This window comes from Chondromyces apiculatus DSM 436, assembly GCF_000601485.1.
Taxonomy (GTDB): domain Bacteria; phylum Myxococcota_A; class Polyangia; order Polyangiales; family Polyangiaceae; genus Chondromyces; species Chondromyces apiculatus.
Window position 1 is genome coordinate 1 of sequence record NZ_ASRX01000084.1, and the last position, 57,671, is coordinate 57,671.

The 57,671-nt window shown below is 70.1% G+C and carries 46 protein-coding genes and 1 pseudogene (1 of these 47 running past the window's edge); 23 read left to right on the forward strand and 24 right to left on the reverse strand.

Annotation, left to right across the window (positions count from 1 at the left end; all coding sequences use genetic code 11):
- The 4 genes from CAP_RS49235 to rpsL form a co-directional block, all read right to left on the reverse strand.
- The coding region (locus CAP_RS49235; RefSeq protein WP_044249621.1) for a GTP-binding protein at positions 1–88 on the reverse strand (88 nt) is incomplete at its 3' end.
- 9 nt (positions 89–97) lie between these two features.
- Positions 98–2,212 carry an elongation factor G gene (fusA, locus tag CAP_RS36735; RefSeq protein WP_044249622.1) on the reverse strand — a complete coding sequence of 705 codons (2,115 nt, stop codon included), beginning with the start codon at positions 2,210–2,212 and terminating at the stop codon, positions 98–100.
- Positions 2,213–2,523: 311 nt separating this feature from the next.
- Positions 2,524–2,994, reverse strand: coding sequence for a 30S ribosomal protein S7 (gene rpsG / locus CAP_RS36740; protein ID WP_044249623.1), 471 nt, complete (start codon positions 2,992–2,994; stop codon positions 2,524–2,526).
- A 23-nt stretch (positions 2,995–3,017) separates the two neighbouring features.
- Positions 3,018–3,416, reverse strand: a complete 399-nt coding sequence (gene rpsL, locus CAP_RS36745) for a 30S ribosomal protein S12 (RefSeq protein ID WP_044249624.1) — start codon at positions 3,414–3,416, stop codon at positions 3,018–3,020.
- A 1,501-nt stretch (positions 3,417–4,917) separates the two neighbouring features.
- Between rpsL and CAP_RS51400 the strand changes: the two genes are divergently transcribed.
- Together CAP_RS51400 and CAP_RS46375 are read left to right on the forward strand one after the other, a co-directional pair.
- The gene (locus tag CAP_RS51400) at positions 4,918–5,499 is read left to right on the forward strand and encodes a hypothetical protein (protein WP_156041477.1); all 582 of its coding nucleotides are present in this window, start codon (positions 4,918–4,920) and stop codon (positions 5,497–5,499) included.
- 190 nt (positions 5,500–5,689) lie between these two features.
- Positions 5,690–7,936 carry an ATP-binding protein gene (locus tag CAP_RS46375; protein ID WP_156041478.1) on the forward strand — a complete coding sequence of 749 codons (2,247 nt, stop codon included), beginning with the start codon at positions 5,690–5,692 and terminating at the stop codon, positions 7,934–7,936.
- Positions 7,937–7,981: 45 nt separating this feature from the next.
- Here the strand turns inward: CAP_RS46375 and CAP_RS36760 are convergent, their stop codons facing one another.
- Positions 7,982–8,416 (reverse strand): hypothetical protein, encoded by a 435-nt coding sequence (locus CAP_RS36760; protein ID WP_156041479.1) that lies wholly within the window; start codon positions 8,414–8,416, stop codon positions 7,982–7,984.
- 176 nt (positions 8,417–8,592) lie between these two features.
- Between CAP_RS36760 and CAP_RS36765 the strand changes: the two genes are divergently transcribed.
- Positions 8,593–8,949 (forward strand): response regulator, encoded by a 357-nt coding sequence (locus tag CAP_RS36765; protein ID WP_052376639.1) that lies wholly within the window; start codon positions 8,593–8,595, stop codon positions 8,947–8,949.
- Between the two features lie 307 nt (positions 8,950–9,256).
- Positions 9,257–11,008 (forward strand): monovalent cation:proton antiporter-2 (CPA2) family protein, encoded by a 1,752-nt coding sequence (locus CAP_RS36770; protein ID WP_044249628.1) that lies wholly within the window; start codon positions 9,257–9,259, stop codon positions 11,006–11,008.
- On the opposite strand, the gene CAP_RS55375 is transcribed toward CAP_RS36770, so the two are convergent.
- Genes CAP_RS55375 through panC form a run of 4 tightly spaced genes read right to left on the reverse strand, consistent with a single transcriptional unit; the run spans position 11,005 to position 14,925 of the window.
- The gene (locus CAP_RS55375) at positions 11,005–11,679 is read right to left on the reverse strand and encodes a potassium channel family protein (RefSeq protein WP_044249629.1); all 675 of its coding nucleotides are present in this window, start codon (positions 11,677–11,679) and stop codon (positions 11,005–11,007) included. The two genes, CAP_RS36770 and CAP_RS55375, sit on opposite strands and share 4 nt — an antisense overlap.
- Positions 11,680–11,704: 25 nt before the next feature.
- The gene (locus CAP_RS36780) at positions 11,705–13,246 is read right to left on the reverse strand and encodes a cation:proton antiporter (protein ID WP_044249630.1); all 1,542 of its coding nucleotides are present in this window, start codon (positions 13,244–13,246) and stop codon (positions 11,705–11,707) included.
- Between the two features lie 19 nt (positions 13,247–13,265).
- Positions 13,266–13,982 (reverse strand): dTMP kinase, encoded by a 717-nt coding sequence (tmk, locus tag CAP_RS36785; protein WP_044249631.1) that lies wholly within the window; start codon positions 13,980–13,982, stop codon positions 13,266–13,268.
- Positions 13,983–13,998: 16 nt separating this feature from the next.
- Positions 13,999–14,925: a pantoate--beta-alanine ligase gene (gene panC, locus CAP_RS36790; RefSeq protein WP_044249632.1), complete on the reverse strand. Its 927-nt coding sequence runs from the start codon at positions 14,923–14,925 to the stop codon at positions 13,999–14,001.
- A gap of 42 nt (positions 14,926–14,967) precedes the next feature.
- Between panC and ppk1 the strand changes: the two are divergent.
- Together ppk1 and CAP_RS54470 are read left to right on the forward strand one after the other, a co-directional pair.
- A pseudogene (gene ppk1 / locus CAP_RS36795) lies at positions 14,968–16,377 on the forward strand (polyphosphate kinase 1); the annotation flags it as partial.
- A gap of 124 nt (positions 16,378–16,501) precedes the next feature.
- A complete protein-coding gene (locus CAP_RS54470) occupies positions 16,502–17,233 on the forward strand; it encodes a polyphosphate kinase (protein ID WP_231511919.1) in 732 nt (243 codons plus the stop codon).
- A gap of 54 nt (positions 17,234–17,287) precedes the next feature.
- Here the strand turns inward: CAP_RS54470 and CAP_RS36800 are convergent, their stop codons facing one another.
- Complete coding sequence (locus CAP_RS36800; RefSeq protein WP_044249633.1) at positions 17,288–18,805, reverse strand: hypothetical protein; 1,518 nt, start codon at positions 18,803–18,805, stop codon at positions 17,288–17,290.
- A 328-nt stretch (positions 18,806–19,133) separates the two neighbouring features.
- Between CAP_RS36800 and CAP_RS36805 the strand changes: the two genes are divergently transcribed.
- Positions 19,134–20,297 (forward strand): vWA domain-containing protein, encoded by a 1,164-nt coding sequence (locus CAP_RS36805; RefSeq protein ID WP_044249634.1) that lies wholly within the window; start codon positions 19,134–19,136, stop codon positions 20,295–20,297.
- A gap of 46 nt (positions 20,298–20,343) precedes the next feature.
- Here the strand turns inward: CAP_RS36805 and CAP_RS36810 are convergent, their stop codons facing one another.
- Complete coding sequence (locus CAP_RS36810; protein ID WP_231511915.1) at positions 20,344–21,546, reverse strand: tetratricopeptide repeat protein; 1,203 nt, start codon at positions 21,544–21,546, stop codon at positions 20,344–20,346.
- 253 nt (positions 21,547–21,799) lie between these two features.
- On the opposite strand from CAP_RS36810, the gene CAP_RS52925 reads away from it, so the two are divergent.
- On the forward strand, positions 21,800–22,018 hold the full coding sequence (locus CAP_RS52925) for a DUF465 domain-containing protein (protein WP_044249635.1): 219 nt from the start codon (positions 21,800–21,802) through the stop codon (positions 22,016–22,018).
- Between the two features lie 248 nt (positions 22,019–22,266).
- Here the strand turns inward: CAP_RS52925 and CAP_RS36820 are convergent, their stop codons facing one another.
- The gene (locus tag CAP_RS36820) at positions 22,267–22,794 is read right to left on the reverse strand and encodes an outer membrane protein assembly factor BamD (protein ID WP_044249636.1); all 528 of its coding nucleotides are present in this window, start codon (positions 22,792–22,794) and stop codon (positions 22,267–22,269) included.
- Positions 22,795–23,138: 344 nt separating this feature from the next.
- Between CAP_RS36820 and CAP_RS46380 the strand changes: the two genes are divergently transcribed.
- On the forward strand, positions 23,139–24,890 hold the full coding sequence (locus CAP_RS46380; protein WP_052376640.1) for a serine/threonine protein kinase: 1,752 nt from the start codon (positions 23,139–23,141) through the stop codon (positions 24,888–24,890).
- A gap of 56 nt (positions 24,891–24,946) precedes the next feature.
- On the opposite strand, the gene trmB is transcribed toward CAP_RS46380, so the two are convergent.
- The gene (gene trmB, locus CAP_RS36830) at positions 24,947–25,651 is read right to left on the reverse strand and encodes a tRNA (guanine(46)-N(7))-methyltransferase TrmB (RefSeq protein WP_044249637.1); all 705 of its coding nucleotides are present in this window, start codon (positions 25,649–25,651) and stop codon (positions 24,947–24,949) included.
- Positions 25,652–25,833: 182 nt separating this feature from the next.
- Here trmB and CAP_RS36835 point away from each other — a divergent pair, with 182 nt between their 5' ends.
- The 4 genes from CAP_RS36835 (at position 25,834) to CAP_RS36855 (ending at position 32,009) form a co-directional block, all read left to right on the forward strand.
- Positions 25,834–28,155: a DUF8728 domain-containing protein gene (locus CAP_RS36835; RefSeq protein WP_044249638.1), complete on the forward strand. Its 2,322-nt coding sequence runs from the start codon at positions 25,834–25,836 to the stop codon at positions 28,153–28,155.
- 785 nt (positions 28,156–28,940) lie between these two features.
- Positions 28,941–29,882 (forward strand): aldo/keto reductase, encoded by a 942-nt coding sequence (locus CAP_RS36845; protein ID WP_044249640.1) that lies wholly within the window; start codon positions 28,941–28,943, stop codon positions 29,880–29,882.
- A 52-nt stretch (positions 29,883–29,934) separates the two neighbouring features.
- Complete coding sequence (locus CAP_RS36850; protein ID WP_044249641.1) at positions 29,935–30,855, forward strand: 3'(2'),5'-bisphosphate nucleotidase CysQ family protein; 921 nt, start codon at positions 29,935–29,937, stop codon at positions 30,853–30,855.
- Between the two features lie 5 nt (positions 30,856–30,860).
- The gene (locus CAP_RS36855; protein ID WP_044249642.1) at positions 30,861–32,009 is read left to right on the forward strand and encodes an NAD(P)/FAD-dependent oxidoreductase; all 1,149 of its coding nucleotides are present in this window, start codon (positions 30,861–30,863) and stop codon (positions 32,007–32,009) included.
- Positions 32,010–32,658: 649 nt separating this feature from the next.
- Here CAP_RS36855 and CAP_RS36860 read toward each other — a convergent pair.
- Positions 32,659–33,633, reverse strand: a complete 975-nt coding sequence (locus CAP_RS36860; RefSeq protein WP_081865651.1) for a metallophosphoesterase — start codon at positions 33,631–33,633, stop codon at positions 32,659–32,661.
- A gap of 196 nt (positions 33,634–33,829) precedes the next feature.
- Between CAP_RS36860 and CAP_RS36865 the strand changes: the two genes are divergently transcribed.
- From CAP_RS36865 to CAP_RS36875, 3 genes are all read left to right on the forward strand, one after another.
- Entirely contained in the window at positions 33,830–34,687 is an 858-nt protein-coding gene (locus CAP_RS36865) for an SDR family NAD(P)-dependent oxidoreductase (RefSeq protein ID WP_044249644.1), read from the forward strand.
- Between the two features lie 91 nt (positions 34,688–34,778).
- A complete protein-coding gene (locus tag CAP_RS36870; protein ID WP_044249645.1) occupies positions 34,779–36,542 on the forward strand; it encodes a HEAT repeat domain-containing protein in 1,764 nt (587 codons plus the stop codon).
- Between the two features lie 141 nt (positions 36,543–36,683).
- The gene (locus CAP_RS36875; protein ID WP_044249646.1) at positions 36,684–38,624 is read left to right on the forward strand and encodes a sigma-54-dependent Fis family transcriptional regulator; all 1,941 of its coding nucleotides are present in this window, start codon (positions 36,684–36,686) and stop codon (positions 38,622–38,624) included.
- A 15-nt stretch (positions 38,625–38,639) separates the two neighbouring features.
- Here the strand turns inward: CAP_RS36875 and CAP_RS36880 are convergent, their stop codons facing one another.
- Positions 38,640–39,677 carry a YihY/virulence factor BrkB family protein gene (locus CAP_RS36880; protein ID WP_052376641.1) on the reverse strand — a complete coding sequence of 346 codons (1,038 nt, stop codon included), beginning with the start codon at positions 39,675–39,677 and terminating at the stop codon, positions 38,640–38,642.
- A 265-nt stretch (positions 39,678–39,942) separates the two neighbouring features.
- Here CAP_RS36880 and CAP_RS36885 point away from each other — a divergent pair, with 265 nt between their 5' ends.
- Positions 39,943–41,949 (forward strand): ATP-binding protein, encoded by a 2,007-nt coding sequence (locus tag CAP_RS36885; protein WP_063748806.1) that lies wholly within the window; start codon positions 39,943–39,945, stop codon positions 41,947–41,949.
- Positions 41,949–44,159: an ATP-binding protein gene (locus tag CAP_RS46385; RefSeq protein ID WP_052376642.1), complete on the forward strand. Its 2,211-nt coding sequence runs from the start codon at positions 41,949–41,951 to the stop codon at positions 44,157–44,159. Before CAP_RS36885 ends, CAP_RS46385 begins: the two co-directional genes overlap by 1 nt.
- 221 nt (positions 44,160–44,380) lie before the next feature.
- On the opposite strand, the gene CAP_RS46390 is transcribed toward CAP_RS46385, so the two are convergent.
- From CAP_RS46390 to CAP_RS36935, 9 genes are all read right to left on the reverse strand, one after another.
- On the reverse strand, positions 44,381–45,052 hold the full coding sequence (locus CAP_RS46390; RefSeq protein ID WP_052376643.1) for a DUF5675 family protein: 672 nt from the start codon (positions 45,050–45,052) through the stop codon (positions 44,381–44,383).
- Positions 45,049–45,753: a hypothetical protein gene (locus tag CAP_RS36900; RefSeq protein ID WP_044249647.1), complete on the reverse strand. Its 705-nt coding sequence runs from the start codon at positions 45,751–45,753 to the stop codon at positions 45,049–45,051. The genes CAP_RS46390 and CAP_RS36900 overlap by 4 nt, the downstream gene beginning before the upstream one ends.
- Before the next feature lie 12 nt (positions 45,754–45,765).
- On the reverse strand, positions 45,766–46,455 hold the full coding sequence (locus CAP_RS46395; protein ID WP_052376644.1) for a hypothetical protein: 690 nt from the start codon (positions 46,453–46,455) through the stop codon (positions 45,766–45,768).
- 6 nt (positions 46,456–46,461) lie between these two features.
- Positions 46,462–47,142, reverse strand: coding sequence for a hypothetical protein (locus CAP_RS36910; protein WP_044249648.1), 681 nt, complete (start codon positions 47,140–47,142; stop codon positions 46,462–46,464).
- A 236-nt stretch (positions 47,143–47,378) separates the two neighbouring features.
- A complete protein-coding gene (locus CAP_RS36915) occupies positions 47,379–49,091 on the reverse strand; it encodes a HEAT repeat domain-containing protein (RefSeq protein WP_044249650.1) in 1,713 nt (570 codons plus the stop codon).
- 120 nt (positions 49,092–49,211) lie between these two features.
- The gene (locus CAP_RS55380) at positions 49,212–50,198 is read right to left on the reverse strand and encodes a Spy/CpxP family protein refolding chaperone (RefSeq protein ID WP_156041481.1); all 987 of its coding nucleotides are present in this window, start codon (positions 50,196–50,198) and stop codon (positions 49,212–49,214) included.
- Between the two features lie 297 nt (positions 50,199–50,495).
- Positions 50,496–51,245 (reverse strand): hypothetical protein, encoded by a 750-nt coding sequence (locus CAP_RS36925; RefSeq protein ID WP_044249651.1) that lies wholly within the window; start codon positions 51,243–51,245, stop codon positions 50,496–50,498.
- Positions 51,246–51,262: 17 nt separating this feature from the next.
- The gene (locus tag CAP_RS36930) at positions 51,263–51,601 is read right to left on the reverse strand and encodes a DUF6209 family protein (protein ID WP_044249653.1); all 339 of its coding nucleotides are present in this window, start codon (positions 51,599–51,601) and stop codon (positions 51,263–51,265) included.
- Between the two features lie 720 nt (positions 51,602–52,321).
- A complete protein-coding gene (locus CAP_RS36935) occupies positions 52,322–53,371 on the reverse strand; it encodes an SDR family oxidoreductase (RefSeq protein ID WP_044249655.1) in 1,050 nt (349 codons plus the stop codon).
- Between the two features lie 269 nt (positions 53,372–53,640).
- On the opposite strand from CAP_RS36935, the gene CAP_RS36940 reads away from it, so the two are divergent.
- From CAP_RS36940 to CAP_RS36950, 5 genes are all read left to right on the forward strand, one after another.
- Positions 53,641–54,231 (forward strand): Uma2 family endonuclease, encoded by a 591-nt coding sequence (locus CAP_RS36940; RefSeq protein ID WP_044249680.1) that lies wholly within the window; start codon positions 53,641–53,643, stop codon positions 54,229–54,231.
- A gap of 466 nt (positions 54,232–54,697) precedes the next feature.
- On the forward strand, positions 54,698–55,126 hold the full coding sequence (locus CAP_RS49250) for a thrombospondin type 3 repeat-containing protein (RefSeq protein ID WP_081865654.1): 429 nt from the start codon (positions 54,698–54,700) through the stop codon (positions 55,124–55,126).
- Between the two features lie 68 nt (positions 55,127–55,194).
- Positions 55,195–55,458: an IS66 family insertion sequence element accessory protein TnpB gene (gene tnpB, locus CAP_RS36945; protein WP_052376646.1), complete on the forward strand. Its 264-nt coding sequence runs from the start codon at positions 55,195–55,197 to the stop codon at positions 55,456–55,458.
- Complete coding sequence (locus CAP_RS55385; RefSeq protein WP_269324961.1) at positions 55,455–55,580, forward strand: hypothetical protein; 126 nt, start codon at positions 55,455–55,457, stop codon at positions 55,578–55,580. The genes tnpB and CAP_RS55385 overlap by 4 nt, the downstream gene beginning before the upstream one ends.
- An 819-nt stretch (positions 55,581–56,399) precedes the next feature.
- Positions 56,400–57,671 carry the 5' portion of a type VI secretion system Vgr family protein gene (locus tag CAP_RS36950; protein ID WP_063748807.1) on the forward strand. 840 nt of this gene lie beyond the right edge of the window, so the window shows 1,272 of its 2,112 coding nt (coding positions 1–1,272); it begins with the start codon at positions 56,400–56,402; its stop codon lies off the right edge, out of view.

Consider the following 57,671-nt stretch of genomic DNA (forward strand, 5'->3'; position numbering starts at 1 on the left):
CCGTCAGGGTGGTCTTGCCGTGGTCGATGTGACCGATGGTGCCCACGTTGACGTGGGGCTTCGTACGACTGAACTTCTCCTTGGCCATGGCGCCTCTCTAACCTCGCTGCTTTGAGACGATCTCGTCTTGGATCGCCGTCGGAACCGGTGCGTAATGAGAAAACTGCATCGTGTGGGTCGCTCGACCCTGCGTCTTTGAACGAACGTCCGTCGCGTAGCCGAACATCGCCGCGAGGGGAACCTCGCTCTTGATCACGCGCGCCGAACCGCGCTGACCGATGTCCAGGACCTTGCCGCGGCGTGACTGGAGGTCGCCGATGACGTCACCGAGGTGGTTCTCGGGAACGACGACCTCGACGGCCATCATCGGTTCGAGGAGCTGTATCTTTGCGATCTTGCAGGCCTCCTGGAAGGCCAGCGACGCCGCGACCTCGAAGGCAGGACCCGAGGAGTCGACCTCGTGGAAGCTGCCGTCGAAGACCCGCACCTTCACGTCCACGACCGGGTAGCCGGCGAGGACGCCACGCCCCATGGCGTCGCGCACGCCCTTCTCGATCGAGGGGACGAACTCCTTGGGGATCACGCCGCCCACGAGGTCGTTGACGAACACGAACCCCGCGCCGCGCTCGGCGGGCTCCAGGTCGATCACCACGTGACCGTACTGGCCATGACCGCCGCTCTGCCGGACGAAGCGCCCCTCCACCTTCTTGGCACTCCCCACCACGCTCTCGCGGTAGGCGACCTGGGGGCGGCCCACGTTGGCATCCACCTTGAACTCACGCTTCAGGCGGTCGACGATGATCTCCAGGTGCAGCTCGCCCATCCCGGCGATGATGGTCTGCGCCGTCTCCTCGTTCGTGTACGTACGGAACGAGGGGTCCTCGTTCATCAGCTTCTGCAGGCTGAGCGAGAGCTTGTCGAGATCGGCCTTGGTCTTGGGCTCGATCGCGATCGAGATCACCGGATCGGGGAACTCCATGCGCTCCAGCACGATCTGGTGCTTGTCGTCGCAGAGGGTGTCACCCGTGTAGGTGTCACGAAGTCCGACGGCGGCGTAGATGTTTCCCGCGTAGCAGACGTCGATCTCCTCGCGCTTGTTGGCGTGCATCCGGAGGATGCGGCCGAAGCGCTCACGGCGCCCGCGCGTGGAGTTCATCACGCTCGCGCCGCTCTTCGTGGTGCCGGAGTAGACCCGGAAGAAGGTGAGCGTGCCGAACTGATCGTTCATCACCTTGAAGGCGAGTGCCGCGAACGGCTCCTCGTCGCTCGCCTTGCGCGTGACCGTCTTGTCCTTCTTGTCCGGAAGCGTCCCGTGCACCGGCGGGATGTCGAGCGGCGACGGCAGGTAGTTGGTCACGGCGTCGAGGAGCTGCTGGACGCCCTTGTTCCGGAACGCGGAGCCACAGAGCACCGGCACCAGCTTGAAGGAGAGCGTCCCCGCCCGGATGGCGCTGTGGATCTCCTCCTCGGAGATCGCGTCGAGGTCACCGGCGATGAACTTCTCCATCACCTGCTCGCTGGCATCCGCGCACGCCTCGAGCAGCTTTTCGCGGAGCGCGCGGCAGCGGGGGAGGATGTCGGCCGGGATCTGCTCCCAGGTGAAATCCTTGCCCTTCGTCTGCTCGTCGTAGATCGCTGCCTGCATGCTGATGAGGTCGACGACGCCGACGAACGAGTCTTCTGCGCCCACCGGATACTGAAGGGGGACCGGGTTTGCCCCGAGGCGCTCCTTGATGGAGTCGACACACATGTCGAAGTCCGCGCCGACCTTGTCCATCTTGTTGATGAACGCCATCCGCGGGACGCCGTACTTGTCGGCCTGGCGCCAGACCGTCTCGCTCTGGGGCTCGACGCCGTTACCGCCATCGAACACCGCGACCGCGCCGTCGAGCACCCGCAAGCTGCGCTCCACCTCGATGGTGAAGTCCACGTGTCCGGGGGTGTCGATGATGTTGATGCGGTGCGAGACCCCCTTGTGGGGGCCAGTGCCGGGCGTCCAGAAGCAGTTGGTCGCGGCGGAGGTGATGGTGATCCCCCGCTCCTGCTCCTGGACCATCCAGTCCATCGTGGCGGCACCCTCGTGGACCTCGCCCAGTTTGTAGTTCACGCCCGTGTAGTAGAGGATGCGCTCGGTGACCGTGGTCTTGCCCGCATCGATGTGGGCCATGATCCCGATGTTGCGCGTCTTCTCCAGGCTGTAATCGCGGGCCACTGTGTCCTCCGGGTTCTGGCGCGTGAGCGATGTTGCGAGGCCAGGATGCAAAACACCCTCTCCAGCCCGGCCCACCTCCGATTGGCGGGCACATGATCCTGGAGAGGGTGTCGGGGTACGGCGGCAGATTGTCGCCCTGCAGAGGTTCGATCCGCGTTGCGGATGCCGTTGAACCCGGGGCCTGCTCGTAACCCGATCCTTATGTGGCCTGTGCCATTCTCTCTACGCGACTCCTAGCCTGTGGGCTTCGGGGTGGGTTTCGGGGATGTGTGGCTCTGGAGAGGTGCCTGAGGGCTTTCGGACGGCCGCCGTTACCAGCGGTAGTGAGCGAACGCCTTGTTCGCTTCGGCCATCTTGTGCGTGTCGTCGCGCTTCTTCACCGCGTTGCCACGGTTCTGAGCGGCGTCGACCAGCTCGGCCGCGAGGCGCTCACGCATCGTCTTCTCACCACGGCCACGCGAGTAGTTCACCAGCCAGCGCATGGCAAGAGCCACGCGCCGCTCCGGGCGAACCTCGACGGGGACCTGGTAGGTCGCGCCGCCGACGCGCCGGCTCTTCACTTCCAGCTTGGGCTTCACGTTGTCGAGCGCCTTGCGGAAGATATCGATGGGCTCTTCCTTGAAGCGCTCGCGGACGATGTCGAAGGCACCGTAAAGGATGCCCTCCGCCGTCGACTTCTTCCCCGAGTACATCAGGGAATTGGTGAACTTGGCGACGAGCTTGTCCTTGTGCTTGGGGTCCGGAATGATCTTCCGCTTCGGGACTTCACGACGACGGGGCATGGGATTCCTCTGCTAGCTCCGGATCAGCGCTTCGGCCGCTTCACGCCGTACTTCGAGCGCTTGCGGTTGCGGGTCGCCTTGTTGGTCGAGCTCGGGCCTGCGGCGCCCGAGGCGTCGAGGGTGCCGCGAACCACGTGGTAACGCACACCCGGAAGGTCCTTCACGCGGCCCCCGCGAATGAGCACCACGGAGTGCTCCTGCAGGTTATGCCCTTCACCCGGGATGTAGCTCGTCACCTCCATCTGATTGGTGAGCCGGACGCGGCACACCTTGCGGAGGGCCGAGTTGGGCTTCTTCGGAGTGGTGGTGTAGACGCGAACGCAGACGCCGCGCCGCTGGGGGCACGACTTGAGGGCTGGCGACGCCGTCTTGTATGCAGTGGCCTCGCGGCCCATTCGAACGAGCTGGCTGATGGTCGGCATAGTGCGTGAATGTCCGCCGGGTAGAAGCGGGGACGCGGAGAATACCCAGGCAGAGGATGGAGTCAAGCAGGGGTATGCTAGACCCTCGCGGATCGGAGCCGCTCTCGCACCAGAGGCCCCGATTCGGCGGCTCTTGGCGCCTCCTCCGGCGTTCGATACCGTCGCCCCGTGAGTAAGAAGCCCACCCGCGCCGAGCGCAAGGAAGTTCGGCAGCGCGCCGAGCGTGCGCGCCTCGGCAGTCTTCCGCCGGCGACCACGTCCCGCCCGGGCGCGACGCCGCTGTTGAAGAGTCCCCCAACCGCACCCGCGAAGAGCAACCCCACGGCAGCATCTCGGGGTGGCGAGCCCGCCCCTTCGCAGCCTCCCATCACTTCCCGCCCGAAGGGCTCGCGCCGCGGGGCTCCAGAGCGAGCGCGCGCGTCCGCCTCGGGCCCTGCCCGTTCCGCGTCCGCAGCGTCGACCGCCACGACGGCGCCGTCTTCCGTGGAAGCGCCACGCAGCACTTCCGTGGGGTCTCCTTCGATCGCGCCCCCGCCATCACCCGACAGCGTCGCTGCCAAGCCTCCGCGGGCCGCGCCGGCGGCAGCGCGTCCGGCCCGTTCGGTGCGCGCCTCCGGGACGCGTCCCGTCCCCGCTGAGCCCGAGCCGAGCGCCGGAAGCACCACGATCGCTACCCGCAGCAACCGCGCGTTCCTGGTGTTCGGGGGACTCATCGTCGTCGCTGGCCTCATCACCGTGCTGGCGCGCTCCAGGACCCAGAGCACCACGGAGCAGGCCACGCCGGATCCTTCGATACCAGCGACCGCTTCTCCAGAGAGCGATCCTACGCGTGAGGCGCCGACCGCGCCCCCGTCGACCGCTGCACTTTCTGGCGCCACTCCCGGCGAAGCGTCAGGCGCAGCGCCACCGCGAGAACCTGCGACAGCATCGCCGGGGAACGCGCCAGCGGAAGGCGCGCAAGCTGCCGCCACCACGGGCCTCTCCGCATCGCCCTCGACTTCAGCCGCAGTTCCTCCGACGGTCCCCCCCGCAGCCACCGCGACGCCAGCGCCACCCGCGGATGCGACGGCGGCAGCGCCCGCGAGGACTGCCACTGCGGCCAAGCCCGCCATCACCGCCACACCCTCGCCAACCGCGGTTCCCCCGGCGCCGCGCAAGCCTGCACCGACGACGCCGAAGCCCCCTGCCGAGTCCCAGGACATCTACTGAACCGAAGAGGAACCGGATGATCTGCTTGCGCTCCTGCTCCGTGGTTCCGTCCCCCAGCACGCGCGTGCGCCAGCACGTGCGTCTCGGGTCGATGGTGGCGCTCGCAATGGGCATCTCTGCGCTGTCGACCTCGACGCTCGCGCAGCCCACACCTGCGGGGCCTGCTTTGCCCGTGCCCCCTACCTCGACGCCTCCAGGGGCGACTGCACCCTCGGCGACGTCAGCGCCCTCGGCGCAGGGCACCGCGCCTGGATCCATGCCTCCCGGGGGAGCACCAGGCACTGGTGCACAGATGGCACCTCCCGGCGCAGGTGCACCGCTGCCACCTCCCGGAGCGAACGCACCGCTGCCACCTCCTGGCCCCGGCGCGCAGACCGCGCCCCCGGGCTACCAGCCCTATCCCCCACCGTACCCCTACGGCGGTTACCCGTATCCGTACGGGTACTACCCCCCGCCCTACCAGCACCAAAGCCCCACGCCGGCGCAACCGACGCTCCCGCCGCTGCGTCGAAACGACACCACGATGATGGTGAGCGGAATCGCGCTCACCTTCACCGGCGCTGCTGCGTCGGTGGCGAGCGCCCTGCTGATGTCCTTCGGGACCTCCCGCTACACGATCTACTGTAGCCCTGGTGGGGGCTCGGTGCTCTACGCTTGCCGCGACGAAGACGATGTCGGGCTCGTGGCAGCAGGATGGGTCACCCTCGGCGTCAGCATCGCGGCCATGGGCGCTGGCATCCCGCTCTGGATCATCGGTGGCAAGCGCGTCGTGGCGACCGCGACGAAGGAACCCGAGAAGACCAGCCGTGAGCACGCCCCGGGCCCTACCGTCACCCTCGGGCTCGGCTCGGCATCGGCGCGCTTTGCATTCTGAGCTCCCTTGAGGAGGGCTCGGGTTCCTCGTTCCGATCCCGGATCCACCCGACCGGGGGGTCCTCCACGAGGCCCGCAGGCGCGCCCCCAAGCCTGGGCCCGGCTCTCCCTGATGGTTGGGGAGTAAACATCGTGGAACACTGCAGGCAGTGCGGCGAACGCTCCCCCACGCGTCCACCGTCCACGGCGAGATGCACACGCAAGAGTTCTCCGCGAAGTCGAGCGCGATGGCCCGTGCGCTCGGCTCCAGCGCGGACCAGGGCTGGCCCTTCGATCTCGTGTTCAAGAACGCCCCTGTCGGACTTGCGTTCCTGGATTGCCAGCACCGCTTCGTCGCGGTGAACGATCTCCTTGCGGAGCTGCACGGGTGTCCTCCCCCGGAGCACATCGGGCGAACTTTGGCCGAGGTGGCCCCTGGGCTTTGGCCCGCCATGGCCCTGCACATCCGGCAAGTCATGGAGACCGGAGAGCCGGTGCTCGATGCGGATGTGCGGGGAGAGTCACCGCCGGGCTCGGGACAGCAGCGCTGTTGCCTCGCGAGCTTTCTGCCCATCCGCAACGGCAGTGAGATCATCGGCATCGGGTGTGCGCTCGTCGACGTCGGTCGGGTCAGAACGCTCCACGCTGCGCATGAAGCCGACGAGGGCCTCTTTGCCTCGTTCTCGGCAGAGTCGCGGCATGACCCGGACGCACCGGAGCCGTCGCGCAGGCTGTCGAGCCCACGCATCCTGTCACTCCTCGGCCGCGCCAGCGCGGATCTCTGGGCACCAAGTGACGTCGGCGCAGCAGCGCGCGCACTCGCGCGCCTCCTCGTCCCCGAACTCGCTGACTTCTGCGTCGTTCACCTCCTCAACGAGACGGGCCGCCCTGAACTCATCGCCGCCGCGCACGCGATCGCGAACGGCAAGGAGAGGCTCGAAGAACTCGACGCCCGCTACCCTGCGCTCGGCGAGGCTTCGGCGGGCGCGCTCACGCCCAAGGCTTCTGGCTATGCATCCACGATCCGCACCGGTGAGCCCGAGATCCTGACGCACATCTCCGAAGCAGGGGCCGAAGACGGCGGGCGCATCGCGCGCTTGCAGACGCTCGACGCCAGCACCGTGCTCACCGTGCCCCTCCGCGTGCAACGCCACCTGATCGGGGCCATTGAACTCGGCAGGATCGGCGCCTCACGCGGCTATGGCTCCGACGACCTGCACCTCGCGCAGGACCTGGCAGAGCGCGCTGCCATCGCCATCGACCGGGCGCGCCTGTTCACGGCGGCGCAGCGCGAGCGGGCGCGCGCGGAGGAGGGAAGCCGACTCAAGGACGAGTTCCTGGCGCTCGTCTCCCATGAGCTGCGCACCCCGCTCACCGCGATCCTCGGCTGGACACGGGTCCTGCGCACCACGACCATGACGCCCGACAAGGAGAACCGTGCCCTGGAGATCGTCGAGCGCAATGCCCGCTCGCAGGCGCAGCTCATCGAGGACCTGCTCGACATCGCCCGCATCGCCAGCGGCAAGCTCCAGATCGAGACGGCTGCCGTGGACCTCCCGCTCGTGGTCGAGGGCGCCATCGAGGCCGTGCGCGCGCCCGCCGCGGCGAAGAACCTCGCCATCGAGCTCGCCGTCGAGCCCAGCCTCGGTGCGGTCCTCGGTGACGCGGGCCGCCTGCAGCAGGTCGTGTGGAACCTCGCCTCGAACGCGGTGAAGTTCACGCCGGAAGGTGGCCGCGTCCAGGTGAGCCTCGTGCAGCACGGCGACTGGGTCGACCTGATGGTCAGCGACACCGGGCAGGGCATCCGCGAGGACCTCCTGCCCCACGTCTTCGAACACTTCCGCCAGTCCGATGGCCCGAGCGGCCGCCCCATCAACGGCCTCGGCCTGGGCCTCGCCATCTCCCGGCACCTCGTCGAGCTGCACGGCGGGACGCTCGTCGCCGAGAGCGACGGCGAAGGGCAGGGCGCGACCTTCCGCGTCCGCCTCCCCGTGTCACGCTCCCCGCGCCGCACGGCGCCCGCCGTCATCGACGACATGACGAACTCGACCACCGCCGATGCCCCTTCAGTGCGGCTCACGGGCGTGCGCGTCCTCGTCGTGGACGACTCCCCGGACGCGCTCGATCTCCTCAGCGCGGCGCTGGAACAGGCAGGCGCGCAGGTCACCGCCGCCGCCAACGCCGCCGTCGCCCTCGAGCGCATCGCGCAGGACCACCCCGACGTGCTCATCTCCGACATCGCGATGCCCGGCCGCGACGGCTACGCCCTGATCCGTCAGCTCAGGACCCTCCCACCCGAGCAGGGTGGACGCACACCTGCCGTGGCGCTCACGGCCCACGCCCGCGCCCAGGACCGCACGCGCGCCCTGCTCGAAGGCTTCGATCTCCACGCCCCGAAGCCCATCGATCCTGCCGAACTCATCGCCGTCGTGGCCCGCCTCTCGGGCCGCATTCCCTAGCGCCCCCGCGCCGCTCCCTGAAGCGCGCCGCGCCGCGCACCCACCTCAAGCGGAGTCCTGGAGCGCTCCCGGCTCGAGCATGCGCAGCAGCGCCGTGAGGCTCGCCCGCGCCCTTGGATGCCGTGCCTCGGCGAGCGCCACGTACGCCTGCGTGGTCGCTGCGGTGATGTCTGCTGGCCTCGCCTCGCGCCAGCCGAGCAGCGGCTCCGTGACCTGGATCCCAGGGCCGTGACAGAGCCCGCAGGCGCCCCTGTCACGCCGCCCCAGCCCATCTCCGCCGCAGCGACTGCAGATCGCGACCCGCACCGCGCGCGTCTTCGCGAGGCCTGCGATCTTTCGCGCAGCCTCCCTCATGTCGAGCAACCCACGTCCACCGGGCACCTCGAACCCGAGCAAGGTGGTCCTGCGCACGGAGACACCGTTCACCGTCACGGTCTCGCCGAGGAGCATGGTCTGGAGCAAGGCGACGATTCGTTCCAAGGCGCCCTCCATCTGCAGCGCATGATCGCGACGCTGCAAGAAGAGAACGTAACAACCGCACCCTGTATCGCAACGACCGGAGCGAGTGCTAAGGACAAGGTATGTCCCAGCGCGCGCAGGATGAACCGACTGGACCATCTTCCGCTTCCCCGACGAGCCCGCTGACGGGTCTTGCCGTGCTCATCGTGGAGGACGACGCCGATAGCTGCGAGCTGCTCGCCATGGTGGTGGAGGAGCAGGGCGCGATGGTGCGCACGGCAGGTGACGCCACTGCCGCCCTCGATGCCCTCGGTGAGCACCCGTTCCACGTCGTCGTCAGCGACATCGGCCTCCCTGGTCAGGACGGCATCTGGCTCGTCGGCGAGGCCCGTCGGCGGAGCTTCACCCTCCCCTTCATCGCGCTCTCCGCTTACGCAGACACCCTGGCGAGTGCCAGGGCCCTCGAAGCCGGCTTCGTGCTGTACCTGGTGAAGCCCATCGATCCTGCCCACGTCATCGCCGCCGTGCTCCAGCACAGCGTCCGTGATGTGTAGGCGTCGCAGCACCGCCTCGACCGCCGCTCCATGGCGGGTGTAAGAACTCCCTGTGTCACCTGGCCCTGATCCGTCCTCGCGCACGACGTCGCAGCGGCCACCATGGCTGCTCACACGACGACGGGCCTTCGGTGTCGCGGTGTTCGGGTACAGCGCGCTGCACCTCGCCGCGCGACACCGCCAGGGTGACGGCCGGGCCCCCTTCCCCGCAACGCACAAGCAATGAGCCTCACCTGCCTTCGGTGGACGCGGGTGAAGCGCGCTTGCCCTCCCCTCCGGGCTCCGCGACTCTCTGCGACCCCGCTCCATGCTGAACACCTCTGCCATCTTCCTCGCGGCCGCCGTCATCGCGGTGCCGATCTTCACCCGGCTCGGTCTCGGATCGGTGCTCGGGTATCTGGCCGCTGGGGTGGTGATCGGTCCCTCGGGGTTCGGGTTCGTGGGGGAGGTGGAGCAGACACTCCACTTCGCGGAGCTGGGGGTGGTGCTGCTCCTGTTCCTGGTAGGGCTCGAGCTGGAGCCGGCGCGGCTGTGGCGGATGCGCGCGTCGGTCTTCGGGACGGGAGGGGCGCAGGTCGCTGTCACGGCTGGCATCGTGGCAGCCGCGGCAGCCGCCCTGGGGCTCGGGTGGAGGGGGGCGCTCGTGGCCGGGGTAGGGCTCGCCATGTCCTCCACGGCGTTCGCGCTTCAGGTGCTCGGCGAGAAGAACGAGATGGGGTCGCCCCACGGGCGCTCGGCGTTCGGGATCCTGCTGTTCCAGGATCTGGCCGCGATCCCGGTGCTGGCGCTGGTGCCGCTGCTCGGGACCACGGGGGCGAGCGGGGGGAGCGGGTTCACGCGAGTTCCGGTGGTGCTCGGGGTGATCCTGGCGCTGGTGGTCGCAGGGAGGCTCCTCCTGCGACCGATCTTCAAGTTCGTGATGGCAGCGCGGAGCCACGAGCTGTCGGTGGCGTCGGCGCTGCTGGTGGTCCTGGGGACGGCGGTGGTGATGCACTCGGTGGGGCTGTCGATGGCCCTCGGCGCGTTCCTCGCGGGGGTGCTGCTGGCGGACTCCGAGTACCGGCACGAGCTGGAAGCGAACATCGAGCCGTTCAAGGGGCTCTTGCTGGGGCTGTTCTTCATGGCGGTGGGGATGTCGGCGAACCTGCGGGTGCTGCTCGACAGGCCAGCGGTGGTGGTGGGGCTCGCGCTCGCGCTGGTGGGGGTGAAGCTCGGGGTGCTGTTCGCGCTGGGGAAGGTGACGCGGCTGCCTGGGAAGTCGGCGCTCAGCCTGGGAGTGGCGCTGTCGCAGGGGGGTGAGTTCGGGTTCGTGATCTTCGGGGCGGGGCGCGAAGCGGGAGTGGTAGGCGCGGAGCTGGTGGAGCTCCTGGTCATGGTGGTGACGCTGTCGATGGGCGTGACGCCGCTCCTGTTCCTGCTGCGCGATCGGGCGTTCAGCCGCGCCGCTCCCGGCGAGGCGCGGGAGTTCGACGCCATCCAGGAGAACGGGTCGCGGGTGATCATCGCGGGGTTCGGGCGCTTCGGGCAGATTGTGAGCCGCCTCCTGCGGGTGAAGCGGATCGGGTTCACGGCGCTCGACGTGAGCCCGACCCACGTGGACTTCCTGCGAAAGTTCGGGAGCAAGATCCACTACGGCGATGCATCACGCGTGGATCTGCTGCGGGCCGCGGGGGCAGAGCGGGCCGAGGTGTTCGTGCTGGCCATCGACGACGTCGAGGCGTCGGTGCGCACGGCGAAGGTGGTGAGGCACCACTTCCCTCACCTGCGCATCATTGCCCGGGCCCGGAACCGGCAGCACGCCTACGCGCTCCTGGCCCTGGAGATCCCGACAGTCATCCGGGAGACCTTCGCCGCCAGCCTGGACGCCGGGCGGGTGGTGCTGGAGGAGCTGGGGCTGCCGACCACGGACGCCAAGGAAGCCGCGCGGCGGTTCGCCGAGCACGACGAGGCCTACGTGCGATCCGTGTACAAGCTGCGCGACGACGAGAAGGCGCTCATCGCCTCGTCGAAGCAGTACGGCGAGGAGCTCGAAAAGGCCTTCGAGCAGGACGCTCGCTAAGCTTTCCGGAGGAAAAACTCGATCACCGTGCCCAGCTCGTGGCGGGAGGCGACGAGGAGGACCAGCATGCCGGCCTGCACCACCGAGGAGCCGCGGGGGGCCTCGATCGTGCCGTCGGGAAGGTGCATGGCCGCGAAGACGCAGGAGCCCGGGAAGCCAGGGTCGGCAGCGATGGCGCTGACCGGACGGCCCACGACTGCGGACTCGGAGGGCACCTCCAGCTCGAAGGCCACGGAGAGGCCCTTGCCGAGCAGGAGCGCGTTGCGCACGGCGGTGTGCTCGATGGCGGTGCCGATGGCGCCGATGAAGACATCCATCTCGGAGAAGATGCGGTCGACCTTGGCGCGCTCGTAGACGCTGCGGTACTCGGGATCGCGCATGCGCACCATGACGCGGCGGGCGCCAGCGGCCTGGGAGAGGAGGGCGACCGCGAGGTTGTCGGCGTCGCGGCGGAGCATGGCGGCGACGACGTCGGCGCGCGCGACCTCGGCCTCCTTGAGGAGCAGGGCGTCGGTGGCATCGCCGACGAGGGCGACGAGGCCGTGCTGCTCGAAGGCGCGGGCAGTCAGCGCGGTATCGCGGTCGACCACGGTGACGTCGTGGCCTCCCGCGCGGAGGTGAATGGCGACGCTGAGCCCGGCGCGGCCAGCGCCTACGATCACGATGCGCATGTGTCAGATCCTCGGGCGCACAACGTCATTGTTCGTGGGGGTCGGGGGCATGGTGCATCATCTCCATCAGGGTGCGATCGATGTCGTTCACCTGGGCGCTCGCGGTCTCGTTGTCGATGAGGCCGCGGCGCGCGGCATCGACGAGGGCCGCTTTCTGGGCGTTGAGGAGGGACAGGTCGACCACGTGGTCGCGCGCGGCCTCGCCCTCGGGTCCCCGGAGAGCCTCCTCGGCCTTGATGACGCGGACCTGGAAGGCAGCGCGGCGCTCCGCGTGCTCCTTGCGGGACACGAGGCCGGCGGCGAGGAGCTCGTCGAGCTCGGCCTGACCGCGGCGGGCGGCGATGAGGGTGGCCTTGGCGTGGTTGAGGCCCTCGGCGCCAGGGGCCCCGCGGAAGGCCACCTTGAGGAGGAGCAGCAGGCGCTCGAACGGCAAGGCCTGGGTCATCAGGGTGACGAAGGTGACGCCGAAGACGATGGTGATGAGGCGCTCTCGGAAGGGGACGGTGGCCGGGAGGGAGAGCACCGCCGCCATGCTCAGGGCGCCCTTGATGTTGCCGATGACCATCACGTGCTGCCAGCGCATGGGGACGCGCTCGCGCGAGACGGCGCGCATGATCGCGAAGCAGCCGTAGACGGCGATGGCACGGCCGACGTGGAGCGCCACCAGGGCGAGGGCGATGGAGGTCGCCTCCTCGATGAGCATCGAGGCCTGGATCTGCAGACCGACGAGCAAGAAGATCAGCACGTTGAGCGCGAAGCCGCTGGTCTCCCAGAAGCCCTGGAGGGCGAGGACGCGCGAGGGCTCCAGGGCGTCGCGCGCGGCGCGGCCGACGATGACGCCGGCGACGACCACGGCGATGACCGGCGAGGCGTGGACGCGCTCCGCGATGAGCGAGGTCGCGAAGACGAGGACCGTGGAGGCGAGGATGGCGGTGAGGTGATCGGGGGCGCGCCGGAGGACGGCGGCGCCCATGATGCCGAAGAGGACGCCGAGGCCGACACCGCCGAGCATGGCCATGCCGAGCGCCTTGGCAGTCTCCGAGGTGGAGAAGGCGCTCGTGACGATGGCGCGGGAGGTGAGGGAGACCAGCACGAGGGCGGTGCCGTCGTTGAAGAGGCTCTCGCCCTCCATGATGGCAGCGAGGCGGTGCGGGACGCGGACGCTCCTGAAGGCGAGGAGCACGCTCACGGTGTCGGTGATGGAGAGCAGGGCGCCGAGAAGGAGGGCGACCGTGAAGGGCAGGTCGAGCGCGTATGTCGCGACGGCCGCGGTGCCGAGGAGGGAGATCGCCACTCCGGGTACGGCGAGGGCCAGAATGGGGCGGCTGGCGGCGCGGAGGCCGTCGGCGTCGGCGAAGAGCGCGCCCTCGAAGACCAGGACCGGCAGGAACGCGATGAGGATCAGCTCCGGATCCATCGACGTGCTGGGGAGCACGTTGAGGACCACGAGCAGCAGGCCGACGACGACGAGGGCGACGTTGTAGGGCACGCCGATGCGCTTCGCGCCGATGGCGACCGTGGCGCCGACCGCGATGACGAGCAGGAGGCTCTCGAGATGCTCTCTCACGCCGCGCTCCGCTCTGGCCTCAAATGCCTACCACCGGGTTCAGGACGGCGGCGATGGCCTGCGAGATCTCCTCCATCTCGCCGTCGCCGTTCACGTGCACCACGCGGTCGCCGGGGAGGAGCTCCTCGGCCCTGCGGTAGGCGCCGGCGAGCCGCACCTGCAGCTCCGCGTCATCGTACAGCTCGCGCGCGCCACCGCGGCCCCGCCGGCGCTGGGCGGCGATCTCGGGATCGACGTCGAGCACCAGGGTGAGGTGCGGGCGGAGGGCATAGCGGTTCAGCTCCCGGATCCAGCGGAGCATGGTGCCCGAGGAGAGGGGGCCGACGAGGTGCTCGGGCTCCTCCTGGGCCGCGGCGGTGACCTGGTAGGCGAGGCTCGACAGATCGTAGCGATCGGAGATGACCACGTAACCGTCTTCGAGCAGCGGCGTGATCTCGGCCGCCACGTGATCGAGGCGGTCGGCCGCGAAGAGGAGCGCCATGATCTGGGACTGGTTCACCGAAGGGAGGCTGAGCCGCTGGGTGAGCACCTGGCGGATCTGGGCGCCGAGCGGCCCGCCGCTCGGCTCGCGCGTGACGTGGACGAGGCGACGGCGCGCGCGCAGGTGCGCGGCGTAGCGCTCGGCCTGGGTGGTCGTCCCGGAGCCATCGATGCCCTCGATGACGATGAACTTGCCGTTCGGCGCCTGTCCCGCCACCCGCACCGAGGGGGCGCTGGAGTCCCGTCTGCCCATCATGTCGTCTGCGCTTCCCTTACACTCTTCGAGCTTCCGCGGATGCGGATGCGGATGCGGGCCCAGGAGAAGCATCGCCGACGCGCGGCGCGCTGTCTTCTCCGAGGACGAGGTTGTCGATGAGCCGGGTGGTCCCGACCCGCAGGGCCAGGGCGAGCAGGGCTCGCTCCCCGGCGTGCTCTTCGGCGCCGAGGACGCGGAGCGACTCCGGCTCGGCGACATCGATGTAATCGATGCGGTCGCTGATGCGCGCGAGGCGGGCGCGGACCCTGGCGACGAGGGTGCCCGCGCGGCGCTCGCCAGCCTCGAAGGCACGCGCGGCCTCGGCGAGGGCATGGGGGATCTCGGCAGCGCGGCGCCGGTCCTCGGGCGAGAGGTAGGTGTTGCGGGAGGACAGGGCGAGCCCATCGGACTCGCGCACCGTGGGGATGCCGACCACCTCCACCGGCAGCAACAGGTCTCGGACCAGGCGGCGGATCACCATGAGCTGCTGGTAGTCCTTGCGGCCAAAGACGGCGACGCAGGGGCCGGCGAGGGCGAACAGCTTGGTGACGACGGTGGCCACGCCCTCGAAGTGACCCGGGCGATGGGCGCCGCAGAGAGGCGCCGCGGTGGCGCCCGGGTGCACCCGGGTCTCCTCGCCGGGCGGGTACATGGTCGAGACCTCGGGCGCAAAGAGCACCGACGCACCGGCGGCCTCGCAGGCGGCGCTGTCGCGCTCCAGCGTGCGCGGGTAGCGCGCGAAGTCCTCGCCGGGGGCGAACTGGGTGGGGTTGACGAACAGCGTCACCGCCACGAACGGCGCCCGTTTCCTGGCCTCCCCGATGAGGGTGAGGTGCCCCTCATGGAGGGCGCCCATGGTGGGGACGAGCCCGACGCGCGCGCCTCCCGCGCGGGCTTCTTCGCACGCCCTGCGGAATTCTTCCGGGTCTGTCCGGAGCTCCATGGGTGGACCCTACCAGACCTGCGCTAAAGTCGAACGCTGACGATGGCCGATTCGACACCTGCCCCCTCCGAGACCCCCCTGATCCCCGCCACGGACGATGTCGCTGGCGCGGCCCATCCCCTGGTACCCATCGAGGACGACCCGGCGCATTACCTGAACCGCGAGCTGTCCTGGCTCGAGTTCAACGGCCGGGTGCTCGCCGAGGCCGGCTCGGACGCCCCCCTCTTCGAACGGTTGAAGTTCCTCGGGATCTTCTTCTCGAACATCGACGAGTTCTTCATGGTGCGCGTGGCGGGCCTCCAGGCGCAGACGCTGCGAACGATCACCGAGATCCCCCCCGACGGCCTCACCCCGAACGAGCAGCTCGCGGCGATCAGCACCAGGGCCCACGCCCTCTTCGACGCGGCGTACCGCCTGTGGAACGAGGACCTCCTCCCGGCGCTGAAGAAGGCGGGGATCGTGCTGATGAAGCCCGAGGACCTGGAGCCCTCGGCGCAGACCGCGCTCGACGAGCGCTTCTGGACCGACATCTTCCCGGTGCTGACGCCCCTCGCGGTGGACCCGGGGCACCCGTTCCCGCACCTGCGGAACAAGATGATCAACCTCGGGATCATGTTCGCGCGGGAGCACGAGGGGCAGGAGCCGGGCTTCGCGGTGATCCAGGTGCCGGCGATGCTGAGCCGGCTGATCCGGGTGCCGGTCGAGGGTCAGGGGCGCACCTTCGTGCTGCTGGAGGACGTGATCGCCCGGCACGTGAAGCAGCTCTTCCCGTCGGCGAAGATCCGGGGCACCTACCCGTTCCGCGTCACGAGGAACTGGGACCTGGAGATCGACGAGGAGGAGGGGGAGGACCTGCTCGCCACCATCCAGGCAGAGCTCCGGCGCCGCGACCGCGGCAACGCCGTACGCGTCGAGATCGGCATGGGCGAGGGCGTGGAGACCAGCGTCGCCCGCCTCTGCCGGGCGCTGAAGATCGACCAGCGCTCCGACGTGTACCGCGTCAACGGCCCGCTCTACCTCGCCGACCTGATGACCATGGTCGCGGACGACGAACGCCGTGAGCTGCGCGACGAGCCGTTCACCCCCCAGGTGCCGCCCGCGCTCCGGGACCCCGACGACATCTTCGCGGTGATCCGCGAGAAGGACGTGCTCCTCAACCACCCGTACGACTCGTTCGACCCCGTGATGGAGCTGGTGTCGCGCGCGGCCGACGACCCCAACGTACTGGCGATCAAGCAGACGCTGTACAGGACGGGCGGTGACTCGCCGATCCTGAAGGCGCTCGCGCGCGCCGCGGAGAACGGCAAGCAGGTGACGGCGATCGTCGAACTGAAGGCGCGCTTCGACGAGGCGAGCAACATCCAGTGGGCGAGGATGCTGGAGCAGAGCGGCGTGCAGGTGATCTACGGCCTGCTCGGGCTGAAGACCCACGCGAAGGCCCTGCTCGTGGTGCGGCGGGAGAAGGACAAGCTGCGCCGCTACGTGCACCTCAGCACCGGCAACTACAACCCCCCAGACCAGCCGCCACTACACCGACCTCGCGCTGCTCACAGCGAACCCCGAGATCGGCGAGGACGTGACCAGCCTCTTCAACCTGCTCACGGGATACAGCGCCCCGCCCCGCTGGAACCGGCTGGTGGTGGCCCCGCTCGGGCTGCACGAGGCGATCCTGGGCCTCATCGCCCGGGAGGCGCAGCACGCGCGCGCGGGCCGCAAGGGGCAGATCGTGGCGCAGATGAACGCACTCGTGGACGTGGACGTGATCGACGCGCTCTACGCCGCCTCACAGGCGGGCGTGGAGATCCACCTCGGGGTGCGGGGCATCTGCTGCCTGAGACCGGGGATCCCCGGCCTCTCCGACAAGATCCGGGTGAGGGCGATCATCGACCGCTTCCTGGAGCACAAGCGGCTGTTCCGGTTCGCGAACAACGGCGAGGACGAGATCTACTTCTCCAGCGCCGACTGGATGCCGCGCAACTTCCACCGCCGGGTGGAGGTGCTGACGCCGATCATGGATCCGGAGCTGCGGGCCCGGGCTGGAGAGGTCCTCGACCTCGTGATGTCGGACAACGTGAAGTCGTGGGAGCTGTCTGCCGACGGGACGTACCACCGGGTGACGACCCCGCAGCCACCGTCGCCGGTGGTCAGGGCGCAGTCGCGCCAGATGGAACGGGCCCGGGAGCGGGTGAAGCAGCTCAGCGACCCCCTCTCGCGCGGCGGGGGCAGGTTCCACATCCTCCGCATGCCGGCCGGACCTCCTCCGGAGCCCCGGCTGCGCAAGCACAGCAAGCGCAAGCGCCAGCCTTGAGTCGAGCAAGGCCCGGCCGCCCGCAGCGACGACGCTCGGCCTTCCCTCAGCCCTTCAGTTGCAGACGTTGCTCGCGACGATCACCTCGTCGAGGTTCCAGCCAGACACGTTGGCGACGCTGACGGAGCCGATCCGGAACCCGAAGCGGACCTTCATGGCCGGGCTCTTGTAGGCGGTGACCTCGTGGGACATGCGGGTCCAGGCCGCGTCCTTGATGCCTGGCGACGCGCCGCTCTGCCAGATCACGGTCCACGCCAGGCCGTTCCACACCTCGACGTAGTTGACCATGTACTGGGTGGAGCTCGACGCGTAGTCGCTGTTGAGCCAGCGGCGGTACTCGAGCCACACCGGCCCCGGGACGCTGGTGTTGATGGGCGGGCTCTCGATGTAGTTCGTGGAGTGGATGACCTTGACGATGTTGCCGCCGAGGACCACGCCCGCGACCCCATTGTCGTCCGTGCTGGTGAAATCGAGCGCCGGATCGGGGTTGCCCGTGGTGTGGCCTGTCGAAGCAGCCGCCGCCCCGATGGCCCAGAGCTGGTGGGAGGAGCCATCGGTCTTCACGCCAGGGACGAAGGTCCACCCCGCGGCGTTGCTGGCGAAGGTCTCGGAGAAGTAGACGGAATAGGCGCTCGTATCGCCGCCCTGGCAGGCGCCGGCGAGGCAGGTCTCGCCGACGGTGCAGGGGTCGCCGTCATCGCACCCCATGCCGTCGTCCTGCGGAGCAGGCGCGCACAGACCGCTCGCGGTGCACACCCCCACCGAGCACGCGCCGATCCCCTGCTCGCAAGCGTCACCGGGCAGGACGGTGTGCGTCGCGCAGGTGCCGGTGCCCGGATCGCAGTACCCGTTGGCGCAGCCGACGCTCAGGTGACTGCAGTCCTTCGCGGTGCCTCCCGCGCAGAAGCCGGCCTGGCAGGTCTTGCCGGTCCTGCAGAGGTCACCCGAGTCGGAGCACGCGGCCCCCTCGTTGCCGGGGAAGCCCTCGCAGTCCCCCGTCGCCGGGTTGCAGGCGGCGACCTTGCAGGAGTCCGGCAGAGGGAAGAACGAGCAGTTCCTGGGCGCGCCCGCGCAGACCCCCGCAGTGCAGGTAGCGTTGACCTCGCAGAGGTCCTCGGACACGCACGCGGAGCCGTCGTCCTGCAGAGCGAGGCCGCAGGTCTCCGTGTCCTCGTCGCAGACCACCTGCTCGCAGGTGGCGGGTTCGATCCCGCAGGTGGTGAGCTCCCCGGCGCCACACGCGCCTGCGTTGCAGGTCTCGCCGGTGGTGCAGAACTGACCATCGTCGCAGGGCTCACCGTCAGGTGTGGTGACCGTGGTGCAGATCTTCTGGGCGACGTCGCACACCGCCTTGAAGCAGGGCGGCGCCGTGATGGCGGAGCAGTCGACCCCGCAGGGGAGGTCCGGCCCACTGCCTCCACCTGCCCCGCCACCTGCGCCACCCACGCCGCCCCCGACCCCCGAGCCGCCAGTACCGCCAGGCTCCCCGGCGCTGGCCCCCGCCGTCGTCCCTCCCTCGATTCCACCCTCGACGGCCTTCGAACACCCCGGCAAGGCCAGACCGATCGCCACCAGCGCCCAAGGAACACAACGGGTCATGTCGTCCGGCCCCCAGGAAGTTCGCCCGTCATCACCCCCGAGGAAGCCGCGGCGGACGGGCCGCGCTGCGTTTACCCCCCCGGCCGACGCGGGTACGGCGTTGCCGCCGGAGTGAAAGAATAGCCGAATCGGGTCGTACTTGTCGTCGCTTCGGAAGAAGGATGATCGTAACATGCGTCGCAGGTGCTGGGACGCGTCCCGCCTGTGACAGGACGCGCCCGAGCGCGCTGCGTTTCGCGCGCTCGGGCGGTGGGTCCACCGCGCCATCACCACGATCCTTGTGACCTCAGAGGAGCGCTGAATGAGCTTCCGCAAGCTTGTATTTCTGGTCCCGCTGTTTGCGACCGCTGGTTTCCTCGCGCCCTGGGGCTGCTCGGCAGCAGGGGGTGGTGACGGTGACACGAGCGCCAATGCACCCACGTCGAGCAGCACAGGACCTGGCTCGGGCGGAGGCGGAGGGACAGGGCCGACGAGCGGCAGCGGCGGCGAGGGCGGCGGGCTCGTCATCGGCACTGGCGGGAGCGGGCAGGGTGGATCGAACCTGGATCCGGACGCCGCGTGCGCATCGACCAGCGCCGCAGCCCAGATCGTGCCCCTCGACATGATCGTGCTCCTCGACAAGTCGAGCAGCATGACCGGCGCGCGGTGGAACGGCGCCGTCGCGGCTCTGCAGACCTTCTTCAGCGACCCGGAGTCGGACGGGATCAACGTCGGGCTGCAGTACTACCCCCAGAACAATGGCTCCTGCGACTACACGATCTACGACGACCTGACCGTACCCATCGCGGCCCTCCCGCTGAACACGCCCGTCCTCAACACCTCGCTCGACGACGAGAACCCGGACGGGGTCAACACCCCGACCTACGGCGCGCTGCGGGGCGTGCTCTTCAAGGCGACGGCGCAGCAGGACGCGAACCCGGACCACAAGGTGGTCGTGGTGTTCGCCAGCGACGGCGCGCCGAACGGCTGCAGCACGCAGGACACCACCGCGGCCATCGCGGGGCTCGCGAGCCAGGCACTGAGCTACAACGGCGTGCAGACCTACGTCATCGCCATGTCGGGCTCGGACGTGGCGAACCTCAGCCAGATCGCGCAGGCAGGCGGCACCGTGGCGGCCTACGACGTGACCGGCGACATCACCCAGTTCTCCCAGAAGATGAAGCAGATCCGCGCCAACGCGATGGACTGCACGTTCCCCATCCCGCCTCCTCCCATGGGCGAGGAACTCGACCTCGCCAAGGTGGCGGTGAACTACACCAACGCCGACGGCGACACGATCGAGCTCCCCCGCAAGAGCGGCTCGGCCCAGTGCGGCAGCGGCTCGGGGTGGCACTTCGACAAGCCCATCACCTCCACCCCGCCCCCCACCGAGATCAGCCTCTGCCCGGCCTCCTGCAGCGCCATCCGCGCCTCCACGGCCAACGAGCTGCACGTCCTCTTCGGCTGCGCGCCCGACGTCGACTGACCTCCCCTCCTCCCCTGGCCCCCCTCCCCCGACCCCCGTCAGCTCTTCAAGGCCTCTTGAGCGCCGCCAGGGCTGCCGTCAGCTCCGCCTCGGAGTACGGCAGCCTCGCGAGCGCCGCCTGCTCCTCCGCGAGGGCTTGCGCGATCTCCTGCTGCGCCTCCCGGGCCCGGCCCACCCAGGCCGAGCCCTCGCCGGTGCGCGCGGCCATGCCCACGATGCCCTCCATCATCTTCTTCCCCTTCTCCAGCAGCACCCGGTAACGCAGACGCATCGCGCCCTCGAAGAGCTGCTTCTTCTCGGCAGACGCTGCGGAAACGGGCGGGGTCACCTGCATCAGATCGCGGTGGAGATCGCGGTAGAGCTGCCCCACCCGGTAGCCGGCCATGGCGCTCCATCGCGCGTCGAGGCTGCGCATCGCCTCCGTGTACGCACTCTGCGCGTCGAGCAGCCCCTGACAGCGCCTCTCCAGCGCCTCCGCGAAGTCTGCCGGCAGGGGCTGGAACCGGATTGCCTCGCTGCGCCGCCGCCGCACCTCACCGAGGGCGAAGCTCACCTGCGCCAGCTCCAGGGGAGGCTTGCCGGCCTCGCCGAAGCGGTGCTCCTCGATGATGTCCCGCGCCCGCGCCACCTCACCCGCGGCCTCGTCGACGCGATCCAGCTCCACGAGCCCGAGCGCGCGTGCCCCGCGGGCCTCCACCACCTCCAGGAGCGCGAGATCGGTCCGGGCGAGCAAGCGCTCGGCCACGCCGATCACCTCGGACCAGCGCTCCAGGTAGGCGGCCGCGCGCGCGAGGCGGAGCAGGGCACTGCGCGCGTGCTCGCTCTCCGGGTGCTCCTGGAGCAGGGCCCGGTAGCGCTCGGCGGCCGTCACCTGATCGCCGAGCTCCTCGTGGGCAATCCCGGCGTTGAGCAGGCACGGCGGCGCGATCGCCGGCAGCGCAGGCGCCGAGGTCACCGTGGCGAGGTGGGCGAGCCGCTCGAAGAGCGCAGCCGCCTCGCGGGGCTTCCCTCCCTCCAGAAAAGCGCGCGCCCGCGCGAACTGCGCAGCAAAGTCCTCCTCGGAGTAGGGCGACACGACCACCGGCGCGACCTCGATCACAGGCCCGGAGCGCGCGGCCCCCGGCGCGGTGCGCACCGTCGTGGCTTGCGTGGACGCACAACCCACGGTGAGGGCGTTCAGGAGGACCAGCGCGAACGTCGCGGAGAACGAGGAGAACGCGAAGCTCGCAGGTGCGGAACGAACGCGCATGGCCCGGAAGGATACCGCACCGATGCAGCGAACGCTGCGGGGTGATCTCTTGCAGAATGCAAGGAAGAGGCCGCGATGGATGCGCGTGTTCAGGCGGATCGACCCGCGAAAACACCTGCATCCAGGGCCTCCAGTGCGATACTCTGATGCAACATCTCGACGCACCGGGTTGACCGGCGACGAGCCTGGCAGCTTCGGCGCTCCGAGAACCGTTGGCCCTCATCGGTCCGAGGGTCACCCTGGAGGTGGTTACATGAAGCAACAGGTCGTCTCTCGCGCGCTCGAGGCCATGGCCCCGCAGGAAAGGCTCAACCTTGCCGAAGCGCGTCACCGAGAATGCGAAGCTCGGTTGAGGGAGCTGGGACGGCGCACGTACATGACCCCTGCCGAACAGGTGGAGGCTGCCGACCTGAAAAAGAAGAAGCTCCTCGCGAAAGACGAGATCACCTCGTTGCGTCGCAACTTGACCTGACCCAGGTCGTCAAGGGCTGCGGACACCACGTCCGCGGCCTTCCACTCCACAGCGCTCCGCAGCGCCCTGCACGGCAGCGCTCCACGCCTCTGCAGCGCTACGCCCCGCAGCGCTACGCCCCGCAGCGCTACGCCCCGCAGCGCTACGCCCCGCAGCGCTACGCCCCGCAGCGCCCCGCAGCGTTACGCCCCGCAGCGTTACGCCCCGCAGCGCCCCGCAGCCCTCTACATCCCAGCCGTCTGCGCAGCTCAGGGAGCTGGCGTGGCGGGGGTCCCGGGCACGGCCCCAGGCGCGGTCACGTCCTGGGGGGCCGCGGGTGCGGCGCCGGGGGCAGGAGCGCCGGCCGCACCCTCGGGGAGGGCCTCGGCGCCTCCGTACACATCGAGGTTCAGCTCGGTGAGCGTGCCGGTCAGGCGCGTCTTCTGGTCGTTGCTCACGCTGCCGGGCGTGTTCTTCTCGATGGCGGCGGCGAGCGCGAGCCAGTGGCGCGCGTTGTCCCGGAAGGCCTTGCGCGGGTCGGCGATGCCCTGCCCCTGCGGCGACAGCTCGGCGAGGCGGAAATCGGTCATGCCTCGCAGGTAGGCGTACTGGGCCTGCTCGGCGTCCGAGAAGGAGTCGAGATCAGGTTCGAGCACCCGAAAGAGCGCGAGGGCCTGCTCGTACTGGTTGGCGTCGTAGTGGGACCGGGCGCGCTCGAGATCTTGCGAGTACGTAGCGCAGCTCGCCCCGGCAAAGGCGGCGCAGAGGAGGATGGCCCAGCGGACCTGACGGCGCATGCTCGGAGCCTAACGCCCGGGTCTGCTTGCGAGCAAGCGCCAAGAACCGGATTGAAAGCAGGGGATTGCGGGGATTCACCCGAGGATCCGCTCTGACACCACCAGCCTTACGGGGAGGGACGTGCCCTTGCGTGTCGCTCCTACCTTGTCACCTCGGCCCCCGAGGGGAGGGCGAGAGGGCCCCCGAGGTCCAGGGGAAGGTGTCCGGAAACGCCCGCAGTGCTTTCGACAGCCGCAGGGTTCATGTCAGGATTCACCCGAAGAAAGGGTCTGCAACACCCCTCGAGGCGGTCGGCGAACGAGCCGCGCGCCACGGAGGTTCCCGCAGCCCGTGAAGGATGGTGATGGTCGAGGGCGCGACGGCACAGGCTCCGGAGGGAGCCGCAGGGGAGGAGCCCCTGCCCAGGCAGTTCGGCAAGTACACGCTGCTTCGCAGGCTCGCCGCAGGGGGCATGGCCGAGCTGTACCTCGCGCTGCATCGATCGGTGGCCAGCTTCGAGAAGCTCGTGGTCATCAAGCGGATCCTGCCCTCCATGAACCAGGACCGCGCCTTCATCGAGATGCTCCTCCACGAGGCGCGCATCGCCGCGACGCTGTCCCACCCGAACATCGTCCAGATCTTCGACGTCGGCCAGCATGACGGCTGTTACTTCATCGCCATGGAGCACATCCACGGCGAGGATGTGCGCTCCATCGTGCGCGCCATGCGCCGCAAGAGCGTCGCCGAGTTCCCCCTGGAGCACGCGCTGACCATCTGCCTCGGCATGTGCGCCGGCCTCGCGTACGCCCACGAGAAGCGCGACCTCGAGGGCGGCGTGCTCGACATCGTCCACCGCGACATCTCCCCCCAGAACGTGGTGGTCACCTTCACGGGCGACGTGAAGATCGTCGACTTCGGCGTCGCCAAGAGCGTGCAGGCTGGCGACGAGGCCGAGGACGGCAAGCTCCTCAAGGGCAAGGCGCCGTACATGTCTCCGGAGCAGGCGCGCGGCGACGCCATCGACTGGCGGAGCGACATCTTCGCGGTGGGCGTGGTGCTGTTCGAGCTGACCACGGGCAGGCGCCTCTTCAAAGGGTCGAGCGAGTACGAGACCCTGCACATGATCACCGAGCGCGACTACCCGCGCCCCGTCGAGCTCAAGCCGGGCTACCCCCCGGCCCTCGACGCCATCGTGATGAAGGCGCTCGCGAAGCGGCGCGAGGACCGCTACCAGAGCGCCCGGGAGATGCAGGGCGAACTCGAAGCCTTCATCCGCGAGGAGCGCGTCGCGGCCTCCCAGGTGGGCCTCTCCTCCTGGATGCGCTTCCTCTTCGAGGAGAAGCTCGACCAGCAGAAGGCCGTGCTCCAGGACATCAAGCAGCTCGCCGACGTGCTGAGCGCGGAGCACCCGACCCCCGACGAGGAGCAGATGGGCAGCGGCGCCGGCATGATCGCCGGCAGCGGCGTCAGCCCTGCCCCCGCGCCGCGGCGGTCCTCGACGGGGATCGCCATCGCCGCCGTGTCGGTGCTGGCGGTGGTCGCCGCCAGCGTGCTCTACCTCCGCGCCGGGCAGCCCACGCGCGGAGACGCCGACCCCGGCCGCGCACCGGGGGGAACGGGGCAGCGCGACGCCCCCGGGGACGTGGCGCAGGCCGCGCCCGCGCCGACCCGGGGCTCCCTTGAGATCACCACCGATCCTCCGGGCTGCTCGATCTGGATCAGCGGCGACCTGCAGCAGGAGGTGACACCGACGCGGATCGACAACCTCCCCCTCGGGCGCGAGCTCGAGCTGAAGCTCACCCGGGAAGGCCTCGAACCCCACCGCGAGAAGATCGTCCTCACCGCCACCGAGGCCTCGCGGACCATCACCAGGAAGATGGCGCTCGGCAGCGTCACCATCGCGCTCAAGGTCACCCCGCGCGCGGCGGTGTGGGTCGACGGCGTGCCCTGGAAGGGCGACCCCGACCGCATCGAGGGCATCACCGCCGGTGAGGAGCACAAGATCGTGCTCGCCGCCGACGGCTACGTCCCCAAGACGCTGACCATCAACGCCAGGCCCGGTGAGACGCGGTCCATCGAGGAGCGCCTCTTCAAGCTCCCCCCCGGCGCCAGGTAGCCCTGCTCCTCGCTCCCGGCCCTGCGCGCAGCAGCTTTCCTGGTCCGCTCTTCAGCTCAGCCCCGCGGCTTGCGTCGGTAGAGGAGCCGCGTCACCGGCAGCCCATCCTCGATCGCGCGGTGCTCCCTCGGGCTCCGCGCGTTGAACGGGTTCTCCGCCAGCTCGGGCGACCCCGGCGCATCCCCTGCGGGCTCGAACGCCGCGTGCGCCCCGATCTGCTCCGCGTACTGCGCCGCGCGCTCCTCCACGTCGGTCTGCACGAACAGCTCCCCGCCGTCCTTCAGGAGCCGCGCGATCTCGTCGAGCAGATCGGGGCTCATCACCAGGCGCTTGTGGTGCCGCTTCTTCCACCAGGGATCGGGGAAGTGCAGGTAGAAGCGGGTGATCCCCCCATCGGGCCTGAGCCGCCGGAGCGCCTCGCGCGCGTCCGCGTTGAGCGCCCGCACCCGCGCCCCGAACCCCCGCTTTCGCAGCCGCTCGTCCACGATGGCCGACCACTTCAGCCGGATCTCCAGCCCGAGCAGCCGCGCCTCGGGCGCCGCCTCGGCGCGCTCGAACAGAAACCCGCCACGACCGGGACCGATCTCGATCTCCACGGGGCCCCCGGGCGCCGCCACAGTCCCTGCAGCATCAGCGCTCCCTGCAGCGTCGCCGCTCGCCGCGGGCACCGCACGAAACACGTCGTCGATGGAGACGTCCGCGCCCTCGGGGAAGCGAGCGGCGTGGGCGTAGGGATGGTTGGGGCGGGGTTGAAAGGCCATGCGTCGCGGGGCGTCTAGTACCTCGTTTCCCCGGTTCCTCCCAGGATCTTGGCGCGACGGCGGCGCGAAGCGACGGTGATCGCGACCACCACGCGCGCAGGGCCCCCAGGCCCCGATCCCGCGCACGCAGGGCGCCGGGCACCAGGTGACCGCTGCTCGGCGGGTCATGCTATGGCCGCCACATGGCCCGCCTGCTCTCGCGGCTCGCGCAGCTCGTCGCGCATCTCGTCGCCCGAGTAGGCCCCGGCGCGCCTGCCTTGCTCGTGAGCGCGGTCCTCGGCGCCCTCTGCATCCGCGCCATCTTCCTCCGGGCCGGCCACCCGGCCCTTCCCCTCGACGACGCCTTCATCCACTTCCAGTTCGCGCGGCAGCTCGCCGGGGGAAGCTTCTTCAGCTACGTCCCCGGCGAGGGCTACTCGAGCGGCGCGACGAGCTTCCTCTGGCCCCTGCTCCTCGCCCCGCTCCACAAGCTCGGGCTGCACGACCTCTCGCTCGCCTGGGGCGCGTGGCTCCTCGGCACCCTGGCCCACGCGGGCGTCGCCGTGGAGGCAGGCCGCCTCACCCAACCCCTCGCGGGACGCGCCGCCGCGATCGGTGCCGCCGCCATGTGCCTCGCGTGCGGCGCCTTCGCCTGGTTCGCATGGAGCGGCATGGAGACCATGGCGCTCGCGTGGATCCTCCTGCGCACCGGGCGCACCGCCGCCCGCTGGATCGAGCCCGAGCCCCCCGATCCCCCCCGCTCCCTGCGCCGCGCCACCACCCTCGCCCTGCTCGGCGCCATGGCCCCCCTGGTCCGGCCCGAAGGCCTCCTCGCCGCCTTGATCGCCGCGACGGCCCTCGTGATGCGCCCTGCCTCCCCCTCCCTCCCTGCCTCCCCCTCCCTCCCTGCCTCCCCCTCCCGCTTCTCCCTTCCCGCGCTCTCCGCTCCCTCCGCGCTCCTCGCCCTCGTCCCGCTCGCGGGTGTCGCCGTGGTCCCCGCGCTCAACTGGGCGTTCACCGGGAACGCGCGCGCCACCACCACCCTGGTGAAGTGGCTCATCGGCAACCCCAGCTACCAGGGCCGCGCCCTCCTCGCCGCCATCCGGGGCAACGTTCATCTCCTCTTCACGGACGTGCTCGATGGCGGCGACTGGACCGCGCTCTTCCTGCCAGCGGGCACCTGTGTGCCGCTCTTGCTCGGCCTCGTGGCGCTGCCCTTCGCAGCCTACCGACAGCGCCGACCTGCCCACGCCGTGGTGGTCGCGGCCCTCGCGCTGGGCGTGCTGCTGCCCTGCACCTACCTGACCTTCCTCTGGAACCGGCTGCGCTACGTATGGCCCTTCGTTCCTGCCTGGTTCGTGATGCTCGCCTGCCTCGCCCGCAGCCTGGGTGACGCGGCCGAGTGGGCGCGGCGTGCCCTCGCCGAGCGCCTCCGTCGCCCGCTCCTGCCCGTCGGCTGGGTGGCTCCCCTCGCCCTCGCCGCGTGCACCGGTGCCCTCGCCACGCTGCTCCCCTGGACCATCCAGGACCTCGCCGAGTCAGCCCACGCCATCGACCAGCAGCAGGTATGGCTCGGACGCTGGGCTGCGCAGCACCTGCCCATGGACGCCGTGATCGGCGTCAACGACACCGGCGCCATCGCCTACCTCTCTGGACGGCGCACCTTCGACGTGGTCGGCCTGACCACCCGTGACGAGGCGCGTTACTGGGTGGCCGGGGTCGGCTCCCGCTTCGAGCACTACGAGCGCCTCCCCCCCGAGCGCCTCCCCACCCACTACATCGTCTACCCGCGCTGGATGGACTGCCCTCCCCTCCTCGGCCGCGAGCTCGCCTCGGCCACCGTGCTGGAGCAGAGCATCCTCGGCGAGGCCACCATGATCGCCTACGAGGCGCGCCACGAGATCCTCGGCAGCGGAGAGCACCCCGCCCACCTCGATCCAGGCGAGCAGGTCCTCGACACACTGGACGTGGCCGACCTGGAGTCCGAGGCCGCGCACGCCTACGACACCGCCGGCAGCCGCGACCCCGACAACCGCGTCGCGCCCGCGCTCCCCGGCGGCGCGCTCTCCGCGCCCTCTCCCTCCTCCGGCCCCTCCCTGGTCCCGCCCATCTTCGGCGAGGGACAGCCCCGGCTCTTCCCGCCGCCCATCGCCGACGGTGGACGCTACAACCGCCGCGCCGACCGCTTCCTCCTGCGCACCCCGCGCCCTGGCGCCGCGCGGCTCATCCTGCGCGTGGCCTCCGACGACGGCGCCACGGTCAGGGTGCGCCTCGGAGGAACGGAGATCGGAGACGTGGAGATCCCCGCCGCGGGGGAGATCGCCGAGGAACCAGGGCCTCAGGAAGGCGCGTGGGTCGAGCGCACGATCGACGTGCCGCCCGCGTGGACCCCCTCCTCAGTGCAGGCCGGGAGCGTCGAAGAGCACGGGTTGCCCGAGGGAGGACGTACGACCGTGGAGATCGAGCTGCTGCGCGGCAGGGAGTTTCATGCCTTCCACTACTGGCTTGCTGGACGCGAGCCGTGACGACTGCGGCGTCGTGGCCGTCGCCGTGGCCGCCGTCACCGCCCGCCCCACGGTTCCTGCGTCGAGCTGCAGCCGCTCCCGCGGCGCGAAGATCACACAGATCGCCAGCGCCGCCGCGTAGAGCGTGCCCGCCATCGCCACCCAGGAGAGCATCCCCGGGGCGCGCCGCTCGCCCATCCGGCCCGCCCCACCCGCCCGAGCCGAGAGCGACGCCACAGGCGCGGTCCGGGGCGCGACCTCCACCGGCACGATCTGCGCACGGATCTGGAGCGTACCGAGCACCAGCACCGCACGGTCCCCCTTGACCAGCGTCACCTCGGCGGGTCCCCGGAGCAGCCGGGCCAGACCGTCGGCCTGGTGCAGCCGCGCCCGCGTGCCGGCCGGCACGAAGAGCGTGAAGCGCCCTCCCACCACCTCGGCGATCACCTCGCTCCTGGCCGCGGGGACCTTGGCGATCGCCTGGGCATCCACGCCCACGTGAGCGCGGCCGTCGAGGATGTGCCGTACGCCGACGACATCCTTCCCCCGCATCACCACCAGCTCCAGCGCCTGCGCCTTGCCCGTCCCGGTCTCAGGGCTCCGGCTCACATCCCGCAGCCCCTGCACCCCCAAAGTTGCTCCTGCGTCCTGCATGGTCTCCTCGCGGTGCGGGTCCAGCCGGCGCTCCGACACCGGCGAGCACCCCAGCCTTCCCTCTCCTGGCAACCTCCCTCAGCACGCGGCGTTCCGCGCCCATGCGCGCAAAGACGTGTCGCTCCGGGCGGCCTGGTGTAGATCGCGCCTCGGTGAGGAAGCGCGCTCTTGGCAGAACGGGCATGGAGGTCTCCGAGCTTTCCGTCGGCACCTGGGGGCTGTCAGGCGACGCCTACGGGCCCCTGGCGGACGCCGAGGTCGATCGGGTCATCGACCGGGCCCTGTCCGTCGGCGTCACGCTCTTCGACACCGCGGACGTATACGGCCGCGGAGACATGGAACGCCGCCTCGCCAAGCGGCTCGAAGAGCGCTCCTGGGTCCACGTCGCCACCAAGATCGGCACCGACCTGGAGTCCTCACCCCCCCGCAAGCACTTCGACCCTGCCTACCTCTTCACCGCCTACGAGCGCTCCCAGGAGCGGCTCAAGCGCGAGGTCATCGACGTGCTCCTCCTGCACAACCCCTCTGTGCAGGCCCTCGGCAGGAGCGAGACCGTGGGGTTCATGAAGGACCTCAAGGCCAAAGGGAAAATCCTCGCCTGGGGAGTGAGCGCCGGCACCGCGGACCAGGCCCGCGCCGCCATCCGCAGCGAGGCCGACGTCATCGAGCTCGCCTACAACATCTTCGCCACTGCCGACCTCAACGACGTCGCCGCCGACATCGAGGAGAGCGGCGTCGGCGTCCTCGCCCGCTCCGTGCTCGCCCACGGCCTGCTCGGGGGCCAGTGGAGCCGCGACCGCGAGTTCTACCCCGACGACCACCGCAGCGACCGCTGGACCCCCGCCGAGCTGCGCACCCGGGTGAAGCAGGTCGACGCCCTCCGTCCCCTCCTCGGCGGCGCGGTGATCTCCACCCGCTCCCTCGCCCTGCGCTTCGTCCTCGCCAACCAGCTCGTCTCCACCGCCGTGCTCGGGCCGCGCTCCGTGGGCCAGCTCGACCAGCTCGTGCGCGAGTCGGGCCTCCCTCCCTACCTGCGCGACACCACCATGGCCGACCTCTCGACCCGGATGAAGAAGGTGGGCGTGGAGATCTGACCCGCCGCCCCCGCGCACCGCCCCACGAACGCCAGAGGAGCAGAGAAGCCAGGTGCAGGAACACGAACGGGAACTCGCCGAGCTGCTCCGGATCGGGCGGGAAGCTTCCCACCTGGTCATGGAGGTCTACGCCACCCCCTTCACCGTCGACCTCAAGGGCCCCGACGACCCGGTGACCCAGGCCGACCGCAGGGCCAACGATCTGATCTGCGGCGCCATCGAGGCCGCCTTCCCCGGCGAAGCCATCCTCGCCGAGGAGAGCGTGCCGAGCGACCCCGCGGAGATCGCCGCCCTCGCCCGGCAGCCCCGCGTCTTCTACGTCGACCCCCTCGACGGCACCCGCGAGTTCGCGAACCGCAACGGCGAGTTCGCGGTGATGATCGGCCTCAGCATCGCAGGCCGCGCCGCCCTCGGCGTGCTCGTCCTGCCCACCACCGGTGAAGCCCTCGTCGGCTGGAGTCTCCCGGAAGCCTCGGCTCAGGCATCCGCGCACGCCTCCGTGCAAGCCTCCGCGCACGCCTCCGTGCAGGCGCCTCACGGCTCCGAGGCGCTCCAGGGAGCCTTCCTCGAAGCCCCCGACGGCAGCCGCAGCCCGCTCCGCGTCTCCACGACCCGCACCCCCTCCGAGGCCGCCGCAGTGATCTCCCGCTCCCACCCCCACCCGAGCCTCCGCCCCCTGCTCGATCGCCTCGGCATCGGCCGGGTCGTCCAGTGCGGCTCCGTGGGCGTCAAGGTCGCCCGGGTGGTCACCCGCGCCGCCGACCTCTACGTGCACACCGGCACCGGCGCCAAGCTCTGGGACACCTGCGCCCCCGAGGCCGTGCTCCGGGGCGCTGGCGGCGCCTTCAGCGATCTCCACGGCGACCCCATCGGCTACGGCGGCCCCGATCTCGTCCTCAGCCGGGGCATCGTCGCCACGAACGGCGCCCTCCACGATGCGGTCCTCGCCGCCGCGCGCCCCGCGCTAAGCTGACCTCAATGCGCGACAGGGCCGAGGTGGTCATCATCGGGGCGGGCATCATGGGCCTCGCCATCGCCTACAACCTGGCGCGGCACCACGGCATCACCGACGTCGTGGTCCTCGACGAGAGCTACCTCTGCGGCGGCGCCAGCGGCAGGAACGGCGGCGGCGTGCGGGCCCAGTTCTCCAGCGCCGACAACATCCAGCTCATGCAGGAGAGCATCCGCCTCTGCCGCGACTTCGCGCAGGAGATGAAGATCAACATCTGGTTCCGCCAGGGCGGTTACCTCTTCCTCGTGCGCAGCGAGGAGGGCCGCCGCATGCTGGAGCGCAGCGTCGCCGTGCAGAACGAGCACGGCCTTGGCACCCGCATGCTCCTGCCCATCGAGGCGCAGCGCGTGGTCCCGGAGCTGTCCATCGAGGGCGTGGTCGCGGCGAGCTTCAACCCCGACGACGGCGTGGTCTTCCCCTGGCCCTTCGTGTGGGGCTACGCCCACGCCGCCGAGAAGCTCGGCGTGGAGATCGCGACCTTCACCCGGGTCACCGGCTTCCGCACCCAGGGCGCCCGCATCGACGCCGTGGTCACCAACCGCGGCGAGATCCGCACCCACAAGGTCATCAACGCCGCCGGCGCCTGGAGCCCCGAGATCGCGCGCATGCTCGGCATCGAGCTGCCCAACCACCCCCACCGCCACGAGATCTGCTCCACCGAGCCACTCAAGCTGTGGCTCGGCCCCCTGGTCTCCGATCTCTCGAACGGCCTCTACTTCTCGCAGTCCATGCGCGGCGAGATCGTCGGCGGCATCTCGAACGAGGACGTCCCCGAGGGCCTCGACATGGGATCGAGCCACCGCTTCCTCGCCCTCTACGGCCGCGCCCTGACCCGCACCTGCCCCATCCTCGGCAGCGTCAAGGTGCTCCGCCAGTGGGCCGGCTGCTACGACCTCACCCCCGACGCCAACCCCATCGTCGGCCCCGTCGACGAGTTCGAGCACTTCTACCAGGCGTCAGGCTTCATGGGACACGGCTTCATGATGGCCCCCGTGATGGGCCGCCTCCTCGCCGAGCACGTCGCGGGAGGCCCCGACACCCCCCTCCTCCAGAAGTGGAACCTGCGCCGCTTCAAGGAAGGCCGCCTCCTCACCGAGTCGATGATCATCGGCTAGTACTGCGTACCCTCGATCAGGGACCTTCGGTCCCTGCTCTGAAAAGGACTCCAAGGTCTCTGAATCAGAAGCCTTTTCCTCGGGCCCTGTGGAGGCGCAGCCTCCATTCGAGACTACGCTCCCGATGGGTACTGCGTACCCTCGATCAGGGACCTTCGGTCCCTACGCTCCCGATGGGTACTGCGTACCCTCGATCAGGGACCTTCGGTCCCTACGCTCCCGATGGTCGCTACCCCCGTCACTTTGCTCGAACGCCGAGCCGAGGACCCTGGACGAACTTGGGAACGGAGTACCAGGGACACCTCGGACCTGTTCCCGGAACACCTCGGACCTGTTCCCGTGACAACTCATATGGTGTCACGCGGACACCTCGGACCTGTTCCCGGAACACCTCGGACCTGTTCCCGGAACACCTCGGACCTGTTCCCGGAACACCTCGGACCTGTTCCCGTGACAACTCATATGGTGTCACGCGGACACCTCGGACCTGTTCCCGGAACACCTCGGCCGGGAGTGGTCCGCCTGCGCTCTGGCCCCTGCGGCGAGGCCCCATGCCGGCACTGCCCTCCTCCGCTCCGGCGCCGAGCGCCCCTCCCCCGCCGCGCCGGTCAGACCGGCTCACGCGCCCCCCCCCACCACGGGTGAGTCGTCACCGGGACACCTCGGCCTCTTGGCGGAACGTGAACACCACCCACTCGGGTCGCATGTTGAGGCGCACCGGCAGGATGCTCACCCCGAGACCGCTGGTGACGTACATCGTGTCGCTGCCCTGATGCACCCAGCCGTACGCCCACTCGCGCGGCGCCACGCTGGGGAGGGTGAAGGCGCCGTAGAAGGGCACATAGACCTGGCCGCCGTGGGTGTGCCCCGCGAGAGCCAGCCCCCGCAGGGAGGGCAGGCCCATGAAGCTCCCGGGGTCGTGCATCATCAGCAGCACGTGCGCGTCCGGCGGGATCGCCGCCAGGGTCTTCAGAGGGTCCGCGTGCAAGGTCAGATCGTCGCCGACGCCGCCGAGCCACAGGCCGGCACCAGGGATGGGCACGGCCTCGTTTTCGAGGACCCGAACGCCATGGCGCTCCAGCGCTGCCCGCACCGCGTCACCGTCGAGCCACCAGTCGTGGTTGCCCAGCACGGCGTACACCCCGAGCCGCGCTTTCAGAGCCGCGAGCGGTTCGAGCAGCTCCTCCAGCACCTCCTCCTGCGCGGCCCCGTGGACGTCGTGCTGCGCGATGAAGTCGCCGGGCAGGAGGATGAGGTCAGGCTGTGCAGCGTTGATCTCCGCCACGATGTCCCGCGCGCGATCGACGGTCATCACCCGCCACAGCGGCTGGTTGGTGAGGTGCCAGTCCGAGGCCACGGCCACCTTGAGACCCTCGGCGCCCCGCCACCCCGGGAGGGTGTGGTCGATGTCGCGCCGCGCGACCCAGCGAGGCTCGATCAGCACGGACCAGATGGAGGTCAGCACGAAGAGGATCCCCACCACCCTGCTGAACCACGACGTGCGCCTCGGCGTACCCGCCGCACCCGCCGCACCCGCCGCACCTGCCGCACCTGCCGCACCGCCCCGCCGCAGACCGGAGGCCAGCCGCCGCCACCCTCGCCTCTCGGCGCTCTCTTCTCTCATCCGCCTCGGCTCCCCTCCCTGCGCTCCGGCCCTCGGGTCTCCACGGTGCACGCGCTGCAGACCGCCCTCAGGCTCCCGGAGTGCAGCACCGGCGCGCCTCGAACCGGCCGCGATCGACAACCACCCCGGGCCGAGGTGCATTCCCCGGTCGAGAACTGGCCCATGCCGCGGCGGATTCCCTATAGTTCGCCCTCCCATGGGGCAACTCGTACTCGTGACCGGGGCGTCCAGCGGCATCGGCCTCTCCGCGGCCGTGGCCTGCGCCGCCGCTGGACACCAGGTGGTCGCCACCCTCCGCAACCTCGACCGGCGAAGCGCGCTCGAAGCCGCCGCCAAGGCGCAGGGGGTCCAGGTCGACGTCGAGCAGCTCGATGTCACCGCGACCGACGTGCCCGAGCGGATCCGGGAGCTGGTCCTCAAGTACGGGCCCTTCACCGGCCTCGTGAACAACGCCGGCGTCGCCGTGGGCGGGGCCTTCGAGGAGCAGTCCGAGGAGGACGTTCGGCTCCAGTTCGAGACCAACGTCTTCGGACTGATGGCCGTGACCCGGGCGGTGCTGCCGTCCATGCGGGCCGCGCGGCGGGGCCGGATCATCAACGTCTCCAGCGTCTCGGGGCTGGTCGGGCTGCCCGGGGTCAGCGTGTATGCCGCCACCAAGCACGCCGTGGAGGGCTTCAGCGAGGCGCTGCGCTGGGAGCTCGCGGGCTTCGGGGTGGAGGTCTGCCTCCTCGAACCGGGCACCTTCAAGACCCCCATCTACGGCGAGAACCAGCGCCGCGCCTCCCAGCCTCTCCCCGACCGTGCCTACCAGGCCCTGACCGCGGCCGTGGAGCGGATCATCCTCGGCGAGGCCGCCAAGGCCCCTCCGCCCGACGTGGTGGCGAAGGCCGTGGTGAAGCTCCTCGGGGCCGACGCCCCCCCTTTTCGCACGCTGATCGGGCGTGATGCGCGCGCCCTCGTCACGCTGCGCCGCGTCGTACCTGACCGGCTCTTTGCGCTGGGGGTCCGCCAGAAGCTCGGCGTGCATGATGTCGATCCCGACCGCTCGCGTTGACACGTCGTTCCGTGCCGAATAGTTTCGGCGCTCTCGTGCGCGCGCCCGGGGGGGCCGGCTGCCCCAGCTAGCGCGCTCTCTCGGAGGAAACATGGTCCGCACTGTCCGTCGAATTGCGCCGCTACTCCGCTCCCTCCTCCTGGGGGTCGCCACCGTCTCGACGGTGACGGTCGCCGCGGGGACGCTCGTCGGCTGTGCCGATGAAAACGAGCCCAGCACCTGGGTCAAGCGGCTCGACGATCCGGCTACCACCCCCGCCGCGGTCAACCGCCTCGTGCAGTTCTTCGAGGACGCGATGACCCGCGACAACAAGGACCGCAACGGCCCGACGGTCAAGCCGCTCCTCGACACCATCATCGAGCCCCTCACCCAGAAGTGCGTCGCGGGTGACCTCGACGAGCGCTCCAACTCGAAGCTCATCAAGTTCATCTCCGACACCCGCGACCCGCGCGGCGCCCCCTGCCTGATCAAGGCCCTCAAGGACTACAAGCCCGAGTCGACCGAGGAAGACGTGCGCTGGGCCTGCCGCGCCGTCGGCGCGATGAAGCTCAAGGAGGCCGCGGGCCCCCTCATGGAGGTCTTCCAGAAGATCAAGGTGTCGAAGCCCAAGGCGGGCGCGATCTACCGCGACGTCTACGACGCCATGAAGCAGGTGAACGACCCGGCCTGGGAGACGCAGCTCCTCACCAACATCGGCCGCCCCATCGTCGACACCAAGGACATCCCCAACCTCCGCGACGAGATGTTCTGGCAGATCACCTCGGCGGAGATCCTCGGCCTGCAGAAGAGCGAGAAGGCGGTGACGCCGCTCCTCAAGATGCTGCTCTCGCCGAACAAGTCGCAGGGCCACATGACGGCCATGCTGGCCCTCGTGAAGATCGGCAAGCCCGCCGTGCAGCCGGTCGTCGACCTGCTCGACGGCAAGAACGCGGAGCTCGTCGAGTACTCGAAGGTCGAGCAGCTCAAGGGCGCCGAGAAGCCCACCGCGGAGCAGAAGAAGGCGGCGGAGACGGCGCACATCAGCCAGTCCGCGCTGATCCTCGGCACCATCGGCCGCGCCGACAGCGTGGCCCCGCTGCTCGCCGCGCTCACCAAGAGCACCGACGACTCGGCCAAGGCGATCATCGCCCGCGAGCTCTCCAAGGTCCCCAAGTCCCCGGAGACGGTGACCGCCTTCCAGCAGACCTACGAGAAGCTCCCGCTGAACGCCTCCATCCCCCCGGGGATCGGCGCCCGCGAGACGCTGCTCGAGGCGTCCGGCAGCTACTTCGACGCGAGCTTCGTCCCCTGGATCGTGAAGACCGCGCTGGAGGCCAAGGGCGAAGAGGCCGACGTCGCCCCCATCCGTGACGCCTCGCTGGCGACGGCGATGAAGCTGATGACCGCCGACCAGATCGCCGAGGTGGACAAGCTCTTCACCAAGGCGCAGACCGGCGCGGACGGCAAGCCCAGCACCGTCGGCAAGGCGTTCGAGAAGGAGTACACCATGGCCAAGGCGCTCCTCGGCGAGTGCAAGGCCGACGCGGAGTGCTACCTGGGCAAGGCCGCCGACAACGCGAACCAGCAGAAGGACACCCAGTTCAAGGGCATCAAGGCCGCCTACATGATGGGCATCTTCGGCAAGCCCGAGCTGCGCGAGAAGATCATCGCGTCCATGCCCAAGCTCACCAACGCCGCGGTGCGCTTCGTGTCGGTCACGGTCATCGACCAGCTCTCGCCCCAGGGCGACGCCGCCGTGGCCCAGAAGCTCCAGGCCATCGTCGACGAGGCCGAGGAGAAGCGGAACGAGGAGATGATCGCCGCGAACTCGCCCTTCAAGACGGTCATCTACCGCCTCAACGCGCGCTCGCAGTGAAGTGACGCAGGGGGGCCCAGCGCTCGCTGCGCCCCCGCCTTCCCTCCCCGCGGGCGCTCCCTCTCCGTCCCTGTCCCTCTCCGCTCCTATTCCGTCCCTTTCCCTTGGGAAGGGGCCTCGCGGCCGCTACGCTACGCCCGCATGATCGTGCTGGAGGTCATCCAGGGGCTCTCTGCCGGGCGCACCTTCGAGCTGCCGGGCGAGATCGTCACCCTCGGCCGCTCTCCCGAAAGCCGCGTGGTGCTCGAAGACGCCCACGTCTCCGGCGAGCACGCGCGCATCGTCAGCACGCCCGATCGGGTGATCCTCCAGGACCTCCGCTCCACCAACGGGACGACCCTCGTCCGTGACGGCGAGCGGATCGAGGTCACGGCCGACCAGAGCCCCACCGCGCTGCGGAGCGGCGACGTCATCGAGCTCGGCTCTGGCGACACGGTCACCTCGCTGCGGGTGACCCTCGTCGAGGAGAGCGACGAGGCCCGGGTGCTCTCGCTGCGCAAGCTCGACGAGGTCGAGCCCACGGCCGAGAAGCTCGAACGCGACCCCACCGCGCTCTCGGCCCTCTACGCCGCGCAGAAGCGCATCGGCGCCGCCACCGACCTCGACCTCGTCCTCGTCGCTGTCTCCGACGCCTCCCTCCTCCTGGTCCCCGCCGCGACGCACGTCACCATCGTGCTCCGCGACGACGAGCAGGACGCCGACACCACCGCCGCCGCCTACGTCCCGGTGCTCACCCGGGTGCGCCAGGACCAGGGCGGCAGCGGCCCCCCGAGCGGCCCGGTGCCCATCACCCGCAGCGTCTACCGGCGCGTCATCCGCGAGCGCGCCGCGGTCCTCACCGCCGACGCCCCCGGCGACGTGAGCAGCACCGAGTCGCTGATCGGCGCCTCCATCAAGAGCACCATCGGCGTGCCGCTCTGGAAGGGCGAGGAGATCATCGGCGTGCTCCAGGTCGACAACCGGAGCGCCCCTGGCGCGCTCGGCGCCCGCGACGTGGAGACCCTCCTCGTGCTCGCCGCCAACGCCTCGCTCGCCGTGGCCAACGCCCGGCTGATCCAGCGCCTGGTCCTCGCCGAGGACCGGCTGCGCAAGGAGAACACCTTCCTCAAGGGGCGCGAGGAGAAGCGCCGCGGCGGCAAGGAAGCCGAGATCATCGGCCAGAGCGAGCCGATGCTGCGGCTCATCCACCAGCTCGACAAGGTGGTCGACACCCGGGTGACGGTGCTCATCGAGGGCGAGACCGGCACCGGCAAGGAGCTGATCGCCGCCGCCGTGCACTACCGCTCGCGGCGCCGCGACAAGCTCTTCGTCGCCCAGAACTGTGCGGCGCTCGCCGAGAGCCTGCTGGAGAGCGAGCTGTTCGGGCACAAGAAGGGCTCCTTCACCGGCGCGCACGAGGAGAAGAAGGGCCTCTTCGAGATCGCCGACGGCGGCACCCTCTTCCTCGACGAGATCACCGAGACCCCGCCGTCCTTGCAGTCGAAGCTCCTGCGGGCGCTCCAGGAAGGCGAGATCCGCCCCGTCGGCGGCACCTCGCCCAAGCATGTGAACGTGCGCATCGTCGCCGCCACCAACCGCAACCTGGAGCAAGAGGTGGCCCAGGGCCGCTTCCGCGAGGACCTCTACTACCGCCTCAAGGTCTTCCCGCTGCGCATCCCGCCCCTCCGCGAGCGGCGCGAGGACATCCCCCTGCTCGCCGACCACTTCCTCAAGCGCTATGGCCACGAGATCGGCAAGCCGGTGGGCGGCTTCGCGCAGCAGACCATGGAGCTGATGGTGGCCTACAACTGGCCAGGCAACGTGCGCGAGCTGCAGAACGAGGTGCAGCGCCTGGTGATCCAGGTCGACCCCGGCGCGTTCGTGACCCAGGACCTGCTCTCCCCGCGCATCCGCCAGGTGGAGGGGCTGGTGACGCGCGCGGGCGTCACCCGGGGGACGCTGCGCGAGATGATGGACTCGGTCGAGAAGTTCTTCCTCATCGAGGCCCTCCGCGAGCACAACAACAACAAGACCAACGCGGCGCGCTCCCTCGGCATCACCCGCGAGGGCCTGCACAAGAAGCTGCGTCAGTACGGGATCTGAAGCGCCGGGAGGGCCTCAAGAGCGCAGGGCTGGATCGCTGCCCGTCGGCCTGCGCGCCTCGTCGCGGGACGGCTCGGAGCCGAAGCCCACCCTCACCACGCCGGGCGGCGCCGTGTGGTCGTCGCCGTAGCCCACCGTCACCACGCTGGGCGGCGCCGTGTGGTCGTCGTCGACGTTGCCCGGCGGGGGCGGGAGGGAGCGGCGCCCGAGGAAGGGGACCCGGCCGATCGAGTCGGGCACCATGCTGGTCCGCTCGCGCTCCAGGCGCGCGTTCAGCTCGCCGCCCACGAACAGCGCGAGCGCGAGGAGCCACAGCCAGAAGAGGAAGATCGCGGCGGTCGCGAGGGTGCCGTAGAGCGTGGTGTACCGGGCGAGCTTCGCGACGTAGAGCGAGAAGCCCACCGAGACCGCGACCCAGAGCACCACGGTGAGCGCCGCGCCCGGGAGCACCGGCCGGGTGAGGCCAGGGCGCTCGGCGATGGCGATGCGAAAGAAGACCGCGACCGCCAGCACCAGGATGGAGGCGGGCAGCGCGACGGCCACCACCTGCGCGCCCACCGAGCCCGAGATGGTCGCGAGCAGCACGCCGAGCATGGCCACCCCGGGGAAGCCCACCAGGCTGGCGAGCACACACCCCGCGGCGATGGCGCGGCGGTGGTACCAGGAGCGCGCGGTGCTGCCGTAGATGGTCTCGAAGACGCCCATCGCGGTGGACAGGCCCGACGACGACACCCACACGAAGGCGATCCCGAGCGGCGCCACCACGGAGGAGTCGCTCATCCGCTGGATCTCCACGGTCACCGCCTCGGAGACGGCGACCGGGGCGGCGCGGATCAGCGGCCCAAGGAACAGCTCGGAGCTCTGGTGCAGGCGGCTCAGCACGTGCCCCACCAGCGCGACGAGCGGGATGAGGCTCAGGAAGGCGTCGAACGCGATGGCGCTCGCAGCGCGCGGTGCGTCGTGCTTGTCCAGGTTGTCGATGACGCTGAGCACCACGCGCACCCAGCGCTGCTGCGCGATGGCGCGCCCGAGCTCGCGCAAGTGGAGCAGCACCGGGCCAGGGTGGCCCCCCTGGCGTCGGGTTGCAACGGCATCCCGCATCCTGCACCCGCCCACATCAGAACCCCGGCAAACGCCTGAGACGTCACCCACATCACCCCCTGGGCCCGGGCAGCCCTGGCACGACGGGATCGATCGGCGTCGGCACGGCGGGTGAAGACGCAGGTGAGCGTGCCCTCACAGGTGCAGGGTTGCACGGTCGCGCACCGCGAAGCGCGCCGGCAAGCCTGGACGGGGGCGTCACCCGGGAGGAGGCAGCGTGCATCGACGTGACGGCGAGCAGGACGGCGACCAGAACGGTGCGCGGCTCGGGTCCAGCCCGGGCGACGCGGAGCTGTGCTTCGTGGGCCCGCTGTACGAGCTGTGCGCGATCGGGCTCTGCCGGCCGGCGCTGGAGGCCTTCTGCGCCGGGGTGGTCCCGGCAGAGAGCGGCGCGGTCGCGCCCGTCACCCCCCTCATCGATCGCACCTACCTCCTCAAGATCCTCTCGGAAGAGGTGAGCCGTCAGTTCGGGCACCCGCTCCGTCCCATCGTGGAGCTGGTGCTCAACGCCGTGGACGCGAGCGCGGGCCTCCCACACCCGTATCCACCCGCTCCACCCGCGCCACCCGCTGTGGAGGTGGTGGTCGCCGAGGGGCAGGTGGACGTGATCGACGACGGCGAGGGCATGAGCCTGCGCACCGTCCTCTCACGCCTGCTCATTCCCTTCGCGACCGACAAGCGGCCCGGCGTGGATCTCGGGCGCTTCGGGGTGGGCTTCTTCTCGGTGCTGAGCTTCGGCCTCTCCCACCCCGAGGGCTTCGCGCTCGACCTCACCACCGGCGACGGCAAGGAGGGCTGGGCGATGCGCGTCACCGCCGGGAGCCCCGAGCCGACCGCGCTGCTCTGCTCCGTCTACCGCGTGACGCCGCAGCGCGGGACGCAGATCCGGGTGACCTCGCCGCTGCTCCACGCCGAGCCGGTGCGGGCGTACCTGCGCGACACGCTCCACTTCTTCCCCGCCGAGCGCGCGGTGCTGTGCGTCGACGGGGTGTGCATCAACGACGGGAGCCTGATCAGCGGCGGCCAGATGCTGCGCGACGCGCTGACCGGGCGGGCGACGGGCCCCACCTCGCCCTCGGGCCGGTTCCACATGGGCGGTCGGGGTCTGTGCACCAGCATCTCCGCCGCGACGTTCCACGCCGGGGTGAAGGTGGAGCCCTGCCTCGCGGTCGCCGAGCTGGCGCTCCTCGATTTCCCCGCCTCCGTGGAGCTGACCGAGGGCCGCGACGCGCTCAAGCCCGGCCCGGCCCTCGACGCGATGGCCACCTCCTTCTACCGGCGCCTGGTGCGCCACGCCGAGGTGATCGGGGCCGACCGCGCCACGCGCGACAGGCTCGCCGAGGTGGCCGCCCAGATCAGCGCGCTCATGCTGCGCGCCGCAGGCTGGAACCAGTGCGCCGCCGAGATCGCCGCCGCGCTGCTCGGCCCGAACCGCTACCTGGTCACGCCCGACCGGCGCGAGCCCGTGCTCGGGTTCTTCGGCCCCGCCATCACCGAGCGGCTCTTCGTGCCGGACAGCTTCTGGGCCGAGCGGCAGTGGCAGCCACACCTCCCCGGCGAGCGCGAGCTGCTGGAGCACACGCTCAGCATCCAGCCCCCCGAGCCGCTCGCCGTCGCCGCCCGTCGGCGCCCTGATCTCGCCGGCCTCGCCCTGCTCGCGGCCCGGACCAGCGCGCCGACCACCACCCAGATCGCGCTGTGCCGGCCGTCGTCGCACGCGCTGACGCCGCGGCCCATCGACGAGGGCGCGATCACCGCGGGGATGCGCGCAGCCCTCGACGCCGAAGGCGATCTGTCCGCCGCGCCAGGCCCCCTGCCCTGCCTGGCGACGCGGCGCTTCATCCTGGTGCGCGAGGACAGCCCGGTGGTGATCCAGCCCTCCGGGTGGCGCGGCTGGTACGCGCTGCGCGCCGCATTCGACCGCGCCGCAGGGCTGCGCGAGGCGGAGTTCGAGCGAGATCTGATCGTGGGCGAAGCGCTCGGCACGCCAGCCGTGGGTCTGCGCGCCATGGATCCGGGGCCGGCGCCCGGAAGCGCCACCCTCCCCCGGTCGGGCGCGATGGTCGCCAGACACGCGGGGAGCGTGGCGAGCGTGGCGAGCGTGGCGAGCGTGGCGAGCGTGGCGAGCGTGGCGAGCGTGGCGAGCGTGATGAGCGTGGCGGGCGCGGCGAGCGCAAGCAACGTCGGGAGCGTCGCGGGGACCGTCCGAGGAGGTGCGCGGTGATGTCGACAGCGAGCGGTCTGCTCTCGGAGCTGGTGCTGGTGCGCATGCACGGGCGCGCGGACGAGTACCTGCGCGCGAGCGAGCCCGAACAGCGGCTCCTGCTCGCTGCCTGCCGCGATGAGGCCACCATCCCGGACCTCGCCGAGCGCATCGTGAGCCGCACCATCTACACCCAGGCCGCGACGCGCGGGGCGCCCTTGCGCGAGCTGGTGCAGAACGCGCTCGACGCCTCACCGCAGGGCGCGCGCATCGAGCTGCGGCTCAGCGAGGACGGGCACGAGGTGCTGATCTCGGACCAGGGTCCGGGGATGAGCCGCAACGAGCTGCTGGAAGACCTGCTCGTGCCCTTCCGGAGCGCGAAGGAAGGCGGGGCGACCACCATCGGCGAGCACGGGATCGGGTTCTTCTCGGCGCTGGAGATCGCGCCCTGCGTGGAGGTGGTGAGCCTGACCCGCACCGGCGCCTGGCGCCTGCGCGTGGAGCCCCACGGGGATGGGCCTCCACACCGCGACTTCACCTGGACCATCGACCCCGTGACGCGGCGGGGGTGGTCCGCAGTGCGCGGGGCGACCGGGACGACGGTGCGGCTGATGCTGGCGGCGGCGACGAGCCGCTCGTCCCTGACCGCCGATCTGATGTCGGTGGTGGGTCTGGTGGACCCGGCCGAGGCGCGGATCTACCTGAACGGTCTGCTCCTCAACACGGGGCGGAGCCGGCTGCGCCGGGTGGCGACGGCGCCCGTGGGCCGGCTGCCCGACGGGCGGACACCCGGTGAGCTGACGCTGTACATCGGGCGGGGCGAGGGCCTGGAGCCCCAGCTCACGCTGCTGCAGAAGGGGCTGACCATCGTGAGCCGCATGGATCCATTCCTGGGAATGGGCCAGGGGCTGCACCGGGATCTGGCGCGGGCACTGACGGCAGCAGGCTACGGGATCGTGGCAGAGCTGCCGCTGGGGGTGCCGCTCAACAAGGGTCGGTCAGCCGTGGCGGCATGCGCGACGCTGGCGGTGGAGTCGGCACTGGCGGCGGCCTTCGAGCGGTTCATGCTCAGCGACGCGCTCTACGATCGGGAGCTGCTGCGGGCCGTGGATCACCGGCTATCGTCGGTGCTGGATCGGTTGATCGCGGCAGCGATGGTGGGAGATCCCGTGCAGCCGCTGGTGGCCGCGCCGTCGGTGCCGCAGGCGGCAGGCATGTCGGGTGGGTCAGGCGGAGCAGGTGCGTCGGGCGGAGCGGGTGCGTCGGGCGCGTCCGCGTCAGGGCCGACAGGCACGCCGGGTACGCCGGGTACGCCGGGTACGCCGAGTACGCCGGGTACGCCGAACGAGGGTGCCACGCGGACACCCACCGTGGCGGCCCCCGAGGAGGTGGTGCGGTTCGCGGCGGGTCTGCTGGACGCGGCGCTGTTCACGCTGGTGGGTTACGACGGGGCGCTGACGCCGACGCGGTACCCAGCGACGCTGCGGCAGCTCATCGACGCCCACCGGTGCGGGGTGCTGCGGCCGCTGGACGGTCGGACGCCAGCGCCAGGGCTGCTCCACTTGCCCCTCGACGAGCCGCTGGCGCAGGCGCTGTGGCGGCGGCTGCTGGCGTCAGGGGCACCCGTGGCGGTGGTGGAGGGGCCCGTGCGGGCAGCGCCGCCCATCCCGGTGCCGCGGACGTCGCGGGAGCAGGTGCTGAGCCGCGCCGGGCACGTGAGCGGGGCGCGGTCGGTGGTGGCAGCGATGGTGATCCTGGAGAAGATCGACGCGGCGATCTCGCAGTCGGCAGATCTGGGCGCGTCGCCGGTGTGGATGCACCAGGATCTGTACGGTCCGGACGAGATGGCGCACACGGATGGGAGCGGGATCAGCGTGAACCTCGCGTCGTCGCGGGTGCGGGCGCTGATCGGGGCGGCGCTCGGGGGGGACGATCCGGCGGCGCTGAGCGCGCTGGTGGATCTGATGCTGCACGAGAAGGCACACGTCTCGCTCGCGAGCTTCGTGCCGAGGCCGCAGGCAGAGCACGGGACGAGCTTCTACCGGCGGAAGGAGTGGCTGCGGCGGCGGTTCCTGTATGCGATCGAGATGGGGATCGTGGCGGATCCGATGCGGTGGCTGGGGGTGGTGCGTCGAGGGATGGAGGTCGGGGGGCTCGGGGGGGTGGTGCTGCCTTCGACGGAGGTGCTGGCGAGGGCGCTGGTCGAGCCGGTGACTGCCGTGGCGGCTTAGGAAGCGCGATCGTATCGAGCGGCGGTCGGGGCGGGGCTCAAGGGCAATTTCGACGCGATCGCGGAGATGGGTAGGCCGGTGGCAGTGGCGTCGCGGGTTCGCGCGCGACGAAACCTGGGGGCGCTGCCATTCATCGACCCGCGACATTCACCAGCACCTGGTCAGGGCCAGCGCGCGGAGCGCCCCCCGCTCGGGTGGCCAGCAAGGCGACATGCGCCGGGCTACTGGGTGGTCCCGCTGATCTCGTGAATGATGACGGTCACGTTGCTGTAATAGCTATTGCTGTACGAGTTCTGACCGTCATACGTGGTCCGACTCTCCGTCGTTCCATACTCGTCGATCAACCCTGTGATCTCGGCGAGCTTGTCCTTGCTCCCTGTCACATAGGGGTACTCCCCCGTCTCGCTGCCCTCGTCCTTGACCACCGAGCCCCCGCCCGGCAGGAGGCAGCCCTCGATGTGGGTGGGCTTGTTCCCGGAGTGGATGTTGACCAGGCCGCGGTTGCCGAAGCGGGTCCGCGCGGTGCCCTGATCGGTCTGGATGAACCGATAGGGACCTTTGCTCCCGGGGTTCACGATCATCCCGTAGGTGCCGGCGGTGATGCGCTGGTCCGAGCCCGCCTCGCGGCTGGAGGGCCCGGCGGCCTCCAGCATCTTTCCCGTCACGGTCTTCAGCACGGTCGCGCCCTGCTTGGCGACGAGATCGAAGCTCGAAATGGTGCCGCCCTCCTGGGCGTCCTTGGTCTCCAGGTCGGGGTTCTTGGCCCACTCTTGCTCCCGGCGAATGGTCAAGACGATCTCGACCGGGCATTGCTCCTCGGTATCGCAGACCGCCGCATTGCTGTCGCTCTGCTGGTCGGAGTCCGCCACCGCGCCCGCCACATCATCACTCATGGAACCTCCACTCCGCCGGGTGCTGCGCTGCCGCGCGCTGCCACATCGAGGAACGCCATCACGGGCCGACAGAGCGGGTCCTCGACGAAGCGGACCCCGAACAGCCACGCGAGGAGGATGTACCGGGTGAGCGCGCGCTCTCGCAGCCCCTGGCGCTCCCCGAGGTCCTGGGCGACGCGCAGGAAGTGCTCCACGTGCGGCGTCGCGACGAATGCCTCGCGCGCGGGGGTCATTGCGACGAGCGCGCGCTTCAGGCCCGGGTGGTCCGGGTGGACCAGGTGCTGCTCGGCAGCGCGCACGGTCTCCTCGAAGCCCTCCAGGGGATTGCCTGCGAAGAACCCTTTCGCCGCGGGCGCCCCCAGGTTGCGGGCGAAGGTGCGGATGCTGAAGTTCGTGACGCTCTCGACGCGCGAAAGCGTGGGCTCCTCGTGAAACAGCCAGAGGCACCGCGGATCGTCGAACAGGAACAGGCCAGCCACGCAGGCGCACGCCAGGTAGATCCGGATCTCACCGCGGCGCCTCAGCGCGTGCGCGCCGCCCTCGGCATGAGCGAGGACCACCGCCTCCCGCACGTCCGCAGACGCACAGGCCCGCAGGCGCGGCTCGAAATGGCGGCGGAGGAAGGCCTCCGTGTCCTCGGCGAAGTCGTCGAGCAGGGTTCGCCGGAGCGTCGCGACCTGTTCCCTGGTGAATGCGACCACGGCGATGAGGACCTACTTCGAGCCGCTGCCGATCTCGTAAATGACCACGGTCACGTTGTTGTAGTAGGCGGTGTTGTACTTCTCCGCGCCGTCGTAGGTCGTCATCGACTCGGTGGTGCCATATTTGGCGATCTGCGCCTTGATCTCCGAGAGCTTGGACTGGCTCCCGGAGATGGAGGGGTACTCCGAGATCTCGCCCTTGCCGCCCTTCTTGGCAGGGGGCTCGGTGACCTTGTTGGTCGTGGAAGCCGAGCCTGGGAGCAGACAGCCTTCGAGATCGACGGGGTTGTTGCCACCGTGGATGTTCACGGCCCCGCGCGTGCCGAAAGAGGCGGTCGCCGCGGCCTGGGTGGTCTGGATGAGCCGGTAGGGGCCCTTGCTCCCCGGGTTCTTGATCAGGCCGTAGCTGCCCGGCGACACCCGCTGGTCACTGCCCCGGGTCTTGCTGGAAGGACCGGCGGCCTCCAGCATCTTGCCGGTCACGAGCGGCTCCTTGTCGCCCACCTTCCACAGCTCGAAGTCGCCGATGGTGCCGCCCTGCTGCACGTTCTCGCTGGAGGAGCCGGGCTTCTTGTTCCACTCCTGTTTCCGAAAGACCTTCAGGATGAGCTGGCAAGGGCACTTCTCCTCGGTCTTGCCCGCCGCGTCCTTGCCATCTTGCCCCTTGGCACCCTTGACGGCACTTTTGACCTTCTTGCTCATGGCCCCTCAGGTGGTCGGACCCGCGTCTGCAGCGCGGAGGAACGGTAGCACGGGGCGGCACAGCGGATCGTCGACGAAGCGGACCCCGAACAGCCACGCGAGGAGGATGTACCGGGTGAGCGCCTGACCCCCGAGCCCATGGCGCTCCGCGTGCTCGCGGGCGACGCTCAGGAACTGCGTGAGGTGGGGCGTGGCGACGAGCCTCTCGCGCGCCGGGGTCATCGCCAGGAGCGCGCGCGCCATGACCGCCCCGGGTCGGCGCAGCTCGCGCTCGGCGGCGAGCACGGACGCCTCGTGGCCATCGAAGGGATCGTCGGCGAAGAACCCTGCGATCGGCGCCTCGCCCAGGTTGTGGGCGAAGGTGTCGAGGTTGAAGTTGGTGACGGCGGCGAGGTTCTCTGGCGCCGGGACCTCGTGGAAGAGCCACTGGCACCTCGGGTCCTCGAACAGGTACAGGCCGCACACGCAGGCGCACGAGAGGTAGATGAAGATCTCGCTGCGGAGCGTCAGGTCGTACGCCTCACCGAGCGTGAGGGCCAGGAGCACCGACTCCCGGACCTCGGCGGACGAGCAGGGTTGCAGCCTCTCCTCGAAGTGCTGACGGAGGAAGACTTCGGCGTCGGCGGTCAGCTCATCCCGCTGGGCTTGCCGGTAGGCGTCAATCTGTTGCCGCGAGAAAGCGACCACGGGGACCTCATGTCTGGGCGGTGGCCCACGGAGGCGCGGATCGCCGCTCGGACCTGCGAGATCTCGGGCCGGCGAGGCGCAGCGCGGAGCATCCTACCACGCTCGGCCCCGGTCACCGCGCCTGGTCGAGCCAGGGCGCGAGGAAGGTCTGCACATCCACGTGGTCGGCATCGCGCAGTGCGTCGAGGGGCTCGCGCGGCACGCGACCTCGCCCGCAGGGTGACGCCTGAAGTCGCTCATGTTCCAGCACGTTCACCGGGCGCGACCACCGGCGCCACCGTGACCATCCAGGGAGCGATGGCGGCCTGCACGTGCGCGTGGTCCACCTCGCGCAGCGCGTCGAGCTTCCCGGGGTGCACGCCGAGCTTCTCGCAGACGTGCAGCAGCGCCAGGTGGACATCCCAGGTCACCCGCGGCGGTTCCGCGAGCAAGGGCAGCAGCGCCTGCACCTCCGCGACGGCATCGAGGTTCCCGAGCCCCTCGACCGCGGCGCACCGGACTCCCTCGCGCCTGTCCTCCCTCACCAGCGTGACGAGCCGCGGCAGGGCCTCCTCGGGCCGCGCGTGCATGAGGTAGCTGCTCAGCGTCTTCACGGCGTGGGCGCGCAGCGTCGTCGGCGCCTGGAGGTGCTCCCAGAGCAGGCCTGCCAGGGCCGGCGTCGGCGCCACCTCGCACAGCCAGTAGATGGCGCTCGTCCGGACGAGATCGTTCCTGTCCCGGGTGAGGCGCACGAGCGCCTCCACCTCGTTCCACCCCGCGAAGAGCTGCGCAGCACCACCCCGAACCCAGCGGTCCGGATGCGCCGTGAGGAAAGCGACCACGCGCTGCCGCTCCGCGAGGTGGCGCGCATCCTCGAAGCGCACCTGGAAACGATCCTTCCGCTCCCACCAAGGCCCGTCGAGGTCCGCGTAGAGCGCCAGCAGCGCCTCGGTCGAGAGCGCGTCCTCCGACGGCTCTCCCTGCGGCGCCTCGCCCGGGAGGGCCCCGGCGGACCCCTGCGCCACGTCCTCCAGGGCAGGGGACGGTGGCGACGCTCTCCCGCCGGAAAAGATGATCTCTGGCGCCAGGAGCGCGTGCTCTTCCGGCTCGCTCCCCGCCGCGACGAGGTCGCGCACGGGCGCCATCCAGCTCCCCACGTGCTGTCGCGCCGCGGGGGACAGGCCATCGAAGCTGAAGCCAGAATACGGCCCACAAAGCTCACGCAGCGTGTGCTCCGCCTCCATCTGCACCCTGTCGCTGGCGTGCCTGCGCAGCGCATCCACCGCCCGGAGGCAGCGCTGGCTCGGGTAGGCCGCGAGCGTCTTCAAGGCCGCGGCGGCGACCTCCGCGTCCGCATCGCCCGTGGCCAGGAGCAGCTCTTCCTCGGCGATCGACGGCTCGTCCCACGCCAGCGCGTCGGCAGCCGCCTTCCGCACGCGAGGATCCGCGTGCCCGAGCGCCGCGATCTTCATGACGAGGAGGCGAGGCTCCTCGCAGTCGAAGTCCAGGGCGCAGATCGCATCGAGGTGGAGCGGATGCTCCGGATCGGAAGCCACGGGCGCGATCAGGTCTGCCTCGGGGAGATCCATGGCGCGCAGCGCATGACGACGCAGCACCAGATCTTCCCCTGCCCAGTACCGCCGGAGCGTCGGCGCTGCTGGCACGTGCCCGCATCCGAGCAGCACCCGGCCCGCGCCCGCGCGCACCTCGTCGGGCAGCGCAGCCGCCTCCAGCAGGCCCGTCAGCGGCGCCTCGGCCCGGGGATCGTCGAGGACCACCAGCGTCTCGACGATCTCCTCACGCGCTGCGCCCGAGAGGCCAGGCTCCGCGAGCCAGCCGAGGAGCCGCTCGGTCCAGGAGCGATCTTCGAGATCGCAGATCTCGTCGTGGGGAATCGCCTCCGGCGCGCCTCCCTCACCCTCGTCCCTGCTCACTGGCTTGCCCGCTGGACCGTCGAGGGGATGGCGCATAGCCACGCATCATACCCCTCCCCTGCCCTGCCCGGGCACCCGAGCAGAGCGAGGAGGCCCCGGCGCGACCCTCTCCAGCCGCGCCGCGCCGCGCCCACCTCCCCATTCCACCGTGGCGCTTCAGTGCCTGCGGGGCGGCCCTTGCTCCAGATCCTTCGCGAGCGCCTCGCGCTGCTCCGGCTCCAGGAGCGGCACCACAGCCGCGAGCGTCTTTGCCATCCGCTCCAGGTGTGCCGCCGGACCGTGCACGCCAGCCCCACCGGGCGCCTTGTCACCTGCGGGCGGCGCGAGGAACGTCCTGGCGTCGAACGTGTCCGCCGCGAAGCTCTCCAGCCGGGCGCGCATCTCCACCCGCATCGCCTCGACGTGCTGCTTCATCGCCTCGTGATCGGCGGCCGAGGGCGGCGCAGGTGTGTCCGCCTCCAGCACGCGCGCGATCGCCTCCTGCTGGTCCTCGTCCAGATCGAGCCTGCCGAGCAGATGCCCGAGCGGCCCCCCCGGAGGCGGCCCCCCTGCGCGCTCCCCCTGCTTCCCCGCGCCCTTCCCGTGCGGCCCGTGCGCCTCCGCCCGCGCCGCGAGCGTGTCGACGAGCGCCCGGCGCTGCTCCTTGGTGAGCGTCGCGTGCAGCGTCTGCAGCGCGTTCGCGACGGCCGCGCGGTGCGCCTCGAAGCCTGCGCCCGGCGTCCCCGCCTTGGCGACCACCGCTGCCACGTCGACCTTCCCCGCGCGCACCCCCGCCGCGAGCACCGCGAACGGCGCGCGCCCCTCCGGACGCTCCCCCTTCATCCCGGCCCGCAGCGTCTCCAGCGCGCCCTCGATCGCGCTCTCCTGCGCGTCCGTCAGGTCCAGCTCATGGAGCGCCACCACGAGGAGGTGGTCCGGCCCGGGAGGCCCGGGAGGCCCGGGAAGACGCCTCCCGGGTCGGCCACCCGATCGAGCTTCATCCCCGTCCGCGACCCCGTCTGCATCCCCCGCGAGCGGCGCCTGCGCGACCCCGGCCGCTTCGGGATCCTTCATCGCCCCGTTGTCTTCCACGCACCCCGCCGCGCCCCCCAGCGCACCGACCAGGATCACCAAGCAAGACATGCCCCAACGACGAAACGACATCACGGTCTGCCTCCTCAACGCACGCACCGCCATCCTGAGCGGCCCAACCGATCCGCCGTCGCCATCGCCTGCCGCGTGTCGCCCAGCGTCTCGTCCTGAGAAGCTAGCCCCTGCCTGTGACCGGAACCTGAAGGGCAGGTGTGCACGTGTTAATCCCGCCCCTCCCCGCAGCGTTCCCGCGTCAGATTCCTGCTGCGGATCCTGCTCGTGTCCTGCGCCGACTTCCTGCGTCGACTTCCTGCGCCGACTTCCTGCGTCGACTTCCTGCGCCGGTTCCACGTGTTCGCCCCTGCGCGGCTACATCGCGCGCATCCGCGCGAGCAGCTCATCGGCGACCCCTGGCAAGTCCTGGTCGTCCGTCCTGCGGGGCCCCCGGAGCGCCCACCGCGCGATCGCCAGCACCTCCGCCGGGCTCACGTAGAACTCCGCCATCAGCCGCTTCGGGATGCGCTGCACCATCCCGTGCTCCGCGTCGTACGACGTCGTGCGCCGCGTGAAGCCGACCCCGAACACCCCCTCCGCGAGCGAGACGCACGCCTCGGCGAGGTCGCTGGGAAGCAGCCTCGCCGCGGGCGCCTGTCCCGCCGTCGCTTCCGCGCTCACGGCTCCGGTGGCCCGCGGCAGCACCCGGACCTGCTCCAGGAAGCTCAGACACGGGTCGTACCCGCGCGCCTTCCACGAAGCCACGAAGTCGGGCAACGCAGCCTCGAACGCCGCGTTGGCCTCCTGCATGCGCAGGAGCTTCTCCGCCCGGGCTTCCTCGGCCTTCGTGGCACCTTTCGCGCGCGGCGCGGGGACCGGACCGACCTCCACCCCGTCTCCGAGGTACCCCTTCGCGCGAAGGGCAGCGACCTTCTCCTCGAACAGGCGCGCCGCCGCCTCCTCGCTGGCGCGGGTGATCACGCTCCCCCGCTCCCGCAGGTACACGCACTTGCCCCAAACCGCGATGCTCTCGCGGCGATCACGCCATGCGCGCCCGTTGTCCTCGGCCGCGAGCACGAAGTGATGCCAGGTCACCAGGTCATCCTGCTTCGTGCCGTCCGTCATGCGCCATCCCCGTGTGCTTATCCAGCGGCCTTCACGTCCAGCCAGTAGTTCTGACCATAGCGGCTATCCCAGGCCGAGCAGCCCGTGTGATCGCTGTTGTGGAACCAGATCTCGATCTGGCTGGTATTCGCGGGGATCTTCACCTCGCACGCTCCCGAGGAGACATCGGCGGCTTGCTCCTCCTTGCTCGGGTGAAACCGGAGATTGGCGGTGAGGCTCCACGCCTTCTGCCCGTAGCGCGTCGCCCGGCACTGACACAACCTCTCCGCGGCGTAGTCGATCTGCAAGGATTCCCCGGCGCGAATGTCACCGCTCTGCTCGTGTGACCAGTCCAACGTGAATTTCACGGTAGCCATCGTCGCTCTCCTTTCAGGGACATGGCGGCCCGCTCAGGGCGTCGCCCTGGGCGCGCTGCCAGCTTCGAGCTGCTCCACGTACTCCTGGCAGCAGCAGAATTCGGTCGTGGTGGTCGTACCCGATCTGGCGCGGGCTGGCGCCTGGGTTGGTGACGCGACCAGCACGCAACGACCTGACACGCGATGGACAAGCTGGCGTGCAGTCCAGGACGGAGGATGGCGGCGGGACGACCCTCCGGTGCCTCACAGGCACGCCCCATCCAGCGGATGACCCTCCTGGTCGCCGGGGCCCCTGGGCCAGGATGAAGCGGCACGCCATCGACCTACCTGGCATACGCGGCGCACACCGGAGGTCATGTAGGAGTGGCAACGACACAGGCCGTCTGCGCCGCCCCTCACGCTGGAGGATTTCCGAAGGGATCTCGAAGAGATAGCAGGACGACCGCGCGCGCGTCCGCGGCTGTCCGCGGCGCAGTTCTGTGGGTCAGATGACCCAGGCCTCAGGGTCGATCGACCCTGTCCGATAGGTCGACCGATCCCGTCCGATGGGTCTACCGACCCTGCTCGATGCGTCCACACACCCCGCTCGATGCGTCCACTGACTCCGCCCGATGCATCCACCAACCCCGCCCCATGGGTCCCTCGACCCTGTCCTCAGCGTCGCTCGACCCTTCCTGAAAGTCGCCGACCCCACCCTCGCACGGCTTCGCGTGCACGGGGTCAAGCCCTGGGCTTCGCGCCTTTCAGGAGGCCGAAGCGCTGCAGGCTCTCGGCGGCGGCGACGAGCGCCTCCTCGCTCGAACGCGGCGTCCACCCCAGCGTGCGCCTCGCCTTCGCACTGGTGGCGTTCTTGACCTTGCCCAGCTCCGGCACCATCTGCCGCATCGCGGGCGCGAACAGCGCAACGACGCGGACCACGAAGTCCGGCACCTCGCGCGTCGGCACCCTGTGCGCCACAGGTCCCAGGCGCCGCTTCAGGATCCGCGCCATCTCCACGATCGGCAGGAAGTCGCCCGCCACGGCGACGAACCGCTCGCCCTTCGCGGCGGGGTCGGTCATCGCGCGCAGGTGCAGATCGGCGACATCGCGCACATCGACGATGCCGAAGTAGAGCCTGGGGCAGGCTGGCAGCGCGCCTTCGAGCAGGCTTCTCAGCACGACGACCGAGCTCGCGTAGTCGGGCCCGAGCACCGGTCCGAAGATGGCCGTCGGGTTGATCACCGAGAGCTCGAGGCCGCGCCCTTCCGCCGCCACGAAGTCCCACGCGGCGCGCTCGGCCACCGCCTTCGACTTCACGTAGGCCGCGACGTCACGGCCAGGGTCGGTCCAGGTCGTCTCATCGAACGGGGCCACCTGCGGCGCGTGCCCGTAGCCGATCGCCGCGAACGACGAGGTCAGCACGACCCGCCTCACACTGGCGTCTCGCGCCGCGCGCAGCACCCGCAGCGCGCCGTCCCGCGCAGGGACGATCACCTCGTCCTCGTGCCTGGGCGCTCCGATCGGGAGCGGCGACGCCACATGCTGCACGTAGTCGCAGCCCGCGACGGCCTCTGCCCACCCGGCGTCACGCTCGAGATCTGCGGCGAAGAACGACAGGCGATCGCCCGGATCGGGGCCTGCTTCCTTCAGCATGGCGCGCACCTCGGGCTCGCGCCTCAGGCTCCGCACCGTGGTGCGCACGCGGTGGCCCGCAGCGAGGAGCTGCGCGATGACATGACTCCCCACGAACCCGGAGCCGCCGGTCACCAGGACTGTCGCGCTGTCATGCATGGTCTGTGGTTCGTTTATCGCACGAATGGCTGGCGCGAGCCCCGACAGTGGCACCCACGTGTAGCCCAGGAGGCGTCGGGCAAAGTAGGACCGTCCGGCAGACGTTGTCAGGCTTGGAAGGGAGTTCCTTGGCCTTGGCGATGCATGTGGTCCACCCGTGCGTCCGTGTCACCACGAGCCACTCGTGGTGCCCTTTTTTGTAGGCAAATCTGGGTCACAAGCACTGCTTCGTGGGTGACACGGTTTCGCGCTACGCTCGGAACCACATCATGGGACAGCCGGCCGGAAAACAGCACCGACCCGCGACGTACGCCGATCTTGAGGCCGTGCCCGCGCACCTCGTCGCGGAGATCATCCAGGGCGTGCTGCACACCTTCCCCCGTCCAGCGAGCCCCCACGGCGCGGCCGCCACATCGCTCACGATGGACCTGGGGCAACCGTTTCAGCGAGGCCGAGGTGGGCCAGGCGGATGGTGGTTCATCGGAGAGGCCGAGCTTCACCTTGGGGAGGACATGCTCGTCCCGGATCTCGCGGGCTGGCGCAAGGAACGGATGCCGCTGATCCCCACCGTGACGTTCTTCACGCGGCCGCCGGACTGGGTCTGCGAGGTGCTGTCACCCTCGACCGCGACCCACGACCGCATCCGGAAGATGCCGGTCTACGCCCGCGCCGGGGTGACGTGGCTATGGCTCCTCGACCCCATCGCCAGGTCCCTGGAGGTGTTCCACCTGCTCGACCGGAAGCGCTTCGCGCAGGAGCAGACCTTCGCTGAGGGCGATGTGGTGCGAGCGAGCCCCTTCCACGCCATCGAGCTGGACCTCACCGCCATCTGGGACGCCATCGCGCCGGAAGGCGGGTGACCCCCCTCTCGTCACCAGGTCCAGATTGACAGCTCAATCTGCCTAGCGGCCAGAGCATCCCGACGTCCTCAATGGGCCAGGCTCGTTCGGAGCGCGTTACTTCCTCGATGGAGCGCTGGTCGGCGAGCAGACGCTGGCCATCGTCGTGGAGAATGAAGGGATCCTGTGCATCGAGATCGATGCTGCGGGCGATGACAGCGGGTCACGACACCGGATGACGGCACCGGGTGACAGTGGCGCGCTGAGCTGACGGGGAGAGGCAGAGGGACACGCGAGGACGCGCGCTGACCATCGCCGCTCGCAGAAGAGCATTGGTCCACCTTGCGCGTACCAAAGTAGCGGTCCTTTCCGGCATTCTGGTAGAACCGTGTGTCAGGACACCGTCATCACGGGCAAGAACACCACGCTCGTGTGATGCAGCCCTCAGGAGGCCTTCCGTACAGAACCGTGCAGCGCTCCACCCTTCTTGCTCATCCTCAGCAAGGCGCAGAGCTGCTCTGCGCAGGTTGCTGGGGTTTCTGGTGCCCTCTCTCTTCCTGCTGGTCGCGCTCTTCCCAGGGAAGCGCTGACGCAGGATGCAGACGGCGACGGTGTGCTGGACACCCAGGACAACGGCCCATCCGTCGCCAATCCCAACCAGCAGGACGTGGAACAGGATGGCGTCGGCGACCTCTGCGACAACTGCCCGGCCCTGGTTAATGGGTCATTCCCATCTCAAAAGTCCTCGAACCGAGGATCTCCACCCTGTGATCACTGGCCGTTTGGCGAGCTGGGAGATCACATCAGGAAGTTTTGGGATAGGAACTTTTTAAAGTTAGTTGCCGTCGACAGTGGTCGTCGGCGGTTGCCGTTGATGGATCGGAGGGGAGTATCCGCCCGGTCTGGGTCATTATGACGGGCGGCTGCCCGAACGCGTAGCGAGATTGCTCGCATGCCCCCGGAGGTCGAGATGGCGACGACCAGGTGCGCATCCCGTTCTGGGCCCGCACTGGCTACTGCATCGTGGCCAAGCGACTCGCGCAGGGCCACTTCCATCTCGGCCGCAAGCTCTCGACGGGAGCCACCCACGTCGAGGTCGAGGCAGCCGAGCTTACGCTGATGCTCGAGGGGCTCGACCTGTCCGCTGCGGTGCAGAGAAAGCGCTGGCGGCTTCCGGTGGCTGGTAAAAACAGCGCGTCAATTGAAGGCTTGTGCACGCGCACAGGGCGGCTACAGCGCGCCAGGTGACCCGCCGCTCTGCTTCCGCCCTCAAGCCTCCCAACGACCTGGAGGATGTCCGCCGCAAGCTCGACCAGTTCGCGGACGAGGGACACACCTCACGAAGCTCATTCCTGCAGGGAGCGCCATGATATGTGATTTGACCCACCAAGAGAACCGCGCGCCATGTACGTGAGCCGCACGACATCTGACGACAACTCGTGTAGTGTGCTCCACACTGAGAAGATGCTGGTCCGAGACTACAGGCGGGAGGAGGAGGGCACCATGTCGTGTGCACACCAGGAAGGGTTACCGAGCGTCCTTCAGGCGGCGTGGCGCCGGGGTCTCCTTCGCGTTCGCGGCTCTCGGGTCATGCCGAGCACCGCCGATGCGCCCACGCAGGTCACCTCGCACCCTGCGACATGCCGGCAGGGTGCGCCGCTCGCCTCGACTTTTTCAGCACGGAGTCACGCCTCTTCTTTCTTCACTTTAAACGCCACGCCGCCTGCCCGGCCGAACGTGCGAAGCCACGCCTCGCGCCCGGGGCGACCCCCATCCCTTCACGAGAGGACTCCGCGATGAGCTCCGATCCCACGCCACCTCGCGCTCCACATGCGAGCAATGACGCCAGCAGCGACATGCCTCGCCACCCTGAAACCCAGGAGGAAGGCCCGAGAACCAGCACCGCCCACGGCGCGACGCCGCAACGGCCGCCACGGATCGCGACAGGTACCAGGGCTGCCGTCCGCGAGCCCGTCGCCGGGGCAGCGGAGGGTTCCTTGATCCAACGCGCGGTCAGTGGTTCGGACGCAGGTGGACTCCTCGGCCTCGCGGCGCTCGCCCAGCCAGGTGGCGCGCGACGCCTCCCGGACCTCATGGGATCGGCCGACGAGGCCCCAGAACCACACCGGGGCAGCGGGCGGCCCGCCCATCCACCAGCCCACTCTTTCGGGACGCCGGGGGGCGCTGCCATGGGTGCAGCCGTGGGCGCCGCGCAGTCCATCACGGATGCCGGCGTGGGGGGAGGCGGGGGAGGCGCGGAGGGAGGCCGTGGCGGGCTCGCGGTCCGAGTCGCATCGGGTGACGCGCTCGATGTGTACCAGTTCTCCATCCACGAGCGCCTCTCTTCACTCTTCAGCATCACGCTGATCGTGCACAGCAGGAACGCCGACATCGCGTTCGACGACGTGGTGGGTCAGGAGGCAAACTTCGAGCTGAGCCACGGGCCGCACAGCCGCACGTGGACGGGGATCTGCAACCACATCCAGCAACTCCGCGTCGAGGAGGACGGAGAATCCAGCTATGAGCTGAGCATCGTCCCCTCGCTGTGGCTGCTGACCCAGCGGCGCAACCACCGCATGTTCCAGCAGATCTCCGAGCTGGACATCGTGAAGAAGCTGCTCGGCGAGTGGTCGATCCCCTTCGAGGAGAAGCTGACTGAGACCTACAAGCCGCGGAAGTACCGCGTGCAGTACGGGGAGAGCGACTTCGCCTTCATGAGCCGGATGCTGGAGGACGCCGGGATCACATTCTACTTCGCGGCGGTCAAGGGGAAGACGACGCTCATTCTCGCGGACGCACCGCAGTCGAACCCGCTGCGCAAGCCCAAGATTCGCTTCCACGACGACGCGACCATGGCCGGCGCGAACGAGCACGTGACGGGGGTCCGCATCGGGCAGCGGGTGCGGCCTGGCCGTTACACGGTGCAGGACCACGATTACCGGAGGCCTCCGAGCTACAAGCTTTCGAAGACCGCAGACGCCGCGGGGGGCAGCGTCGATTCAAGGCTGGAGCGGTTCCATTACGCGCCCGGAGCCTTCCTGTTCAGGGCGGACAAGGGAGACGACAGCCCGGTCGCCGACGACAAGGGGAAGGCGCGCGCCGACGACAAGGAAGGAGAGGCACTGACGCGGAAGCGGCTGGAGGCGAAGCGGGCCACCGGGAAGCTCTGCACCTTCTCCACGGACGCGCATGATCTGGCCCCCGGGATGGTGATGAGTATGCTCGACCACCCAAAGTCGGAGCTGGGGCCCAACAAGAAGCTGCTGATCGTGGAGTGCAGCATGAGCGGGACGCAGAATGGCGAGTGGATGCAGCACTGCGAGGTGGTGAGCGCGGCTGCACCCTACCGCCCGAGCCTGTCCGCGACGAAGCCAAAGGTGAACGGGGTGGAAAGCGCGACGGTGGTGGGGCCGGCGGGGGAAGAGATTCACTGCGATGAATTCGGGCGGGTGCGGGTCCAC

What these genes read in the sequence shown, in the direction of transcription:
- rpsG (WP_044249623.1), bottom strand. Translation starts at nt 2,994, where the DNA reads ATGCCCCGTCGTCGTGAAGTCCCGAAGCGGAAGATCATTCCGGACCCC.
- rpsL (WP_044249624.1), bottom strand. Translation starts at nt 3,416, where the DNA reads ATGCCGACCATCAGCCAGCTCGTTCGAATGGGCCGCGAGGCCACTGCA.
- CAP_RS51400 (WP_156041477.1), top strand. Translation starts at nt 4,918, where the DNA reads ATGGCACCTCCCGGCGCAGGTGCACCGCTGCCACCTCCCGGAGCGAAC.
- CAP_RS46375 (WP_156041478.1), top strand. Translation starts at nt 5,690, where the DNA reads ATGCACACGCAAGAGTTCTCCGCGAAGTCGAGCGCGATGGCCCGTGCG.
- CAP_RS36770 (WP_044249628.1), top strand. Translation starts at nt 9,257, where the DNA reads ATGCTGAACACCTCTGCCATCTTCCTCGCGGCCGCCGTCATCGCGGTG.
- CAP_RS55375 (WP_044249629.1), bottom strand. Translation starts at nt 11,679, where the DNA reads ATGCGCATCGTGATCGTAGGCGCTGGCCGCGCCGGGCTCAGCGTCGCC.
- tmk (WP_044249631.1), bottom strand. Translation starts at nt 13,982, where the DNA reads ATGATGGGCAGACGGGACTCCAGCGCCCCCTCGGTGCGGGTGGCGGGA.
- panC (WP_044249632.1), bottom strand. Translation starts at nt 14,925, where the DNA reads ATGGAGCTCCGGACAGACCCGGAAGAATTCCGCAGGGCGTGCGAAGAA.
- CAP_RS36805 (WP_044249634.1), top strand. Translation starts at nt 19,134, where the DNA reads ATGAGCTTCCGCAAGCTTGTATTTCTGGTCCCGCTGTTTGCGACCGCT.
- CAP_RS36810 (WP_231511915.1), bottom strand. Translation starts at nt 21,546, where the DNA reads ATGCGCGTTCGTTCCGCACCTGCGAGCTTCGCGTTCTCCTCGTTCTCC.
- CAP_RS52925 (WP_044249635.1), top strand. Translation starts at nt 21,800, where the DNA reads ATGAAGCAACAGGTCGTCTCTCGCGCGCTCGAGGCCATGGCCCCGCAG.
- CAP_RS36820 (WP_044249636.1), bottom strand. Translation starts at nt 22,794, where the DNA reads ATGCGCCGTCAGGTCCGCTGGGCCATCCTCCTCTGCGCCGCCTTTGCC.
- CAP_RS46380 (WP_052376640.1), top strand. Translation starts at nt 23,139, where the DNA reads ATGGTCGAGGGCGCGACGGCACAGGCTCCGGAGGGAGCCGCAGGGGAG.
- trmB (WP_044249637.1), bottom strand. Translation starts at nt 25,651, where the DNA reads ATGGCCTTTCAACCCCGCCCCAACCATCCCTACGCCCACGCCGCTCGC.
- CAP_RS36835 (WP_044249638.1), top strand. Translation starts at nt 25,834, where the DNA reads ATGGCCCGCCTGCTCTCGCGGCTCGCGCAGCTCGTCGCGCATCTCGTC.
- CAP_RS36855 (WP_044249642.1), top strand. Translation starts at nt 30,861, where the DNA reads ATGCGCGACAGGGCCGAGGTGGTCATCATCGGGGCGGGCATCATGGGC.
- CAP_RS36860 (WP_081865651.1), bottom strand. Translation starts at nt 33,633, where the DNA reads ATGAGAGAAGAGAGCGCCGAGAGGCGAGGGTGGCGGCGGCTGGCCTCC.
- CAP_RS36865 (WP_044249644.1), top strand. Translation starts at nt 33,830, where the DNA reads ATGGGGCAACTCGTACTCGTGACCGGGGCGTCCAGCGGCATCGGCCTC.
- CAP_RS36870 (WP_044249645.1), top strand. Translation starts at nt 34,779, where the DNA reads ATGGTCCGCACTGTCCGTCGAATTGCGCCGCTACTCCGCTCCCTCCTC.
- CAP_RS36875 (WP_044249646.1), top strand. Translation starts at nt 36,684, where the DNA reads ATGATCGTGCTGGAGGTCATCCAGGGGCTCTCTGCCGGGCGCACCTTC.
- CAP_RS46385 (WP_052376642.1), top strand. Translation starts at nt 41,949, where the DNA reads ATGTCGACAGCGAGCGGTCTGCTCTCGGAGCTGGTGCTGGTGCGCATG.
- CAP_RS46390 (WP_052376643.1), bottom strand. Translation starts at nt 45,052, where the DNA reads ATGAGTGATGATGTGGCGGGCGCGGTGGCGGACTCCGACCAGCAGAGC.
- CAP_RS46395 (WP_052376644.1), bottom strand. Translation starts at nt 46,455, where the DNA reads ATGAGCAAGAAGGTCAAAAGTGCCGTCAAGGGTGCCAAGGGGCAAGAT.
- CAP_RS36915 (WP_044249650.1), bottom strand. Translation starts at nt 49,091, where the DNA reads ATGCGCCATCCCCTCGACGGTCCAGCGGGCAAGCCAGTGAGCAGGGAC.
- CAP_RS55380 (WP_156041481.1), bottom strand. Translation starts at nt 50,198, where the DNA reads ATGTCGTTTCGTCGTTGGGGCATGTCTTGCTTGGTGATCCTGGTCGGT.
- CAP_RS36925 (WP_044249651.1), bottom strand. Translation starts at nt 51,245, where the DNA reads ATGACGGACGGCACGAAGCAGGATGACCTGGTGACCTGGCATCACTTC.
- CAP_RS36930 (WP_044249653.1), bottom strand. Translation starts at nt 51,601, where the DNA reads ATGGCTACCGTGAAATTCACGTTGGACTGGTCACACGAGCAGAGCGGT.
- CAP_RS36935 (WP_044249655.1), bottom strand. Translation starts at nt 53,371, where the DNA reads ATGCATGACAGCGCGACAGTCCTGGTGACCGGCGGCTCCGGGTTCGTG.
- CAP_RS36940 (WP_044249680.1), top strand. Translation starts at nt 53,641, where the DNA reads ATGGGACAGCCGGCCGGAAAACAGCACCGACCCGCGACGTACGCCGAT.